This is a genomic window from Mesorhizobium sp. M7A.F.Ca.US.005.03.1.1, assembly GCF_003997975.1.
Classification (GTDB): Bacteria; Pseudomonadota; Alphaproteobacteria; order Rhizobiales; family Rhizobiaceae; genus Mesorhizobium; species Mesorhizobium ciceri.
On sequence record NZ_RZRO01000010.1, the window covers coordinates 57,672 to 112,061 of the forward strand.

Consider the following 54,390-nt stretch of genomic DNA (forward strand, 5'->3'; position numbering starts at 1 on the left):
AGGCCGTATTCGCGCAGGTTCGTCGCCAGCGCCGAGACGGCGATGCGTGGACGCTGCTCTTCGGCGACATTGCCGTGCGGGGCGGGGGCGCTTTCGGTGCTCATGCTGCTTTTCCTTCTCCACGAACGATGGCGCGCATTATTTTTTCCTGGCTTGCTTCTGCGGCGGGCATTTCGCCCACGATGCGCCCTTCGTTCATGACGTAGATGCGGTCGGTGATGCCGAGCAATTCCGGCATTTCCGACGAGATGACCACGATCGCCTTACCCTCCGAGGCGAGTCGCGCGATGATCGTGTAGATTTCGTACTTGGCGCCGACATCGATGCCGCGTGTCGGCTCGTCGAGGATCAGCACGTCCGGGTCGGCGAACAGCCATTTCGACAGCACCACCTTCTGCTGGTTGCCGCCGGAAAGATTGCCGGTCAACTGATAGACGCTGGAAGCGCGGATATTGGTCTTCTTGCGATAGTCGTTGGCAACGGCGAGCTCGCGCATGTCGTCGATCACGCTGTGGCGGGCCACGCCGCCGAGATTGGCCAGCGTGATGTTGTGCTTGATATGGTCGATGAGGTTGAGCCCGTAGGTCTTGCGATCCTCGGTGACGTAGGCGATGCCGTGTTGGACCGCCTTGCTTACCGAGGACACATCGATCGGCTTGCCCTTGAGCAGCACCTCGCCTGTGATGCGGCGGCCGTAGGAGCGGCCGAACAGGCTCATGGCGAATTCGGTGCGGCCGGCGCCCATCAGCCCGGCAATGCCCACCACTTCGCCCTTGCGCACATTGATGTCGATACCCTTGATCACCTGCCGCTCGGCATGGAGCGGGTGATAGACCGACCAGTTCTTCACCTCGAACACGATCTCGCCGATATCAGGCTCGCGCGGCGGATAGCGGTCGTCGAGGGAACGGCCGACCATCGAGGTGATGATGCGGTCTTCGGAGATGTCCTTCTTGGCCAGCGTCTCGATGGTGCGCCCGTCACGGATCACCGTCACCTTGTCGGCGACCCGGTTGATCTCGTTGAGCTTGTGCGAGATCAGGATCGAGGTCATGCCTTGCCGCTTGAATTCGAGCAGCAGGTCAAGCAGCGCCTGGCTGTCCTTTTCGCTGAGCGATGCCGTAGGCTCGTCGAGGATCAGGAGCTTGACCTCCTTGCTCAGCGCCTTGGCAATCTCGACCAGCTGCTGCTTGCCGACGCCGATATTGGTGATCAGCGTCTTGGGGTCCTCCTTGAGGCCCACCTTCTTCAACAGCGCACTGGTGCGCTCCTCGTTGGCGTCCCAGTCGATGACGCCGAATTTCGCGTGCTCGTTGCCGAGGAAGATGTTTTCGGCGATCGACAGCATCGGCACCAGCGCTAGCTCCTGGTGGATGATGACGATACCCTTGTGTTCGCTGTCCTGGATGCCCTTGAACTGGCATTCCTGGCCTTGGAAGATGATCTGGCCGTCATAGGTGCCGGAGGGATAGACGCCCGACAGCACCTTCATCAGCGTCGACTTGCCGGCGCCGTTTTCGCCGACCACGGCGTGGATCTCGCCTTCCTCGACGCTGAGGTTGACGTTCGACAGCGCCTTCACGCCGGGAAACGTCTTGGTGATGTCGCGCATCTCCAAAATCGTCGGGGCCATGGGGACTACCGCTCCTTGAGAGCTCGGCAAACATTGCCGGCGAGGTCGGTGACAATACCGGGCTCGCTGGTGAACGAAAAGGGGCCCTGCGTTGCGCAGGACCCCCTGACTTTGTAACCGGGATTACTTCAGTTCGTCGGCCTTGATGTAGCCGGAGTCGACGACCAGCGCCTGGTAGTTCGACTTGTCGACTTCATGCGGCGTCAGCAGGATCGAGGGAACGACCTTGACGTCGTTGTTGTAGGTCTTTTCATCGAGGCCGTCCGGCTTGCCGCCCGAGAGCACCTTGTCGACGAGCTGGACGGTGGCCTTGGCCAGTTCGCGGGTGTCCTTGAACACGGTCGAGTACTGCTCGCCCGAGATGATCAGCTTGACCGAAGCGGTCTCAGCGTCCTGACCGGTCACGATTGGCCAAGGCTGAGCCTCGGTGCCGTAGCCGACGGCGCGCAGCGAGGCGGTGATGCCGCGCGACAGGCCGTCATAGGGCGACAGAACGCCATCGACGCGGCTGCCGTCCGAATAGTTGGCCGACAGCAGATTGTCCATGCGCGCCTGGGCGGTGGCGGCGAGCCAACGCAGCGTGCCGACCTTGTCCATGCCGGTCTGGCCGGACTTGATCTTGATCGAGCCGTCGTCGATCAGCGGCTGCAGGACGGAGATGGCGCCATTGTAGAAGAAGAAGGCGTTGTTGTCGTCGGGCGAGCCGCCGAACAGTTCGACGTTCCACGGCTTGGTGTTCGGGAAGCGTTCCTTGAGGCCCTTGACCAGCGAATTCGCCTGGATCACGCCGACGCCGAAATTGTCGAAGGTGGTGTAGTAGTCGACATTGGCGGTCTTCTTGATCAGGCGGTCATAGGCGACGACGACGACGCCCGCGTCAGCGGCCTTCTGCAGAGCATCCGACAGGGTGGTGCCGTCGATCGAGGCGATGATCAGCGCCTTCGGGCCTTTGGTGATTTCGTTTTCCAGCTGGCTGAGCTGGTTGGGGATGTCGTCCTGCGCGTATTGCAGGTCGACGGTGTAGCCGAGAGCCTCGAGCTGGGACTTGACGGCATCGCCGTCATTGATCCAGCGCTGCGAGGTCTTGGTCGGCATCAGCACGCCGACGAGACCCTTGTCGGCTGCGTGCGCCGAGTAGGTCATGGCAGCGATGCCAAGGGCCGCGACGGCGGCCAGTGTCTTGATGATTTTCACTTTAACTCTCCCTGTTTGATGGACGCGGCACCCCGGGGGTCGCGGGCCGCGCAATCGTGCAGAAGCGCCAAGGCACCGCTGCCGTCATATCGATCTCCGGTATCCTCCCATGGCCCCGCGACGCTGATTCAATCGATACGATTTTTCTCGTCGGCGACCGTCACGTCTTGGAACGCGCGGAGGGTGTGGGTCTTTGCCATAACTGTCAAATGCGATCTTTGATGGTTGCTATATCATCGTTGGTATAGGTATTGCGACGTGACGGGTTGACCCGATGTCGGTCGTACACAAGCAGAAGGCAGGGAAATCGATGGCGCGGCTAGGAAATCCGACAACAGCTTCAAATGGTTACAGAGAAGCACCGGGCGATGGCGAAACCCTGCTGCGCAGCGGTCTCAGTCTGCGTCATATGCGCATGATCGTCGCGCTCGACGACCATGGCCGGGTCAGCGCGGCAGCCCAGGTTCTGAACATTTCGCAGCCGGCGGCCTCGCGCATGATCGCGGAGATGGAGGCGGTGCTGGAGGTCAAGCTGTGCGAGAGGCTGCCGCGCGGCATCACCTTGACGCCGTACGGCAAGGCTTTGGCCAGGCGCGCGCGCTCGATCCTGCTGGAGATGCGCGAGGTCGACCGCGAGATTTCCGAGCTCAAGGCGGGCAAGGGTGGTTCGGTTTTCCTGGGTGCCGTGACCGCGCCGGCAATCGAGCTGGCGGTGCCGGCAATTCGTGAAATCCGCCGCATCTATCCGCGCATCGAGATCACCATGCAGGTCGAGACCTCCAATGTGCTGGCACGCGAACTGATCGCCACGCGCCATGACTTCATCATCGCGCGCATTCCTGACGACTTGAACCCACGGCTGTTCGAATCCCGTGTCATCGGCGTCGAGAAGGCCTGCCTGATCGTGCGCCGTGGCCACCCGCTCACCAGGGGCAGCGTGGTGCGGCTGGAAGACACCGCCGCCTATGACTGGGTCTTCCAGTCTGGCGGCTCGCCCTTGCGCCAGGCGATGGAGAGCAACTTCCTCAACCGCAACATCGCTTTGCCGGACCGTATCCTGAACACCAGTTCGCTGCTCCTGACCCTGGTCATGGTCGCGCAATCCGATGCCATCGCACCGGTCTCTGTCCAGGTGGCGAAATTCATCCAGAACCCTGACGGGCTGGCCGGCGCCATCGACGTCGTCCAGACCGAATTCGACATCGAGGTCAGGCCCTACAGCCTGATCACGGTGAGGAATCGCGCGCTGTCGCCGGCCGCCAAGATGCTGCACGACTTCATTCTGAGGGAAGTGGGATGATGGCTGGATCAGGTAAGCTTCTCCGGCGAAAGCGCCGCCAGGCCGAGGCCAGCGAAAGCGAACTGGGAACATTATTTCCCGCCGATGCGTTCATGATCTTGCAAGGGACGATTTCTTCTGGAGGCTGAACATGCGCAGCTTCGAAATCATCGACCTGCTTTGCGTGATCGAGGCCTGCAAGCACGATCGATCGGTCGGCAATTTCGTGTCCATGGCTGAAGGCGTGGAAGAATTGCGGGTGTTGACCGGCGATTTCGTTTCATCGGATGACGCGGCGGCAAACGCCCTCGCAACGGTGGCGCTGGCGAGAGGCTGCTCGGTTGTGTTCGACGAACAGGCAGGCGCTGAAATGGTTCTGACGCCTTAGGCTGGAGCGGGTAGCGGGAATCGAACCCTCGCGTTCAGCTCGGGAAGCTGGTGTTATTGCACTGATTTCAACGGCTTACGTGTAAAACAAGGACCCTGCCGGTCTTTAAATTCGTAACGAAATCAACCACAGTGTAAAACCAAAGTTATACCGTTTGGCACCGCGTAAAAGCCCTCCATTCACCAGGTGCTATCCCTTCTTATGTGACCTCAAATTTGCCGTTCACGTCTGCTTGATGCGATCAGCGGTTGATTGGGGATGATTGCGAACCGGCAGCTCCTTGCTCTTCCGTTATCGTTAGCGGACATTCAGGATGTAACTTTGATCGCCTTGAAGGGAAATCAGAAGAGACAGCCTTTAATGTTTTGCCTCAGACCTGACAGCGGTTCGAATCCTCTCGGGCGCGCCCGGCAGGATGAAACTGAGAACTCATATGTCATTGTTTGCCATACGTAAACGCAGCTAGTCTGCTTCGCACCCGTGAGCTTAGCTAGCTTGCCTAAATCACGAGTCCGGAAAATATCGCTTCCTGACCGTCGGGTTTCTGACAAGAACACGGTTTAGTTCCAGAACAGAGAAGTTAAGAGTCCTGATCGAACGTCTATCGCAGATGCCATCGATCTTATCATATAACGTCGCGTCAATTAGCGCCGAGGTCATCACGCCAAAGCCCTCTGCTGCGTGCAGATCGACCATGTCGCCGATATCCTGAACTTTGGTCGCGCCCAGCGAATTACTCTGAGTCAGTTTGCACTGAAAAATCCATTTACGACCCTTGTTTCCGGCTGATCTCGCGGCTTCCATGATCTCGATATCGCGTCCGCCGTCTCTCGATCGCGAGCTGCCAAGCTTTCTGATTGTCGAAGAATCAAACATCGCATGAGCGTAGAGGATATCGTAGCAGAGCTGCTCAAATTGCTCGTCATTAAGGCTTCTCCAATCGAGAGTGAGAGAATCCGAGAGGCCCATCGTCGCAGTGAGAGAGCGGGTCGTATCGCAGATTCTTTCATACAGGTTCTTTGTGGCCCGCTCTTCGAGCGGTTTCGTGTCATAAAGAACGTGGGTGTCAGTGCCATCATCCACCACAATCAGAGTTCCGGTGTTGTGAACCAGACATGATTCCCCGCGGGGCCCTGGGGCCCTAAGGCCCGCTGGCATGCCCTCCCTGAGGTACTCCCCGACCGGTGAGTGTGTGAAGGTCGCATCCAGCCATGCGAATTGATCGGGCGGCCAGATATCCCTCGTCATGGCGTCGTGCGAATCCCGCGCAGACCCGGGACTTGAAGTACTGGTTCATCGGAAAGTAGGCGACCATGCCTTCGGAAAGGACAAAAGATTTTCCGGCGATGACAAGCACCTCGGCCGCCACAAAATCGGCCCGGCGGTAATTCTGCCCGGTCGCAGAGAAGAACGTGTCGAGCTCAACACCGTTCGGAATGAGCCAGCTGTCGATGGAAGCGTAGCAGTCTGCTCCCAGCCGGCCACTGTAAGGGCTCTTGTGGAAGCCAAGTTCATACTCGGGATGTTTTTTGACCAGCTCGTCGTAGTAATCCGGCGCATCATAGCGCATCTGGTGTATAGCGCCCGAAAGGAAGTTGGCAAAGTAGGATTCGACCAGCTCCGGAAGACGTGGATCACAGTCGGCCAGCGATTCCTCGTAATCAGCTATTGCGTCGCGTAGGCTTTGGTAACTCTCTCCTTCGCCTGACCCGTCGTCCTGTTGCGCCTGAAACACGACGACGACATTTTCGAGCCGTCCCCGGAAACCCGGACCGATATCCGTCAGGGTAAGTCTCAGCCGTGTGAGATATGCCTCAGCGAAGTACTCCTCGGCTACCTCGGCACTGCCGGCTTCCGCCGCCATGTTCTCCGCGGCCCATGATGCCTCCACATAGTCCCAGCATATATCGATATGCTCATTAGTCCGGCCGATACTGCGCATCGGGATTAGGACGGCGACCGTCTCCGCTCCGGACAAATCAATGGCGCCGAGGTCCGAAAGCTTCAGGGATGCGAGATCAAACTGAATGCGGGTCATATGCCCAGCAGCCCGGCGGCCTCGGCAGGAGATGCGCTGATGGCGGTGAATCTCAGGCATCCTCCTCCTCCGCTGCCAACGCAACCAGCCCCTCATTCCTGGCCTTCTCCAGCACCCCTATGAGAACAAGGCACTGCTTTTCAGTCGGAATCTTCGCGGGCATCTGCACAGCAACCTGCAGCACGCCGGTCTCTCTGGGTGTCAGCACGCGTTTGCGCCCCAGTTCTTGCATGATCGTCCTCCACTGATGGGCAGGGATATCGAAAACTCGCTTCTGCGCCTCGATTCCGTTGTCAATTTTCTGAGTGACTTTGGCGTCCTTGCGCTCTTCGCCCTGTTCTTCCAGCGACAGGAGGTCTTCGAAAAATTCGTCAGGCAAAGCGGCCTCAAGCTTGTCCAGCGTGCCCTGCAAACGAGTCCAGCACTGATCTTTCTTACACCACTCCGAGATGTTCGAGATGCCGGTGGGCGGATGCACGATATCATCGTTGACGTGCTTCGCTGCAATCGTCAGCGCTTCACGAAGCGTCGGCGGAATCGCTTGAATATTCCAGACCCTCGAATGGTCGATGGATTTGCCGAGGCGGCGGCAGACGTCATTCAACGAAGCAATAGCGTAAAGGCTGTCGATCTCGAATTCCATACGCACCTTCGAGCGGAAGCGCGTTACGCCAGCGTCGGCAAGTGCCTGGCGTTCGAACGCGTCGAGGTCGGCGACGCCATTGACGGCGATGAGCCCCAATACCGTGCCCATGGAGAACTTCGCCTGGTGGACCGTCTGAGGGATGTCCACCGCACCCAGGACATCGATGGCGCCCTGGTGGACTTGGGTGACCACCTCCGCGATGTCGTCCGGGCCGAGCCCCTCGCGGCGCATGAGCAGCTGAAGTGCGTCGGCTGCCGGATGGGTGTGGCGACAGGAGGCATGCCATTTGAAGGATGTCTCCTCCGTTGCCCAACGGCTGCCGAGGCCATCCGTCAGACGGGCCGGAACGGCATCGCTGGACATGCCGGCCGCCATGCCCTTCTTCCCTTCAAGGATCTGCGCGGCCCCCTTGAAGCCATCGCGAGCCAAGAAGGCAGCACACAGGCCGTTGGCGGCCGCACGCGCAGTATGAAGCTGCTTGGAATCGGCGGCGTCGCGCAGCAATTCCCAGAGCCCCGCTGCCTGGGTACTGGCGGAGCCCAGTGCATGGTTGATGCCGGCCGCGTCCAGCCCGATCAACTTCCCGACAGCGGCGGCCGCGGCGACAGTGACGGCCGTGCCCGTTGTGTGGAAGATCTGGTAATGTGACCGCCCTAGGAACTCTCCGACCCGGATGCCAACCTCGTAGCCGGCGATGCAAGCAGTCAGGATTTCACGCCCGGTCTTCCCCTCTGCTTCCGCAACCGCCAAAACGGCTGGAAAGATCACCGCAGCCGGGTGAAAGACCGAGCCGTTGTGAACGTCGTCCTGCTCCACCACATGGGAGGCCGCGGCATTGACCATCGCCGCGAAGTAGGGGCTCGTGCGTCGTCTCGTCGGGATGACGAGACTTGGGCCGTCCGCCGGCCCCATTGCACGAGCAAAGCCGTCGATGATCTCGACTTGGCGCGCGCCCTTGCCGGCGAGGGTTGAGCCGAGCCAGTCGATCATCAGTCCTTTTGCGAAACGAACGACGCGCGGCGGAATCTGCTCGAACTCGAGCTCGGCGATGAAGGCGCAAAGCCTGGCTGTCGGCCGATCGGCGGTGTCCAGGCTCATCCGCTGTTCCTCATCTGCATGCCCTTTAGACCAAAGCGGCCCGGCGCAGGATCCGCCTTGCGCGCTCGATGACCGGCCGATCCACCATTTCGCCGTTCACCTGGACAGCTTCACCGGACGAAGCTGCGCCGACGATGTCACGTGCCCAGATGATTTCATTGTCGCTCGGGCGAAAAGCAACGCGAATCGGCTCGATCTGCCTCGGATGGATCGCCATCTTGCCACCGAAGCCCATCTTCATAGCATGGCGGGCGTCATCCTCGGTGATTTCGGGACTGCTCAGGTCTGTCGTCACGCCGTCGATCGGCGCGGCACGGCCAGCCGCGCGCGAGCGCCAGACAAGTTCGTTGCGAGCCGCAAGCAGGGTCAACCGGTCATGCGCGCAACCGAGATCGAGCGAGAAGTCGACCGAGCCGAAAGCGACGGCAACGACGTCGGGCGTCGCCAATATATCCGGCAGGTTGGCGAGGCCGACAGCACTCTCGACGAGCGCGATGACGGATACGTTGCGTGTTATGTGCCTGGCCATATCGGCAATGTCTTCCGCGCGCTCGGCCTTGGACAGCATAATGGAGACGCCATCGAAGCGCCGCACGGCGTCGATGTCCGCTTCGTGCCACGGGGTGCCAACGGGGTTGATGCGGACGATGACTGGAGATTTCAGCCTGGCTGCATAACCAACAACTGCGTCCCGGGCGCGGTCCTTGTCGCCAGGAGCGACGGCATCCTCAAGGTCGAGAATGACCGCATCCGCGCCGCTGTTGTCGGCCTTGGCAAACCGGTCCGGCCGCGAGCCCGGCACGAAAAGCGGCACGACAGGCGTGACGAAGCTCACCATTGCGCCGTGGCCTTCACCGTCACATGGCCGTCGGCCGACCGTACCTCGAGAGCCATGCCGTCATTGCCCGGACACGTTGCGCTCAGAAGCAGACGTTGCGGTCTGGTCGCCGGATGCACGCCCCGGAACGAGAAACGGCGCGGCGAGGAGCCGAAAATGGCTGTGGCAAAGTTCAGGAGCAGCGTCGCCTGCAGCGGGCCATGGATGACGAGCCCGGGATAACCCTCGACCGTTGTGGCGTAAGGCGCGTCGTAGTGGATACGATGCCCATTGAACGTCAGCGCGGAGTAACGAAAGAGTAGCACCGGATCCACGTCAACCCAGCGCTCGTTCGATGCCGCCGGGGGTGGAGTTCCCGGCGGGGCAGGGGTCGCTGCCGTAGCGCCGGCGGCGCGATAGGCAATGGTCTGGTCCTCCTCGATCACCGGGCCAGCGTCGTTGGCAATGTCGTGCCGGACCATGACGAAGGTGAGCGGGCCGGTGCGGCCCTGCTTCTCCTCGATGGCGGTCAATGTCGAGCGACGGCGGATGCGGTCGCCGGAGCGGATCGGCGCTATGAAACGGACATCGCTGGCAGCCCACATGCGGCGCGGAAGCGGCACCGGCGGCAGGAAGCCGCCTTTGGTGGGGTGCCCGTCAGGTCCGAGTTTGCGCCTGTCGGCAATATCGGGCGTCAGGCACCAGTGCAGTCCGGGCGGGGCCGTGCTCCCGGCGGTTTGCGCTGCGTGGTCCCCGAGCGTGGCGTCAAAGCTGGCCAGCAGGCGCGGGGTGACAACATCCTCGACCTCGTGGGTGCGTCCAACCCATTCCTGCAGCGTGCTCGTGTCCAGAGTCATGGGCTCCCTCGTCAGGCGGCGAATTCGGACCGGATCCGGTCCGTGTCGGCGCCAAGGGCGGGAACGCTTGGGACCGTTGCGAATCCCTCCGACCGCCCTGCCGGCATGGGCACGGAGATGCGCCTGCCGTCCGGCAGCGCCACCTCTGTCCGGCGCAATGCCTTGTGGCGCGGCAGGTCGTGCATAGCGCTCACCCGGCCCCAGGCGATCTGCGCACCGTTGAGACGGTCGATGGCCTCTTCGCAGTCGATTGCCGCGAAGATCGGTTCGATCTCGGCGTCGAGCGCCGTGCGGTTGGCCACCCGCCGGGCATTGGTGGCGAAGCGTTCGTCGGCGAACAAATCCTGCCTTTGCAGCACGATGGTGCAGAAGCGCTTCCATTCATTGTTCTGCTGGATGGACACGACCACGCTGCCATCCCGACAGGCATAAGGTCGATAGGGGTAGATCGAAGCGTGTGCCAAGCCATATCTCTGCGTCTCGCGGCCCGCATATTCGTAGTGGAGCAGCGGCACGGTCATCCAGTCTGCCATGGCGTCGAACATGGCGATTTCGACAATGCGGCCGCGCCCGGTCTTCTCGCGCGCCAACAAGGCTTCGAGGATCGCTGCATGCGCATTCATTCCGGTGGCGATGTCGGCGGCGGAAACCCCGATCTTGCTCGGCGTGTCCGGCGTGCCAGTGACGGCACAGATGCCGCTTTCCGCCTGCACCAGCATGTCGTAGGCGCGCATCGCGGCGTAAGGCGTGTCCTGTCCGTAGCCGACGATGTTGATGGCAATCAGCCGGGGGAACCTTTCCGCAATCACATCGGCGGAGAGGCCGAGCCTGTCGATGGCGCCCGGCGCGAGATTCTGCACGAGAACATCCGCGCGCGCCACCATCCGCTGCAGGAGAGCGAGGTCGTCCTCGGCTTTCAGGTCGAGAACCGCGCTTTCCTTGCCGCGGTTGAGCCAGACGAAGTAAGCCGACATGCCTTCAACGGTGGAATCGTAATGACGCGCGGTTTCGCCTTCCGGACGCTCGATCTTCACGACGCGCGCCCCGGCATCGGCGAGGCGAACCGTGCAGAGCGGAGCGGCGACCGCCTGCTCGATCGAAACGACGAACAGACCCTCCAGCGGGCGGGTGCCGTCAGACATTGCGCTGTACCCCCGAGCGCGCCAGCACGCCTGGTTTTAGCCGCTCGTTCTTGCCGTAGTCCTCGGCGGCGTGGAAGAAAAGCCGCGGCGTGCCGTCCATGTCCTCTAGCCGCTTGCTATAGGCTTCCAGATAGGCCTTGCGGCCATCGTCGCCGACACGGCCCGGCATATAGGCGACGAAGGGCGGCAACACGTCGAAGCCTGAGTAGCGAAGCAGGCCATTGTGGATCGGCCACAGCACCGTGAGGATGTCGCCATCGATGCCATCGGGCGCATAGGTGTCGGCCGATGTGCCCGTGGTGGCGGCCACCATGGCGAGCTTTCCCTTGAACATGCCGGTGTCGTATTTGCGCCCCGGCAGATACGCAAAACCGCGCGCGAACACACGGTCGGCCCAGCCCTTGAGCATTGCGGGCAGTCCGAACCACCAAACCGGGAACTGGAACAGCACGAAGTCCGCTTGTTTCAGCTTTTCGATCTCGGCGATGATGTCGGCTGAAAGCGCGTCGGCCTCGTACGCCGCGGTCTGCTCGCGCGGCAGGCTGAAAAAGTCCGGATCGTTGCGCTCGCCTGATATGTCGCCCGGCCCTGCGACAGGATTGAAACCCATCGCATAGAGGTCGCTGACGACCACATCGTGACCTGCGCGGGTCAGTGTTTCCACGGCCATATCCTTCATGGCGCCGTTGAAGGATCTTGCTTCCGGGTGGGCGTAGACGATGAGGACGTTCACGGCGGCAACTCCTAGTAGGAACGCGGCAGTCCAAGCACGTGCTCGGAAAGGTATGACAGGATGAGGTTGGTCGAGATCGGCGCGACCTGATAAAGACGCGTCTCGCGGAATTTGCGCTCGACATCGTACTCTTCCGCGAAACCGAAGCCGCCATGCGTCTGGATGCAGACATTGGCGGCTTCGTTAGAGGCGTCGGCCGCCAGCATCTTGGCCATGTTCGCTTCGGCACCGGGGTTCTTGCCGGCCTCGTAGAGGTTCAGCGCCTCGCGCACCATCAATTCGGCCGCGCGCATGTTGGCGTAGGCCCTTGCGATTGGGAACTGGACGCCTTGGTTTTGGCCGATCGCTCGGCCAAACACATGCCTTTCCTTCGCGTAGACGCTCGACTTTTCGATGAACCATTTCGCATCGCCGACGCATTCGGCTGCGATCAGGATGCGCTCGGCGTTCATGCCCGAGAGGATGTAGCGGAATCCCTTTCCCTCTTCGCCGATCAGGTTTTCGGCCGGCACGCGCAGGTCGTCGAAGAAGACTTCGGTGGTGGCATGGTTCATCATCGTGCGGATCGGCCGGATGGTGAGGCCCTTGCCAACGGCTTCGCGCATGTCGACGATGAGGACGGAGAGACCGTCGGCCTTCTTCATGCCATCCTTGAGCGGCGTGGTCCGCGCCAGAAGCAGCATCAAATCCGAATGCTCGGCGCGGCTGGTCCAGATCTTCTGGCCCTTGACTACGAAATGATAGCCGTCGAGGCGAGCAGTGGTCTTGAGAGCGCCGGTGTCGGTGCCGCTGGTCGGTTCGGTGACGCCGAAGGCCTGCAGACGCAATTCTCCCGCGGCGACCTTCGGCAGGTATCGTTGCTTTTGGGCTTCAGAGCCGTGGCGAACAAGCGTGCCCATCGTGTACATCTGGGCATGGCAGGCGCCGCCATTGCAGCCGGCGCGCTGGATTTCCTCCAGCACGGCGGCGGCGGCCGAAAGCGGCAGGCCCGAGCCGCCATACGCCTCCGGGATCAGGATCGAAAGCCAACCAGCCTCCGTCAATGCTTCGACGAACTCGCGGGGATAGGCCATGTCCCTGTCGAGCGCGCGCCAGTATTCTCCGGGAAAGCGCGCACACAGCCGGGCGACGGCATCGCGAATGTCCTGATAGTATTCCATGGGGTTTGTCCGGCTTTCGTCGTGCTGCGGGCCTCACTATCGCGCCGCCGCGTCCTGTCAGCAACGCAAAGCTGGCGTGAGCAGACATAACGGAATTCGAATGCTTACAGCGAGGGGCCGAGGAGTTGGCCAACCCAGATCGCCCGCCCTACGAGGTCCTTGGCGATGTCCTCTATTGCTTGTCCGGCAAACCGCGCCAGCCGAGAGGCAGGTCGGTCTGCCGGATATGCAAGGATCAGGCGGCGCACCGGCACGGGATCGATCAGCGGCGCGGCGGTGAGCAGCCCCGCGGTTACATCGGCATGGATAGGAGCGAGCGGCAGGATCGTCCAGCCATGGCCGTTGCGCACTAGGTCCTTCAGCGCGGCGTAGGAATCCGCCTCGATGCCGACATCGAGCGTGATGCCGGCATCCGTGGCACAGCGTTCTACGATGATGCGCAGACCGTGCTTGATGCTGGGCAGCAGCAGGCGCTTGCCGGCAAGCGAGGCGAACGATACCGCGCGCACGGTTGAAAACCCCGCATCAGGCGGCCCAATCAGGAAGAGATTTTCCAGAAGCAACGGGCGCGAGCGCAACGAACGCGCCATGCGCGGGTCGTACAGCACGGCGACGTCCACCTCGCCTCGGTGCATCCAGTCGAGCAAATAGCCGGTGTAGGCGCTGACAAGCCTCAGCTTCGCCTTGGGATGGTTCTTGGCGAAGGCGGCAGCCAGCGGCAGCGAAATAATGTCCGCGACGGTGGGTGGCAGACCGATGGCCACTTCACCGGTGAGCGGCGCGTCGGCTGGCGTGGCCGTGGCACGGATCTCATCGATCTCTGCCATCACGCGCATGGCGTGCGTCAGCACCTGCTTGCCCTGCTCAGACAGCACCATGCCGCGGCCGTGGCGCACGAACAGGGCAAAGCCCAGTTCCTCCTCCAGCATGCGCACCTGCCGGCTGAGGGCAGGCTGCGCGATGTGTAGCCGATCGGCAGCCTTGCTCAGGCTCCCGAGTTCGGCGACGTGGATCAGCGTACGCAGTTGCGATAACTCCATAAGCTATCGAATATCATTATATCTGATCACAAGAAAGAGACGACGATTAGATCGGATAGCCGAGATAACCTGATGCCAATCCAAATCTCGGAGTTCCAACGTGACGGCGAGCGTAGAAGCAAAACATCCGGAAACAGCAACGCCTGGGGCCGCTCCGGCGGCGTCTGAAAAGCAGTGGCCAGATCAGGTCTATGATGTGCTCAAGGCTGCCGGCATCAGCCACATGTCTTATGTGCCCGATGCTGGACATACGACCCTGATCCGACGCTTCAGCGCGGATCCCGAGGTCGTCGCCAACGTGCTGACGACGGAAGAAGAGGGCATCGCCGTCGCCGCCGGCTCCTGGCTCGGCGGCAAGCGGAGCGTCGTGCTCATGCAATCGTCAGGGGTCGGCAACTGTATAAACATGCTGTCGCTTCCCGTGCAGGCACGCTTCCCCTTGCTCGTTCTGGTGACGATGAGAGGCGAATGGGCCGAGTTCAACCCCTGGCAGGTGCCGATGGGGCAGGCGACGGAAGCCTCGCTGAAATCGATCGGCCTCAAGGTGCTGCGCGCCGAGACTGGTCCAGACCTCGTGGAGACGGTGGCTCAGGCAGCCCTGATGGCTTTTGACGCCGATCAACAGATCGCGGTGCTGATCGGGCAGCGCCTGCTCGGCAAGAAGAAGTGGTGAATGAGATGAATTTACCGACAATGGACCGCCGGGTTGCGGTGAAGAAACTCCTTGACGCCCGCGACGGCGCATTGGTCGTGACCGGTCTCGGCTCGCCGACCTACGACGTGCACGCCGCCGGTGACCGCAACGACAACTACTATCTCTGGGGCGCCATGGGGGGTGCTGCACTGATCGGTCTCGGGCTTGCCCAGGCCCAGCCCGACAAGCGGGTCATGGTGATTACTGGTGATGGGGAACAGCTCATGGCGTTCGGCTCGCTGGCGACGATTTCGGTGGCGCGGCCCAGCAATCTCGACCTGATCGTGCTCGACAACCAGCATTTCGGCGAGACGGGCATGCAGTCGAGCCATACCGGTCGCGGCATCGGTTTCGACAAGGTCGCGGCCGCTTGCGGGTTTTCGAAAACCGCCGAGTTGCGCTCGCTGGAGGAGGTCGACACGCTGTGTGAAGAGCTGCGTCGCCCGGCCGAAGGTCCACGCCTTTTCGTGCTGAAAATCACCGCCGAGAACCTGCCGCGCTCGCTGCCACCGCGCGACGCGGTCGAGGTTAAGAACCGCTTTCGCGCTCATCTGGGCTTTGCCACTTGTTGAGGACCGATATGGCGCTGGTCAGTTTCCAGAACACGGTCGGCGGTCGGCTGCAATCGACAGCCGATACATTCGAGAGCCATGATCCGTTCACCGGCAGGCCCTGGGCGCTGATCCCGCGTGGGGGAGCAGCCCAGGTGGACGCTGCCGTGGCGTCCGCCAAGGCGGCATTCCGGTCGAAGGAATGGGCCGGCATCACCGCCACTGCGCGTGGCAAGCTGCTCGTGCGGATGGCCGACCTGATCGCCGACAACGCGGAGCGCATTGCCGCCATCGAGACGCGCGACAATGGCAAGCTGCTCACCGAAATGACGGCGCAGCTGCGCTATATCCCGGAATGGTTCCGCTATTTCGGCGGTCTTGCCGACAAGATCGAAGGGGCGGTGCTGCCGATCGACAAGGCTGGCATGTTCGCCTTCCCCCGCCACGAGCCGCTGGGTGTCATTGCAGCCATCGTGCCCTGGAATTCGCCGCTTTTGCTTCTGACCTGGAAGCTAGCGCCGCTGCTGGCGGCCGGCAACACCGTCGTCATCAAACCGTCCGAACACGCATCGGCCTCGACGCTGGAGTTCGTGAAACTGTTTGCGCACGCTGGGTTCCCGCCAGGCGTGGTCAACACCGTTACCGGCATGCCGCTCGATGTCGGCGTGCCGCTCGTTGCCCACCCCGACGTCGCCAAGATAGCCTTCACCGGCGGTGAGCCCGGCGGGATCGCAGTCTATCGAGCGGCTGCCGACCAGCTCAAGACCGTCACGCTGGAGCTTGGCGGCAAATCGGCCAACATCGTCTTTGACGACGCCGATATCGAGAGCGCGGTCAACGGCGCGATCTCAGGCATTTTCGCTGCCGGCGGCCAGACCTGCATCGCGGGTTCGCGCCTGCTGGTGCATCGCAAGATCCATGACCGGTTCGTGGAGGGCGTCATAACGCTGGCGGCCAGTGCTCGATTGGGCAATCCCGCTCTGGCCGAGACGCAGGTGGGGCCGATCACCACGCAAGCCCAGCGCGAGAAGGTGCTGTCCTATCTCGGCATAGCACGCCGCGAGGGCGCACTATGCGTGCTCGGTGGCGGCAAGCCTGCGTCCAGTGAACTGGCCGAGGGCTGGTTCGTCGAGCCGACCATCTTCACCGGCGTGAACAACACCATGCGGATCGCGCGTGAGGAGGTGTTCGGGCCGATCCTGTCCGTCATCCCCTTTGACGACGAGGACGAGGCCTTCGCCATTGCCAATGACAGCCCCTATGGGCTGGCGGCCGGGATATGGACCAGCGACATGGGCCGGGCGCTGCGCGGCGCGGCCGTGATGGAAGCGGGAATGGTCTGGATCAATTCATACCGCGCCGTCTCCTATATGGCGCCCTTCGGCGGCTACAAGAGGAGCGGTATCGGTCGCGAGAGCGGGCAGGAGGCCATCAATGCCTATCTGCAGACCAAGACGGTGTGGATAGATACGGCGGGCAAGACCGCCAATCCCTTCGTGATCCGATAGGGTAGGCTTCGGTGGGAGAATTATCCTTATCCGTGGCCAAGCTCGGCACACCGCTCACTGAGACGGGGGTCGACTTATAATGATCGAGGGATTGGACATGAGACAGGCAGGAAAGGTGGCTGTTGTCACAGGCGCGGCGCGCGGCATCGGACGCGCTTGCGCGGAACGGTTTCTGGCCGAGGGCGCGAAGCTCGTGCTTGGCGACATCGATGCGACGGAACTGAGAAAATGTGCCGTGAAAATCGGCACCCCCGACAGCGTCCTGGCGGTCGTTACGGATGTCAGCAAGAAGGAGCAGGTCGATGGGCTGGTTGCGGCGGCGGTGGCGAAGTTCGGCCGTGTGGACATCATGGTCAACAATGCCGGCATCGCTCCGGTCCAGGACTTTCTCGACATCACAGAGGCGGACTACGACAGGGTTCTCGCCGTCAATCTGAAGGGCGCGTTCTTGGGCACCCAGGCCGCAGCCCGCCAGATGATCGCGCAGGGTGGAGGCGGTGTCATCATCAACATGTCGTCGATCAATTCAGGCCTCGCCAATCCACGCGTCGCCACCTACGCGATCTCCAAGGGCGGCATGAACCAGGTCACCAGTACCGCGGCTGTTGCCTTCGCTCCCCACGGCATCCGCGTGGTCGGTGTCGGCCCGGGCACCATCGCCACGGACATGGTCATGGACGGGACATTCATCGATTCGGAAGAAATGCGACGGGCGGTTCTTTCGCGCACACCGCTCGGCCGCCTCGGCACGGCAGCCGAGATCGCCTCGGTCGTGGCGTTCCTGGCCAGCGACGACGCTTCCTACATCACCGGCGAGACGATCTACCCCGACGGGGGGCGCCGCGTTCTCAACTATACGGTCCCGATCAAGGAGTGAGAGAATATGGGTAACTTCGATAAGCTGCATCATCTCTGCATCGTCGTGCACGATATCGACAAGGCCCAGGCCTATTACGACTCCATCGGCATTGGGCCATGGGAATCCTATCCGCCGCTGGCGGAGTACGAAGAACTCGAGGTCCCAAGTCCGAAGGGTTTCCATGCCATGCAATACCGGATCTGCAACCTGCCGAACGTCCAGCTGCAACTCTGCCAGCCGAGCCATGATCCCTCACTGCAGCGCATCCATCTCGATACCAAGGGTGAAGGCGTATTCCATATCGGCTTTGAGGTCCGCGATGCGGATGCAGCCGAAGCCAAGGCGAAAACCGACGGGCTTTCCGTGCTGATGCGCGGGCGCCGGGAAAACCGCACCGGCTTCACCTACTACGACACAGCCGAAAAGGCAGGCGTGATCCTGCTGACGCGGGCGACCAATCTGCCTGGCAAATGATTCCACCAACGCAAAGGATTGGGGAGGTCGATGAGGCCCAGGAACGACGGGGCCGTCAGCTTCCCCGCAATTCCTGAAGCCGGTCGACCAGGAATTTGCCGCTGGTGATGATATGCATTTCCAACAGGCCGACGGCGCGCAGCGTATCCTTGGCTTCGCACAGGTCGATGAGTTGCCAGTGGTCGCGGTCGGACTGGGCCTGGATCTCGGTTAGCGTCACCATCATGCGTGTGTAGCGTTCCAGCTGCTGGTAGATGCGCCCCACCAGTTCGATCGTCGCCTTGCGGCCGGACGGCTGGTAGAGCGCGGCGTGGAAATTCCAGTTGAGCTGGTTCGAGTACTCGCCGGTCTTGCCCTGCTCCTGATGCTGTTTTGCGCGCTCGCGGGCCAGCGCGAGGTCGGCCTCCGTCATCCTTGGAATGGCCAGGGCCAATAGCCATGTTTCGATCCGGGCCCGCAATTCGTAGAGCTCGAGGATCTCGTCCAGGGAAATGGAGGTGACGACGGCGCCCTTGTGGGAAACCAGCGTGACGAAGCCTTCCGAATGAAGCTGATGCAGCGCCTCTCGCACCGGAATTCGGCTGACGCCGAACTCGGTGGCCAGATGTTCCTGCCGCAGCTGGAAGTTGGCCTCGTATTCGCCGATCAGGATCTTCTGCCTGATGGCATCGGCGACCTGGGTCGAGATGGTTTTCTTCTGTACGAGCATGAATCAGCCTAGGGCGGCCGCCTTGTTTGTCGACTGGCGCCGTTTTGATTGAAGAAGTGGACGCATAGCACCGTTGTCACTGCGATGCCATGTCGCCCGTTTCGCTTCAGTAGACATGTTCCTCGATAGGCTTATTGCTGGCGATCCGTTCGTAGCGGAAGGCCGAAAGGTCGATGGAGCGGTACTCGCCGTAGGCAATGAGGTCGCTGACGCCCGACCCGGTCGCCGCCGCATGCATCATGCCGTGGCCGCTGAAGCCGGTGGCCAGGATGAAGTTCGAGACCTCAGGATGCCGGCCGATGATGCCGCTGTGGTCGAAGGTGTTGTACTCGTAGAGTCCCGCCCAGGCGCGCAGCATGCGCAATTGCTCGAAGCCGGGCACACGATGGGCCAGCGCCGGCCAGATCAACTCGTCGAACAGGTCGTAGTCCACATCCAGTCCAAAATCGTCCGGCTCGTTCTCGCGCACCGGCGGAACACCGCACAGGAAGAGCTGACCTTCCGGCCGCAGCCAGAGGCCGCTTGTGTCGAAGATGAAGGGGCAGTTTTCGATCCTTGCCGGCGTTTCGAAGACGAAGACGCAGCGCTTGCTCGGGACGACCGGCAGTTCGGCGCCGGCCATCCTGGCAATGCCCGCGCTCCATGGCCCGGCCGCGTTGATCACCGTGCCGGCGGCAAGCCGGTCGCCATTGTCCAGCAGCACTTCACCCACCTTGCCGGAAGATGCCATGGTCAGTCCGGTCACTGTCGCGGCAAGATAGTCCACGCCCTGTGTGCGCGCCTTGCGACGGAATGCTTGCATCAGGCCAGGACCGTCGAACCAGCCTTCGCTGCCAAGGCCAAGCGAGCCAAGCGCGAGATCGTCCGTGTTGAGCCACGGGAAGCGTTGCGCCAGATCGACCTGCTCGATCAGTTCGGCGTCGACGCCCATGCTGCGCTGAACGCGGTTCTTGGCACGCTGCGCGTCGGCCCGCTCGGGCGTCGCCAGCACCAGATAACCGGGCTCATGCAGGCCGATGTCGGCCAACTCGTCGCCAATTGCTAGCCGCGTCTTCACCTGGCGCAGGAAGTCGATGCTGAACTTCGACATCGCGATGTTGGGCGCCGTGCCGAACTGCTGGCGGATGGCGCTGGTCGACAAGGAAGACGAGGAGGCCGTGTAGTAGGGGTCCCGCTCGATCACCGCGATCCTGCCGTCGAAATCCGGGTTGGTTGACAGGAAGTAGGCGATCGAGCTGCCGACAACGCCTCCGCCAACGATCACCACATCATAGTTTGTGCCCATTCCAATCGTGTTCCCTATTTCGAATATCATCCGTGGCGACCAAGGATTGGATACTTTCCTCTATCGACCCACCTCCAGGATGAGACATACCCCGGTCTTCGACGCAGAAAAAGGGGTTTGACGCGAAAGTCAGAATACATTATCCAATCTGTAGCAAATATCTTACATGCCGAGGATTGTTCCGTGGGCCTCATCGCTCCCCGTCTCGACGTCATCAAGCCAAGTCCGAGCATGGCGGTCACCGCGCGGGCAATCGAAATGCGCTCGGCCGGCATCGACGTTATCAGCCTGAGCGCCGGCGAGCCGGATTTTCCCACGCCTCCGCACATCGTCGAGGCGGCCTACGAGGCGATGCTCAGGGGGGAGACGCGCTATACGGCGGTCGACGGCACCACCGCGCTGAAGAAGGCGGTGGCCGAAAAATTCAGGCGCGAGAACAGCCTCGACTACAAGCCTTCGCAAATAAGCGTCGCGGGGGGCGCCAAGCAGATCATCTACAACGCCCTGCTGGCAACGCTGGCCCCGGGTGACGAGGTGGTTGTCCCAGCGCCCTATTGGGTTTCCTACACCGATATCGTCCTGCTCGGCGAAGGTAAGCCCGTGGTCGTTCCCTGCACGGAGGCGCAGGGCTTCAAATTGACGCCGCAAGCCCTGCGAGCCGCGATCACCGGGCGCACCAAGTGGCTTCTGCTCAACACGCCATCCAACCCGACAGGCGCCGTCTACAGCCGCGACGAACTCGCTGGCCTCGCCGAAGTACTGCTCGACCAGCGCCACGTCCACGTGCTGACCGATGACATCTACGAGCATATCCTGTTCGATGGACGTACCTTCCATACCATCGCCGGCGTCGAGCCGCGGCTGAAGGACCGTACGCTCACAGTGAACGGGGTATCGAAGGCCTATGCCATGACCGGCTGGCGGATCGGCTATGCCGGCGGGCCGGAAGCGCTGATCCGCGCCATGGCGACCGTGCAGAGCCAAAGCACGTCGAACCCGTCATCCATCTCGCAGGCCGCGACCATTGCCGCTCTGGAAGGTCCCCAGGACTTTCTTCGCCCTCGGGCGCTCGAATTCCAGGCTCGGCGCGACCGCGCTCTGGAACTGCTGCGCAAGATTCCCGGCCTCACCTGCCAGACGCCCGAGGGCGCCTTCTATCTCTATCCCAACTGCTCGGGCCTGATCGGCCGTCGCCGCCCCGACGGCACTCCCATCGGCAGCGACGACGACTTCTCGCTCTACCTACTCGATCAGGCGCGAGTCGCGGTGGTGCAGGGCTCTGCCTACGGCCTGTCGCCGCATTTCCGCATTTCCATAGCCACGTCGATGGACCTGATCGAAAAAGCGATCGGACGCATCGCCGAGGCTGTCGAAGCGCTGCGGTAGGGCCGGCGATGGATCTCGAGCTCGTCCAGAAGCTGATCGAATTTGTCTCGCGTTCGCCCATTGCCGAACTGGAGATCGAGCGCGACGGCGTTCGCGTCCGCATGTCCAGGCCTACGGCGTCGGCGCAATCCGCGTCGCAGGTGCAGCCTGGGCCTGACGTAACGGTCCGTTCCCCAGATCAGACGTCGACATCTCTGCCCATCGCACGCCATTCGATCCGCGCGCCGCTGACGGGCGTGTTCTACCGCTCCGGCACCGAAGGCGAACCGCCGCTGGTTGCCGTTGGCGATGTGGTCGCGGAGGGGCAGAAAATCGGTGTCCTCGAAGCCATGAAGACGTTCAATGTCGTGGAATCCGATCGCGCTGGGCGGATCGTCCAGATCGCGTTCGACGACCATGCAGCGGTGCAGTCCGGCGACGTGCTGTTCGTGCTGGAAGATGAGGGCTGAGGGCGATGTTCGATACCGTCCTGATCGCCAACCGCGGTGAAATCGCGCTGCGCATCCTGCGCGCCTGCCGCGATCTCGGATTGAAAACGGTGGCGGCGCACTCGGAGGCCGATGCAAGCCTTCGCCATGTCGCACTGGCGGACAAGGCGATCTGCATCGGACCGGCTGCCGCGACGGAGAGCTATCTCAACATCGCCGAGATCATCGCGGCCGCGCAACTCACCGGCGCGGGCGCGATCCATCCTGGCTATGGTTTCCTTTCGGAGAACGCCGCCTTCGCCGAGGCTGTCGAAAACGCCGGCCTCATCTTCGTCGGGCCATCCGCGACGGCGATCCGTACCATGGGAGACAAGGTCTCCGCCAAGCGCACCATGATAGCCGCCGGCGTTCCCTGCGTTGCGGGCTCGGAGGGCGCGCTGCCGCAGGATGAGCAAGAGGTGCGCGCCATTGCAGAGGCAATCGGCTATCCGGTCATCGTCAAGGCAGCGGGTGGCGGGGGCGGGCGCGGCATGCGTATCGCTCGCGATGAGCAGGCTCTGATGGAAGCCGTTTCCATGGCGGTGAAAGAGGCGGACCGGGCCTTCGGTAACCCGCAAGTCTATCTGGAAAAATTCCTCGAGCAGCCGCGCCATATCGAGATCCAGATTCTGGCGGACAAGCACGGTAGGGCTGTCTGGCTCGGCGAGCGGGATTGCTCCATGCAGCGCCGCCACCAGAAGATCATCGAGGAGGCGCCGGCGCCCGGCATCGCCCGCGAGGCGATTGGCGAAATCGGCGACCTCTGTGCCCGCGCATGCCTGACCATCGGCTATACAGGCGCTGGCACGTTCGAATTCCTCTACGAGGACGGGCGCTTCTCTTTCATCGAGATGAACACCCGCGTGCAGGTGGAGCATCCCGTCACCGAGCTCGTCACCGGTATCGATATCGTGCGCGAACAGATCCGCATCGCCCGGGGCGAGCCGCTGTCGTTCAGCCAGGAAGACATCCGCATTCAGGGCCACGCCGTGGAATGCCGCATCAACGCTGAAGATCCCTACAGCTTTCGGCCGCATCCGGGCCGGGTCGAGCGCTGGACGCCGCCCGGCGGTCCCGGTATCCGCGTCGAATCGCATCTCTACTCCGGCTACACCGTGCCGCCGCACTACGATTCGCTGGTGGCGAAGCTCCTGGCGCATGGCGCGACGCGGGCCGAGGCTATCCGGCGCATGCGCGGGGCGCTGGGCGAGATGGAGGCAGTCGGCATCGCCACCAATGCGCCGCTGCACGGTATCCTGATGGAGGAGCCCGGCTTCGCCGCCGGAGGCTTCGACATCCATCATCTCGAACATCTCATTGAAGGCGGTCTGCTCCAGGGACGAGGCTGCGATGACGATTGAGGAGATCGAAAGGCTGACCGCCTGGTGCGCAAGCGCCGGCATAGGCGAGATCGAAGTGTCGGAGGCCGGCTTTTCGCTGCGGCTGCATATGCAGGCCGTTGTTGGCGAAACACCTGCGGCTGCGGCCGAAGCGCCGGTGCCCGAAACGGTCTTCAAGGGCGTGCGTGCGCCCGGAGTCGGCGTGCTCCGTATTGATCATCCAACGACCGGCCACCCTGTTGCCGGACCTGGCCAGACGGTCCGCAAGGGCGAGACGGTCGGCGTGCTGCAGGTCGGCCCATGCCTGAAGGCCGTGCTCGCGCCGGCAGACGGCGTGCTCGGCGCGGCACTGATCAAGGACGGAGCGGTCGTCGGTTACGGCACGCCGCTCTACGAACTGGTGTGAAGGCAAAGGCTATGGTTCGAACCACTGAGGAAAGCGCCGTGCCGGCCGAAGGATTGCAGGTCGATATCAATTCCGACATGGGGGAGGGTTTTGGAGCCTACAGGCTCGGCGACGATGCGGCTATCCTCGACATCGTCAGCTCCGCCAATGTGGCCTGCGGCTTTCATGCCGGTGACCCCGAGATCATGGCGGCCACGTTCTCGATGGCGCGCGACAAGGGCGTCGCCGTTGGCGCGCATCCGAGCTTCGCCGATCTGTGGGGGTTCGGACGCCGCGTAATCCCGCATTCCATGGATGAGATCGAAAGGCTGGTCGCCTACCAGATCGGCGCGGCACAGGCGCTCTCCGCCTATGCCGGCCACCCGATCCGCTACGTCAAAGCGCATGGCGCGCTGGGCAATCTTACCCAGACCGATCGTGGCGTCGCCGAAGCGGTGACGCGCGCGGTCAAGGCCGTCGATCCCGGCCTGATCTGCCTGGCCATTGCGCTCGGCTTCCAGGACAGGATCGCGCGTGACGCTGGCCTGGCGGTCAGGTCCGAAATCTTCGCCGACCGCGCCTATACGGAGGAAGGGTTTCTTGTATCGCGCAAGCTGGAGGGCGCCGTCATCCACGATGCCGAGAAGGCTGCTGAACGGGTCGTGCGGATGGTCAAGCAAGGCGCGATCGAGACGCTTTCCGGCCAGATGCTGCAGACGCCGATCGATTCAATCTGTGTCCACAGTGACACGCCAGCGGCCGTCGCCATCGCCGCGTGCGTCAGGAAACGACTGGAGGCGAGCGGCGTCAGGGTCAGAGCGTTCGCGGCCTGAGCGCGGCCGAACGGGTTACGCGGCCGCGCCGAGGGCACGGCCGCGTCCGTTTCAGAACCAGACGTCGCTGAGGCGATGGCCGCGTGGATAAGGGTCTGTCGGGTCGAGGCCATATTGGCCAATACTGGTGATCCAGGCCTGTCCAGCGATGGTGACCACGACCGCGTCGCGGTCGCCGACGTGCGCATTGGCGATCACGCGGGAATCGAAATGGGTCCCGATGATCGACCTGTTGCGGAACAGCTCGCCTTTGGCGATCTGGCCCTTTGCCGACATCACCGCCAGTCGCCCGGTGGTGCCGGTGCCTGTCGGCGAGCGGTCGAGCCTGCCATGCAGGCATACCGTGCCGTTGATGCTTTCCACGCGCCCGTCGACGCGCTCGATGGGACCTTCGAAAATCACGTTGGACACATCGCGGATCTTCGGGTTCTCCGGATGCACGACAACGAGCTGCTCGTTGACGGCTTTCTTGATGCGTTGGCCGATCAGCGACATCTGGTGTGCCTCGTCGGGTTTGACAGCGAACCCTAGTGCGCGCGCATTGACATGGGCGAAAGTCATGCCGCCATAGGAGGTGTCGACGGTGATCGTGCCAAGTCCCTCGACTTCGACTGGCGTGTCGAGGTGGACTGCGAAAGCCGGCACATTGGTGAACTCCACCTGCTTCACCTTGCCATTCTCGCAGAGGCAGCGCACCTCGATCATGCCTGCGGGTGCCTCCATGCGCAGCCGCGTCTCGGGTTCCTTCATAGGCACCATGCCCGTCTCCAGCGCCACGGTGGCGACGCAGATGGTGTTGGAGCCCGACATGGGCGGGTATTCAGTGCTTTCGAGGATCACATAGCCGAGGTCGGCCGAGCGATCGCAAGGCGGCAGGATGATGTTGGCGTTGACGTAGGGCGCGCCGCGCGGCTCGAAGAGAACGAGCCCGCGTATGTCATCCATATGCTCTTGCAGATACTCCTTCTTTTCGAACATGGTCTTGCCGGGCACGTCCATGATGCCGCCGGTGATCACGTTGCCGACTTCGCCCTCGGCATGGCAGCCGACGACCGTGAACGTTCTTGACCAGCGCATTTTTCTCCATTCCCCTTTATGATCATAGCTTCACTTCATACGCCGCCGAGTCCTCTCTCGAGAAAACGGTCGAGCTGTTCGATCTCCTGGGCTGAGAGGCTGATGCCGCCACTCTCCGATGCTGCTCGGGCAATGAACCGCCGCTGTGAGGGCAGCCGTGCACCCTGGCCAAGGATCGCCTCGAACAGGGCATCGGCACGGTCCAACGGATTGCCGGGGCGGCTCGAGGAAAAAGCTTGTGGCGAGAAAGCGATGATCAATTCTCCGTGGGACGGATAAAGCGTCGTGGTGCCGAGCAGATGGAGCGCCTCGGGGCTGGTCAGATCGCCGATCATGATCCCGGCGAGCAACTCGATCATCGTCGCGATGGCGGAACCCTTGTGCCCGCCGAAGGGAAGCATAGCGCCCGACAGGGCAGCTTCGGGGTCGGTCGTTGGCCTGCCGTCCGAATCCATGGCCCAGCCTTCCGGCAGCGACTTGCCTGCCCGGCGGTGGAGCTCGATCTCACCTCGCGCGGCAACCGAGGTCGCGAAGTCGAAAACATAGGGCGGCTGTTCTTCGCGCGGCCAGCCAAAGGCAAAAGGATTGGTACCCAGCAACGGTCCGTTGCCGCCGGTCGGGGCGACCGTGGCGTAGCTCGGACACATGGCCAGGCCGGCAAGGCCTGCCTGCGACAAGGCTTCGACTTCCACCCAAAGGGCGGAAAAATGGACGGCATCGTTGATCGCAAGCGCGGCAATGCCGCACGAACGTGCCCGCTCGACCAGCACCGGCAGACCCAGTTCGAAGGCCGGGTTGGCGAAGCCGCCCTTCGCATCCACTTTGATGATGGCGGGAGCATCTTGCGGCAACAATTCGGGCTCCGCGTTCGGGTTTACCTTACCCGCCCTGATCGTCCGCAGGGCGCCTTCAATGCGGTAGACACCATGTGACTTGCAAGCATCGCGTTCCGCCGCAACGATGACCCTTGTGATGGCGCTGGCCTGGATGGGGTTCAGTCCAGCCTTGCGGAAAATTGCATCGACGCGCTCATGCAGGGCATCGATGGTGATCGTGGTGTTGGTCATTTCTGGCCTTCGGGTTTGGCTGCGTGCAAACGCTGGCTTTAAAAATCCAGACCACCGGCAAAGGCTCTTAAATCCTGTGCAAGCAAAGCGGGCTGCTCGAGGGCCGCGAAATGACCACCGCGCGGCATCGCTGTCCACTGGCGGATGTCCTTGAAGACGCGCCCGACCCAGCTCCTCGGCGGCATCGGCATCTCTTTTGGAAACAACGCCACCGCAAGTGGAACGTGGATCGCGGTGCCCGACGCGAATGCAAGCGGGCGGGCGCGCGTTTCCCAATAGAGGCGCATCGACGAAGCGACCGTCCGGGTGAACCAGTAAAGCGAGATGTTGGCGAGCATGTCGTCGCGCGAAAAAGCAGCATTGCCCAGATCGCCACCGCAATCACTCCAGTCGCGGAACTTTTCGATCATCCAGGCTGCCAGTCCGACCGGTGAATCCGTCAGCCCGTAGGCAAGCGTTTGCGGGCGCGTCGCTTGAATATGAGCATAGGCGCCATGAATATCCGCCCATCCGGCTTTCCGTTCCAGGAAGGCGCGTTCTTCCGGCGTCAAGTCACCATCCGGGCTTGCATCGTGAGGCGGTGAGAATGAGCCAGGGATGAAATTCAGATGCACGCCGGCGAGACTGTCTGGATGTGCGTGCGCCAGACAGATCGACACGCTGGCGCCCAGATCGCCACCTTGCGCGAGATATCGCTTGTAGCCGAGACGGCTCATCAATTCAGCCCAAAGGTCGGCAACGGCAAACAGGTTGAGACCAGGCCTAGTCGGCCGGCTCGAAAAACCATAGCCGGGAATCGACGGAACCACGACGTTGAAGGCATCCTCCTGTCTTCCGCCATGCGAAAGCGGGTCGGTCAGAAGCGGGATCAGCTCATGAAATTCGAAGACGCTGCCTGGCCAGCCATGGGTGAGTATGACCGTTCTGCCGGTCGCAACAGCGGCGCGTGCATGGATGAAATGGATGGTTTGGCCGCCAATATCCGTCTGGTAGTGCGGATGGATGTTCCAGGCGGCTTCCTGCTTGCGCCAGTCGAAGCCGGTGCACCAGTGCTGCATAAGCCGCCGCAGTTCCTCGTGCTCCGTTCCTTGCGCCCAGCCTATTGCCTGCAACTGATCCGGCTCGCGCCAGTTCGAGATGCGCTTCCTCAAATCGTCGATTTCGGACTGGGCAATCTCGATGGTGAAGGGACGAATTTTCATGGAGCCCTCTGCTCGCCGACCATGAGGTTCCGGGCGGCGATAAAGTCGCGGCGTCGCTGCCAGTTCGTGCGAAGCGCTTCCGTCGACGCTTCGATCGAGACCGCTGAGAAACGCAGACGCGCGCCGACAGGCGCTTGTGCGAGCCGCCACAGGTCGGCTTCGATCACCGTAGCGATCTTCGGATAGCCGCCGCAAGTGTTGGCATCGGCAAGTTGGATGATTGGCTGGCCGGACGGTGGCACCTGGACAGTGCCGGGTACGATGCCGTGCGACAGCAATTCCATCGGTGACACGAGCGAGAGCGTCTCTCCGGAAAGGCGATATCCCATCCGGTTGGCGTCGTTGGTGATGCTCCATTCGCTTCCGGTGAAGGCTGCCTGGGACTCAGGGGTGAAGGCGTCGAACTCGGCGGCCGGCAGAACTCGCAACTCGAATGCCGAGGCAAAGCCGTCCACCGCGCCGCGTCGCTCTTCCAGCGCTGCGCCGATGCCGCCTGCGGGAAGCCGGCATTGCGCCGGGTTGAGCGCAAGCCGGTCACCGCGCGACAGGCCGCGCCCGCCGAGCCCGCCGAAGCCACCCTTCGCATCCGTCGCGCGCGACCCCATGACGAGGGGTAGATCGAGCCCCCCGGCAACGGCGATATAGGAACGCGCACCGGTGCGCGGTGCTTCGAGGACAAGCGTCTCACCGGCGCGGATCGCCATGGCCCACCAGGGCGGGCAGGGCCGATTACCGACGCTGACGGCGCAATCCGCGCCGGTGACAGCGACCGCGGTGTCGACATGCGTGCGCAGCCGGAACGGATGAAGCGCGACCTCGATCCCGGCAGCCGAGGGATCATTGCCCAGCATGAGATTGGCGATTGCAAGCGCTTGCCTGTCCATGGCGCCGCCATGGCTGACCCCCAGCGCAAGATGGCCAGGCCGGCCGAGATCCTGGATTGTGTTCGGCAGACCGGTGGTGAGGATCTCGATCATGCCTCAATCCCCGCGATCGTGAATCGGATCGTGTCTCCCGGCCAGAGCAGCACGGGCAATTCCGCTTCGGCGTTGAACAGCTTCACGTCGGTATGGCCGATCATGTGCCATCCGGACGGCGCAGTCATCGGCATGACGCCCGCCTGCGCACCGCCGATCATGACGGCGCCCTCAGTCACCTTCAGGCGAGGCGTGCTGCGCCTTGCCCAGGCAAGCCGTGGGTCGAGACCGGACAGATAGGGAAAGCCCGGCATGGCGCCGATGGCGGCGACGGTGTAGGCGGCTGCCGCGTGGCGCCTGACGGTCTCGTCGACAGACAGGCCGCAATGCGCGGCCCAGCCGGCGAGGTCCTCGCCGCGCGAGCCGCCATAGCTGACAGGAATAGTATGATGCGTGCCGGTCACCGCATGGGCATCGGTGCTGGTCCAGAGCGACATCAACTGATCGCCGACACTGTGGGCGTCCGTGGCGAGCGGGTCAAACACCACCAGCAGGTTGTTCATGCCGGGAACGGTCTCGCGCACCCCTTCGAGGCTCAGCGCAGCATTCGCTACCGCCCAGACCAGCTCCTGGGTGGCATCATCGAAAGCCCCCTGCGCCCCGTCGAGCAGCAGCGCGGCCGATCCCGCAAGACTGATGTGGGGCGTACCGACAACCATTGGCGGTCAGTCCTTCACCGGCATCGTATAATTCAGGATCAGGCGGCCGCCATCCGGATAGATGGTCTGGCCGACAATGTAGGAGGCGTCGTCGCTGGCCAGGAAGGATGCGACGCTGGCGATCTCCGAAGGTTCGCCACAGCGGCCGCTCGGCGTGCGCGACAGTATGGTCTGGCGCTGCGCTTCGCTGGCCATGACCGAGCTCTTGACCATGTCGGTCAGGATGGTGCCGGGGCCGATGGCGTTGACGCGAATGTTATGCGGAATCAATCCGACGGCCATCACCGCCGTCAACTGCTTGATGCCACCCTTGGACACGGCATAGGCGACGGAATTGGGAATGGCCAGGATGGCGTTGATCGACGACATGTTGATGATCGAGCCGCCGCGTCCCTGCGCGATCATGGCCCTTGCCGCGGCCTGCCCGAGAAGGAAGGGCGCCTTGAGATTGACGCGCTGAACCAGGTCGAAGGCTTCCTCGGGGAAGTCAACGAAATCGTCCAGATGGATGATGCCGGCATTGTTGATGAGGACGTCGACACCGCCGAATCGCTCCGTGGCCTTGGCAACAACATCGGCTGCCATCTCCTGGGTGCATTCGGAGAGATCCGCCGATAGCCAGGCGGCACGCTCGCCAAGACGTTCGGCATGCTCGCGTCCGCGATCGGCCTGCACGTCGACAAGCACCACCTTGGCGCCATCGGCATGAAAGCGCTCAGCGCAGGCAAGGCCCAGGCCTTGTGCCGCCCCGGTGACGATCACGACTTTTCCTGCGTGCTTCACAACTGAATCCCTTTTCACAATCATGACATCTATGGATATGTTATCCAATCTATCTTGAACTTTGACGCCATTGCAAGTCCGAATGGCAGGAGCGGTTGGGGCATTCTGACCAGACTTACGCCATTTATAAGTCGATTTGGCTTTTTTCTGCCGACAATCGCAAGGTCGGTTGACTCGACCGAATTAAGTATGATTGGATACTATATTCATAATAAGTGCCGACGAGGAGGAGTGCAGGCGATGGCGGATGGATCACAGGAAAGCGAACTGATCGACGCGTTCCGCGCTCTTGCGACGCCGTTGATCAGCGACAATCTCGCTCGCGTTCCCGGCGCTGTCGGGTTGCGGCCGTTTCATCGGGTGAGTGGCGTCATGGCGGGGAGAGCGCTGACGGTCAGGACTCGTCCCGGGGACAACCAGTTCATCCATCGTGCGCTCGATCTGTTGCAGCCAGGCGACGTCATTGTCGTCGACGGCGGTGGCTATGAGGGGCGCGCGCTGGTCGGCGAGATCATGACAAGTGTCGCGGCTTCGCGCGGCGCCGCGGGCATCGTCATCGACGGCGCCATTCGCGATGCAGGTGCCATCGGCCGCAATCCGTTCCCATGCTTCGCGCGGTCGGCCATCCATCTCGGACCTTACAAGGATGGTCCGGGAGCCATAAATGTTCCGGTCTGCATAGGCGGCATGGTCGTCGGTCCAGGCGACATCGTCGTCGGCGACGAAGATGGCGTCGTGGCATTTCCAATGGACGGTGCCGCGGCCTTGCTGGCCGCCGTCCGGGCGCAGGAAGCCCGCGAGGCCGAGATCATGCAGAGCATCCAGGAGAACCGCTATCAGGGAGCCTATGCCCGTGCTTCCAGCGGCAGTCACTGATCGGCGGATCAGGAGCCTGCCGGTGAGAAATCGCATGGCAGGCTGGCGATCTTGCTCAACAAAACCGCTCCGCAACTAACCGAGGGGCGAAACAATGCATTTCGGGCACGCCGCCTGGATGCGCCAACAGGGGAAATGGAGAGAATTAATGGTTGTTTCCTTCAAGAGGCTTGCCAAGAGGCTGGCTTGTGCGACCGCCCTTGCCGGGCTGGCTATGACCACGATGGCCGCGGCTGCCGATATAAAGATCGGCATCGTGGCTCCCATGACTGGCCAACTGGCCAGTGAAGGGCAGGATATGGAGAACGCCGTGAAGATGGCGATCGACGCCGTCAACGCCAAAGGTGGCGTCAACGGCGACAAGATCATCACCACGACCGCTGACGACGCCTGCGATCCGCAGCAGGCGGTGACCGCAGGCAGCAAGCTTGTCTCGGAAGGCGTGACCGCCATCGTTGGCGGCTACTGTTCGGGTGCCGTCTTGCCGACATTGAAGATCTACGGCGACGCCGGCATTCCGTTCGTCATCATCGGAGCGAACTCGACCAAGCTGGTCGCCGCCAATCAGGGTAATGCCTTCCTCGCCAATTCGACCGGCGACATGCAGGCGACTACAGCGGTGGAGCTCTTCAAGAAGAACGGCTACAAGAAGATCGCGGTCGTCGACGAAGGCGATGCCTATTCATCCGACCTGGCCAAGCTGACCGCCGAAGCCTTCAAGGGCGCAGGCGGCGAAATTGCCGCCAAGGAGACCACCACGGCCGGCGAGCAGGACTATTCGGCGGTCGTCACCAAGATCAAATCAAGCGGCGCCGACGCCGTCTTCTGGACCGCCTACCATGCCGGCGGCGCACTGCTCACCAAGCAGCTTCGGCAGGCCGGTTTCCAGGGCGGCATCGTGCTGGGCGACGGCAACAATTCGCCGGAGTATCTGGAAATCGCCGGGTCGGCCGGTGAGGGCGTGTATCTGTTGTCTCCGCCGACCGTCGACCTCTTGTCCGGCGCCGCCGACTTCAAAGCCAAGTACAAGGAAACCTATGGTCGTGACGCCGGTGCCTATGCAGCTCTTTCGTATGATGTGGGCGACCTAATCGCCGATGCCATCACGCGGGCCAAGTCGGCGGATCAAAAGGCGATCATCGAGGCCCTCAAGGCGAGCGACTTCAAAGGCCTTGCCGGCGAAATCAAGTTCACCGACAAGAACACCCTCCAGACCTCGAACTTCCGCCCGGTGATCGCCAAAGGCGGCAAGTGGGTGGCTGTCGAATAAAGGCTAACCGGATTGATGCCGGGGCGGCCCTTGTGGCGGCCTCGGCGTCATCGCCGATTGTCTGGCGCGCCAACGCTGCGCCCAGACAAGACTTTTTCAATTCTGCCCCAGGAGCATCAATGACGCTCGACCTGCTTATTCAGCAACTGGTGAACGGTCTTATCGTCGGCTCGTTCTATGCCCTGATCGCGCTCGGCTACAGCATGGTCTTCGGCGTCATCAAGCTCCTGAATTTCGCCCATGGCGACATCTACATGAACGGCGCCTTCGTCGGCCTCATTGTGTTTTCCTTCGTTGGCATCTGGGTCGGCAATGGCTGGCTGGGCGTGGTCTGCGCCCTGCTTGTGTCGATGCTGGTCGTCGGCTTGCTCGGCGTCGTCATCGAACGCTTCGCCTATCGGCCGATGCGCAATGCGCCGCGCCTCTCCATCCTCATCACGGCGCTCGGCGCCTCAATGGTGTTGAACGGCACGGCACTCGCCCTGACAGGCGGGCGTCATTACGCCTTCAACACGGATCTCGGTTTTGCCGGTGTCGACATTTCCACCGTTCATATCACCTACACGCAGATGGTGCTGGTGGCCGCCTCCATCGCTCTTATGACCGGGATGCAGGCCTTTGTCTCACGCACCATGTACGGCAAGGCGATGCGCGCCGTGTCCATCGACATGGGGGCGAGCCGCCTGATGGGCATCGATGTCGACCGGGTGATCGCACTGACCTTCTTCATGGGTTCGGCGCTCGCCGCCGGCGGCGGGGTCATGGCCGGCGCGTACTATGGCAGTGTCCATTTCTTCATGGGCTTCATCATGGGGCTCAAGGCCTTCACCGCCGCTGTCATAGGCGGGATCGGCAGCGTGCCGGGTGCCATGCTGGGCGGCTTACTGCTCGGCCTGCTCGAGGCTTTCGGTTCTTCCTTGCCCTTCGTCGGATCGGAGTGGCGTGACGTCTTCGTTTTCGGCACCCTGATCCTGTTCCTTGTGTTCAAGCCGACCGGCCTTCTTGGCCGCTCTGTCGTGGAGCGGGTATGATGATCGACGAAGTGAGAAGCATGCCGGCCGCCGGGCAACCGCAATTGATGCGCTGGTCCGTCGTGCTGCCCGGCCTGGCGGCACTCGCCGTCGCGCTGGTGTTGCCGCAGTTCGCCAACGCCTACGTGACGGAGGTGGCGACCACGGCGCTGCTCTATGTCGTGCTGTGCCTCGGCCTCAACATAGTCGTTGGCTATGCGGGCCTGCTCGATCTCGGCTACGCCGCCTTCTTTGCGGTTGGCGCCTACACATCAGGCATCCTGACCGCAGAATTCGGCTTCAATTTCTGGCTCACCATCCCGATCGCCATGGCGGCAGCCTGCGTAGCAGGTATCATCATCGGTGCTCCGACCTTGAGGCTGCGCAGCGACTATCTGGCGATCGTGACGCTGGGCTTCGGCGAGATCGTGCGCATCATCGCCCGCAACCTCGACATCACCGGTGGCGCGAGTGGCCTCATCGGTATCGAGCGGCCGGGGATCTTCGGCTTCAAGCTGATGCAGGTGCAGCACTTCTATTATGCGTTCCTGGTGCTGGCGCTGCTCACCGCCTTCGTCTGCCTGAGCGTCGAGCGGTCACGAATGGGACGAGCCTGGTTCTACGTTCGCTATGATGAGGACGCCGCTGCCGGCATCGGCATCAACCGTGTCACGGCCAAGCTGCAGGCATATATGATGGGCGCGGTGATAGCTTCCGTGGCCGGGTGCCTCTACGCCGCCAAGATGACGGCCATCTCGCCGGAGAGTTTCACCTTCAATCAATCGCTTCTCATCCTGCTTGGCGTCGTCCTTGGTGGCATGGGCCGCATTCCTGGCGTCGTCCTGGGTGCCGTTCTCGTGGCCCTGCTTCCGGAGGTGCTGCGCGGGGCGGGCACTTATCGTCCCCTGGTGACTGCGGTTGCGTTGCTGGCAATCATGCTGTTCAGGCCGAACGGGCTCTGGCCGGACAAGCGGGTTTGACCATGGCGTTGCTCGAAGTCCGCGATCTGCGCCTCAGTTTTGGGGGACTGAAGGTCCTTCACGACATTTCGTTCTCGGTTGAGAAAGGTGCCATCAACAGTCTCATCGGGCCGAATGGCGCCGGCAAGACGTCGCTCTTCAATTGCCTGACCGGCTTCTACAAGCCGAAGGACGGTTCGATCAGCCTGGGCGGCCGGCCAATTACCGGTTTGCCGCCGCATCGCATCACCGCGCTCGGGCTCGCCCGCACGTTTCAGAACATCCGACTGTTCAAGGAGATGAGCGTTCTAGAAAACGCCATGTCCGGCCAGCATTGCCGGAGCCGTCATGGCATCGTGTCGGCCATCCTGCACTTGCCGTCGCAGCGGCGCGAGGAAGAGGTGATCCGCGCGGTTGGCATGCGCTGGCTCGATTTCGTCGGCATTGCTGAGCATGCGCATCGATATGCCGGCGGCCTTTCCTACGGCGATCAACGGCGGCTCGAACTCGCAAGGGCGTTGGCGTCGACACCTGAGCTTATCCTGCTGGACGAGCCCGCTGCCGGCCTGAACGAGCGCGAGAAGCTGGACCTCGTACATCTGATCCGCCGCATTCGCGATGAAACCGGCGTCACCGTCCTGCTGATCGAACACGATATGGGGCTGGTTATGCAAGTGTCGGAAAAGATCGTCGTGTTCGACTACGGTCAGAAGATCGCCGATGGTGCGCCGGAGGCCGTCCGCGCGGACCCCAGGGTCATCGAAGCCTATCTCGGCACGGAGGATTAATGGACCCCGAGATCGTTCTTAGCGCGGACCGTATCGTTGCCCGCTATGGCGCCATCGAAGCGCTTCATGGCGTCAGCCTTTCGGTCAAACGCGGCCAGATCGTCGCCCTGCTTGGCGCGAACGGCGCCGGCAAAAGCACGGTGCTGCGCACGCTGTCCGGCCTGATTGCGGCGTCCTCTGGAAATGTCCGCTTCCTGGGCGAGGACATAACCAAGGTCCCGGCCCATCGCCTGCCGCATCGCGGGCTCGTCCACGTCCCGGAGGGAAGGCGCATTTTCGGCGACATGACGATCAAAGAGAATCTTGACCTCGGCTCGTTTACGCTTGCCGACGACGCTGAGCGAAAGCGGCGGCTGGATCACGTTTTTGAACTCTTTCCCATCCTGGCGCGCAGAAAGAATGGCGATGCAAGGAACCTCTCTGGAGGAGAGCAGCAGATGCTCGCAATCGGCAGAGCCCTCATGGCCGCGCCCAAGGTGCTCCTGCTCGACGAACCATCCATGGGTCTGGCGCCGCAACTGATCAAGGAAGTCATGAAAATCGTGCAGCGCCTCAATCGCGAAGGGGTGACCATTCTGCTCGTCGAGCAGAACAGCAAAGTCGCCTTGAAGTTCGCGGACTACGGCTATGTGCTCAAAGCCGGGCGCATCGTTCTTGATGGCCCTGGGAGCGATCTGGCGAGCAATGAAGCGGTCATCAGCGCCTACTTAGGTGGCGCGGCTGCGTAGCTGGCAAAGCAGCCAACGCAAAGGATAGCAAAAGATATCGGCAGCGGAAGGCCGCTCGGTTTGAACGGCAGGCCCTTGAGCAGGCCTACTTCAGCGTGCCATCGAAGGATGGACATGCCTGCGAAGCGCCCGTCGGAGCTCGTGCGCTAAACCCCATCGGCCAGAAGCGAGAGGCGAACTCGACTTGGCAGAACATATGCAGGCTGAACTACGATCCACTATGTGGAAAGAATAGCGAGTGGGGCGCAGACGGTCGGCTGGTGAATGTCTGGTAGGCGCCTAATGTCGGTCATTGCGGACTGCTATGCGGGTTCCTCTAAGCAGGCGTCGCCGACGCTTCGATGCCAAGTGCGCTTCCGCTTGGCATCAACATAATCGTCGAACCGCGGGATTTAAGGCGTAGCGTGACTTCGCACCGGGAATTGCCGTCTAATTCGCTAATCGAGCTTCGCGATCAGCTTTGCCAGCGCCTGTGCAAACTTGCCGCCCGGATCGCTCGGCGTGTCCCTTGTCGTCGACACGAAATGATAGACATACATCACCTCGTCCTTGTCGGGTCGAGAAAGGTGAGGTGGATCGCGACGGCATAAGCGGGGCCGCCGCCTTCGATATAGTCATCGCCTACGATCAGGAAATCGCCAAAACCGTCCATGTCTTCCTCCTCGAACGTGAGGTGGAGATCAGAGAACAATTCGACTGGCGGATGATCGGCGTTGCGCCGGCGTTCGAACCCGTCACGCAGGAGGATGCGGGTTTTGCTGCCCTTCAGGTGCTTGCGGTACAGCTTGTGGCAGTGTTTTTCGAAGAAGACGTGCCGCGTCTCCGCGAGGTCGTCGCCGAGCGCGTCGGCCAGTGCCTTGGCTTCGGTGAAACCGGCATGGATGAATACTGGCTGATGCGCTTGGTGCTTGAGGTGACAGGCGACCGCGTCATCGACATCCATGTCGTTGGTGAGCAGGATGCCTGAGCTGATGCCGTCCTTTTTGAGAAATCCATTCCCGAGCAGCGTCGAGATGCTCACGCCGTCCTCGGCATGATCGCCATGCGCCGGATTGATGATCACGATCGCCTCGCCGCCGGCGTCGCAGATCGCCGTAAGGGTCCGCTCCAACCCTTTGAGCGCTTCGCGCACAGGCTCTATGATTGGCACGAACCCCGATTCCGCCATCAGCATTGCGGTTTCGCGAATGGCGATCAGTTCGAACTGCTTGCCGCGGAAATATGGGTGATACATGCGTTAGGCCCAGGCCGTGGACGCGTCGAGCGGCGTCGCAATCGCTTGCACGATGCGGCCATGGTCTGCGCGGCGGACCGGTATCGACAGGGCAGCGGCGTGGAGCGAGCGCGGTAGCTGGTCGACGAGGCTGGCCAAAGGCGCGAGGTCACGTGTGCGCTTTAACGTCCGCACCATTTCGCCATGAAGTGCCACAGGGTCGAGATGCGAGAACAGCTCCCGCATCGCGGCGTGGCGCTGTGTATTCGGGACGACCGGGACGGCTATGCCGAGCGCCTTCAGGACTGCCGCGGCTTCCGCCGAGCGAAGCGATTCGAACACCGTAACTGGGCAGATACGCTCGGGGCAGTCTACTGCGTCGCGCACCGTCGCGATGCGGTAGCGGTGGGACAAGCAAAGTATGCCGACGTCCTCGGGAAGGACCAACTGGACGCCATCGACATAGCGTTCGCCGACTACGACGTTCACCGATGCAAACACGCGTTTGTAATTTTCGACTTGGTTGATCAGGCGCCCGAGGGAATCCCGTTCGGATTTGATCTCGTAGGCGGTCGACGTTCCGTTGAGGATGACAAGATCCGCCTTGCAAGATCCGGCGCGAAACTCGTTGAGCATCGAGGCTGTGCGCAACGAATGTTTGCCCATCAGTATCTTATGGGTCAGCGCCGCCCGGTAGACGTATTCATCGCGCAGTCCAGCGATTCCGAGAATCGAGAACGCAGCGTCGAACGCGTCCCCGACCGTCGCATCGGCGGCGCAACGTCCAGCGACGCGGGTCTGATCGATCAGACGCCGAAACAACGCAGAGCGGCCCTTCCGTGCGAATTCCTGGAATACGGCCGAAGAAAAGAGGCGCGTCAGCGCTGAAAGTTCTGAGATACCGATGGTCACATTTTTCCCCGACGCCCAGACTAAGACTGTGGCTGGTCAGCTTAGCTTAGTCCCGCGGCAAGGGGAATCGCATAATGTTCAACGGCCACCCAGCCTTAGGATTGCGCCAAACCGGTCCTCGGATCGCTTGATAGAGTTGCATAAAGGCTGCCGTCGCCGATTTCGGCGTCAAAAAGCGCACTGTTCGGACACTCGGCGTCCGCTTTGGCATCGGTTCGCCGAAAAGCCGCCAGTCCGCTGTCGGCCCCATATCGGTCATTGCATAACCGGCACAATTCGCCCTACTGGGTCGCTGCTGGTTAGAGGACGCGGCCACCAATGGCGTCACATTGATCGCCCCCTCAGGTCGAAAACGCTCCCATGGCTCGGTCTGCTCACCATGGGCTCGGCTTCGCCTGGAAAGCGAACGGCCTTGGAACCAATCCGGAAGCGATTCTGTAAAACCGCCTGTAAAACCCCTTATTTTCAGCCATCTCCCAATCAGGCGCAAACCCTTGCGCCATATACTGGAGCGGGTAGAGGGAATCGAACCCTCGCGTTCAGCTTGGGAAGCTGACAAGCTACCATTACATCATACCCGCGTGCGCCCTCGTTAGCATGAGGGTTGGCCTTCGGGCAATCGCAAAGCGGTCCGTTTCGGCACGACGCCGTCGTGCTGCGGATCACGGCGCGCCTGCGGCCGTGAATTGCCGGTTTGCCTTCGCGGCCTTGTCGCTGGTGGCGAAACTTGGCCAGTATTTCGAGATGGCCAGCGTCGCGCCGGCGGAAGAGAAGTGGCCATAGTCGAAGTAGAGAAATTCATTGGTCTTGGCGTCGGCGTATGAACAACCGGCCGAGTCGCACAGATACGTCAGCGGATCTATGAAATCGGCCCCTTTGGTGAACGGCAGAACCCGTGCGTTGATGCCCGGATCCATAGCCATAGGCCAGGATGTGGTTCCGGCATGCTCCCGCTTCACCAAGAAAGCGATCTTCTGGACGTCGGCGATGAATTCCGGAGACTGGCCGACGGTATAGACCTTGACCCCCATCTCGCGAAGCCGGTCGATCGTCTTCTGCAGGCCGGCGAAGCCCCTGGCCTGGTAGTCGGTCCATCGGCCGCTCAGGATCACCGCCTGGATGTTTGCGTCGCGAATGATCGACAAGGCCCGTTCGTTGAAGCGGGTGCAGGCGGGCCGAGCATAGGAAAAATAGGTCAGGTCGGGCGGACAGCCGGCATAGGTGTATTGGATGACATTGGCCTGGATTTTCTGGGCGTTGGGCTCAAGTCCCGATACATAATGGGCAGCGAAAGAATCGCCCCACAGCAGCACATCGGTGGCAAAGCCCGTTGTACGGGTGCAGTCGGCGAGATTCCAGTCTTCGATGCGGGTCCCGTTTTCGTTGAAGCAGATGCCGTTGCGCCAGTCGCCGACCCGGATACGTTCGGTCGAGAAGTCCGGGAACCGTTGCGGGAAACCGTTGCCCAGTGCACCGGCCAAACCACCGGCGCACAGCAGCGCGATGGCCGTCGCCGAAAAAGCGAAGATAGGCAGCGGTGCGGTATAGGCTCGTTTCTGGCGGAAGGGCTGCTCGACATATTTCCAGGAGAATGCCGCCAAGGCGAAACTGGCCACCGTCATCGCGACAATCGTTGGCACACCGACGGTCTTCAGCGAGAGATAATGGACGAACGAGTTGATCGGCCAATGGACGAGGTAAAGCGAATAGGAAATCAGGCCGACCCAGACCAGCGGCGCCAACCGAAGCACGCGAGTGGCGACAGGTGCCGGCCTGTCGGCGTTATCCTGGCCAGCATAGATCAGCAGTGCTGTTCCGATGCAGGGGAATAGGGCATTGTAGCCGGGAAACGGATCGCTGTCCGAAATCATCACAAAGCCAAACGCAATCAGGGCAAAGCCGGCGAGGCCGATCAGTTCCACCGCCAGCCGACCGGCTGGGACCGGAGGCTTCCGCAACATCAGCATGGCGCCCAGCGCCAGCTCCCATATGCGCGTCGGCAAGAGATAGAAGCCTGCCGTCGGTGCCAGCGAGGTTGCTATGACTGCCAGGGCAAAGCTGCCGACGGCCATCGGCAGAAGTACCGTCAGCCAGCGCTTCGAGACGTATCGGTGGATCAGATAAAGCAGGATCGGCGCGAAGATATAATACTGCTCTTCCACCGAAAGCGACCATGTGTGCAGGAGCGGCCGCAGTTCTGCGTCGATGGAGAAATAGTTCATCGTTCTCCAGAAATAGATATTCGACCAGAAGGTCGAGGCGGCGATCACGCTAAGGCTGAATTCGTGGAGATCCGAAGGCAGAAGGATGAACCAGGCGGCAATGCTCGCGAGCAGGATGACGAAGGTCAGCGCCGGCAGGATGCGCCGGGCGCGGCGCCAGTAGAAGCGGCCGATCGAGAACTGGCCCCGCTCAAGATCATCGAGCAGGCTGCCGCTGATCAGATAGCCCGATATGACGAAGAAGATGTCGACACCGGTGAAGCCGCCAGGAATGGCGGACACGCCGAAATGGAAGAGCACGACGGGCAGCACCGCAACGGCCCGCAGGCCGTCGATGTCGCGCCGGTAGTTCATCCGGCCGGCTCGCGCGCGACCACCATGATCCGTGCGGCCGCACCCGACACGCTCATGCGGCGATGCCTTCGGTCGTGCTGAAAATCCCGGCTCGTCGATCTCACAGGCTTACCCTCAGGCAGCAATTTTGCTGCGCTGCAACATGGGTGTCAAGGCATATATTGGCTGTCGCGAAATCCGCCAGGAACGCACAGGATCAGGCGCCGGGCAGATAGATTACCGCGTAATCGTCCGAGTAGGCCCGTTTCCAGCCCAACTGGTCGAAGAAGGGAATCCGGCTGTCGTCGGCCGACAGCAGCGCCCAATCTATTGCGTATTTCTTCAGGCGGGCTTCGAGGAGCGGCTTGCCGTCTCCGCGTCCGGTGTCGTTGTCGCTCTTTGTGAAGCCGCCCAGGAACAGCTGGTCCGTCCGTCCGTCGATATAGGTCTTGAACCCGTGGAAAATCAGCGTGCCGCCGAAATTGTAGGAATTCAGCACATTACCGGACAGATGATGGCTTTCGGCGAATGCCAGCGCCCCGCTGGCCGACGTCTTCGGGCTCGGCGTGACCTGATAGGCGCTGCCGAGCACGGCGACCGCGCCGATCAGCAGAACGGCTGCCGTGCCGCAGATGGCGTAGAACCGTCTGGCTAAGAATCTCTCCAGCCCGTCGCGCTTTTCGGCCAGCCATGCGGTGGCTGAAAGCGAGGGATATTGCTGTGCGACTTCGACCGCGATCACCAAGGGGACCAACAGGAAGAACAGATACATGAAACGCACATGGGCGAGATAGACATGCAGGGTGAAGACGACGAACAACGCCTTGGCCCAGCCAATTCGCAACCGGGACACCAGAAGCCCGAAAAGTCCGAGCAGCATCGCCACTTCCTGGACAGGGCTGTCCGGCGGATTGAACGGTTTCCATTCCATGATCAGCGACACCGCCTCATTGCCGTAGGCCACGGCGAGCGTCGCGAGGATGGCCTGGACGCCATAGGGGTGGATCAGGCTCACCAGCGGGCAAAGCAGGCCGAACGCGATCCACTTCGCCAGCAGGGACGGTTTCGACAGGCCCGTGCGCGCCAGCAGATCGAGACCGGCGAAAGCCGCGATGACGAAGCTCAAGGTGAAGGTGGCGTGCAGGTTCGCCCATAATACGACCAGCACAAGCAGCCACCAGGGCGGCGCCCGTTCTTCCCTTGCCGCACCGAAGAGGACCGCTGTCCAGATGACGATGATCGGGAAGGTGAAGACATGCGGACGCGCCGTGAAGATCGGGTTGATCAGGAACACCGCCGCGAACGCCAGTGTAATCGCCAGGATCGGCTTCAGCCATGCGCTGAGAAACCACCCCATCAGGAAAACCGTCAGGGAGATCGAGGCGATGATCGCGGTGACGACCCCGTTCCAGCCGCCCGCCCGGTAGGCAAGAGCCAGCAGGACCTGCCCCAGCCATTCCTTGGCAATCCAGGGCTGGCCGGCAAACGTGTAGGAATAGGGATCGACGGTCGGAAATGTCCGGTTAGTCAGGAAATCCAGACCGACCTTCACTTGCCACCAGCTGTCGGGATCCTGCAGGGTGGCGCCTGCCTGGGCACCCAACGCACCCGCCATCGCCAAGGCCGCGAGCAGGCAGAAGATCAGCCTGCTCCGCTCGTTGTATGTCGCGGCCGCCGCACTGGCCTGAGCGTCGTTCATGCTGCGCCGCCTCTAATCGGTTCCGGTGACAGTTGGGTGTTCAAGGTGTTGGATTGGCGGGCTGCCGCCGAGGCTTGTCGGCCACCCGAACTGTGCGGTCGGTGCTGTCGTCCCCACGCCCCACAAACACGAAGCGAGCCGAGCCAAGATAGAAAACAACCGAATAGACGCAGATTCCCGCGAGGTGGACCAGCGGGTTTTCGACGATGCCTGCTGAACGGGCGGCGATTACGACGGCCAGATTGATGCTGTAGGCGACCAGAAAGACACCCCCATAGCGCAGCGCGGTCCCGGGCTGGAAGCCATCGGCTCTGCTGAAGGTCCATTGGCGGTTGAGGAAGAAGCCGAGGACAAGGCCGGCGGCATAGCCCGTGGCGTTGGCAAGGATGTCGCCCAGACCCAGCGCAAGCCCGGCCAGAATGACCGCGTATCCCAGCGCCGTGTTCAACAGACCGACGGCGCCAAATCGCAGCATCCTCGGGAAGTCAAACGGCAGGCTTGACCACATGCGCAAAATATTGGGCTCCGACAGGTACCTTGGTGAGGAAGCGCTCGAACGGCCTCAGTCTCGCAAGCATCCGAGGAAAGAAAATCCGGTAGACGATCCTCGTATTGGCAAGGCCCGCCTCGGCCATGCGCCCGCGCATCTCGCGCGAATTTATCAAAACCGCGTTTTCGTCGAAGGCACAGTTCCTCACCGCGTGCGTGGTCAGCGGGTTCCAAGGATTGTGTTCGAAGACGAAGAAGCTGCCGCCATAGGCCAGCACCCTGCCGATCTCGGCGAACAGTCCGATCTGCAGGTTCTCGGGGATATGGTGGAAGACGCAGGCCGCGAAGGCCAGGTCGAAGCTGCCGTCGGCAAAGGGAATTGTCTTGCCGTCGAAATGCGTGAAGGCGGCCTGGCCGGGAAAGCGCTTGCTGGCGATGTCGAGCGATTCCCGCGAAGGATCGAGCAAGGTGATCTCCGCGTCGGGAAACGCGTTGCGCATATGGCCGAGCGAATTGCCGACGCCGGCGCCGAAATCCAGTATTCGTCGCGGTTTGACACCGGCCCGCCGCAGCGTCGCGGCGACGTCGTCGATCTTGTACCTGGCGAAGAAATCCGGGTTTTCGCCGCTCAGCCTTATGCTTGCGGCATGCTGCTCCTGATATTCCCGCGCAAACTGGTCGAATTCCGCCTCAAGCACGTGCGGCCCTCTTTGCCATCTCCTGCAGGCGATGGACCGGCAATTCGCCGTCCTCCACCGCCTGGCTGCGCGAAACGATCTCGTTGACGAAGTAGAGCGGCCGCCGCTTTGTCTCCATGTACATGCGCCCGAGATACTCGCCGAAGATTCCAAGCACCATAAGCTGGACGCTGCCGAGGATCAGCACGATCGCGGCGAGGCTGGTCCAGCCGGGCAACACGTTTCCGACCGACCATTCGAGCAGCGTGTAGCCGAGCACGACCAGCCCCAGAAGCCCGAACATCATTCCGAGCAGCGAGGCGAACCGCAAGGGCACGATGGAGAAGCTGGTCATGGCGTCGACCGCCAGAAGAAGCATTTTCTTCAGCGGATAGTGGGTGGTGCCGGCAAAGCGGCGGTGCCGCTCATAGGGGAAAGCCACCTGTCTCAGCCCGATCCAGCTCACCATGCCGCGAATGAACCTGTAACGTTCTGGCATCGCGTTCAGATGGTCGAGCGCGCGACGGTTCATCAGTCGGAAATCACCGGTATTCGGGGCTATGTCGACGTCGACCATCCGGCGCAGCAAGCGATAGAACATGGATGCGGAGGCGAGCTTGAACCAGCTTTCGCCATCGCGCGTCAGCCTCTGGCCGTAGACCACATCGAAGCCTTCGTTCATCTTCGTCATCATCGCGCCGAGCAGTTCAGGCGGATCCTGCAGGTCGGCATCGAGAATGAGAATGCGCTGGCCGCGACAGAATTCGAGCCCGGCGCTCAACGCGATCTGGTGGCCGTAATTGCGGGCAAGGTCGATGGCGACGATATGGTCGTCCTTTTCAGCCAGCTGCAGAATGGCCTCGCGCGTACCGTCGGTCGCGCCATCGACGACAAGGACGATCTCGTAGGAAGGGCCTTGCCCAAGGCACGCGGCTGTTACCCGCCGATGCAGTTCGGCCACGCCATCCAGCTCGTTGTAGCATGGGATGACCACCGACAGCATGACGCCGCGTCGCGCGGTGTTTCTCTCCGTCTCCACCAAAGCCTTGCTCCCGCTATCCGATTGGGAATAGCGGCAATTGGTTAGAAAACAGATAAGCCAGCGGGATCGGCCGCAACCGTGGGCCGGCCATCATTTCTGCCGCACGCGGCCACCGCCCGAACCGGCAACTCCATGCGGATGCGGGCGCCTTGCCAGGAGCCGGCCAATATCCGGATGGAGCCGTCGTGCAGCAGTGCGATCTGCCGGGCAAGGTTCAATCCCAGGCCCGCGCCGCGCGATTGCGGCCGCAGTCGGTAGAAGGGCTCGAAAACGTTCTCGTGCTCATCGGCTGGAATGCCTGGGCCTTCGTCGCGGATTTCGACGCCGCCGGTTTCATCGATCGCTATGGTGATCGTGCCGGAACCGCCGCCATGATCGATGGCATTGCGCACGAGATTTGCCAGCGCCCGCTCGATCTGCAGCACGTTGATCTCGACATGGACCTTGTTGGCTGGCGGCTCGAAGGCAAGATCGTAGCCTGCTTCGATGGCGAGCGGGGCGAAGTCGGCGGCGACCCGGCCGACAAGATCGCAGAGGTCTATGATCTGGCGCTGGTCCGCCGGGCGGTCGAGCAGCTGGTGGTCGAGCAGCTGTTGCGCAAGATGCGACAGGCGCTCGATGTCATGCAGCAGGCGCGCGCTTTGCGGTTCCTGCTTCAGCAATTCGGCGCGCGTGCGCAGGATGGCGATCGGCGTGCGCAGTTCGTGCGCGGCGTCGGTGAGGAAGCGGTTGTGCCGGTCATAGCCCTGGGCGAGGCGCGCCAGCGTCTGGTTGAAGGCATGCACCAGCGGGGCGATCTCCTGCGGCACATTCTTGACCGGCAGCTGCATCGCACGGGTGCCGATGTCGATGCGCGCGGCCTGCTGGACGGTGTCGACGAGGCCGGCAAACGACCGGCGCACGACGGCTGGCGTCGTCACCAGGGTCGTGGCTCCCATGACGAGGACGATCGGCAGCAGCAGGATGACGATGATGGCCGCGAGAGCGGGAAGCGCCTTCTCCCAGTTCCTGCTGCCGTCCGGGTTCTTGGCGACGTCGATGGTGGCCGAAATGGTGACTTCGAGGCCGTCGGTCTCTTCCCGTGACGATCGCGTCGCGGCAATGATCTGAACCGTGCCAGCCTTGGTCGAAACCCTTTCGAGATAGGCCTCCGGCCTCAAATCATCTTCGGAAAAACCGACGGTGGCGTGATCGACCTGGCCCAGCAGATCGCCAAAATTCCTGGTGTAGACGTCGGGTATGTTGCCGAAGCGGATGCTCTGGCCGTTGTTGTCGCGGATGATGTACCAGACATTTGGGAAACCCTCACGAAACGAACGCAACCCATCGGTCTCATGGACGATCAATCTGCCGTTGCCGTCACGATCGACGGCATCCTTGAGGGTGGCGACGGCAGCCTCGTTGTCGACAAGAAGCCGTGGATCGGCGATCCACAGCGCGGCCGCGCACAGCACGATGAAGACAAGAAGCGTCGCCGCCTGCAACAGGATCATCCGGCGCACCAGCACCCATTGCAGCGATCGCGTGCGCGGCTTCTTCACGAGGCGGCCCGCAAGAGATAACCGAGGTTGCGGATCGCCCTGATCTCGATGCCGGCAGCGACGTCGTCGAGCTTGCGACGCAGCCGCGAAATGTGCGCATCCAATGCGTTGGAGCCGATCTCGTCGTCGAGAGCATAGACGGCTTCTTCCAGCGCCCCGCGCATGATCGTCCGCCCCGGCCTGCGGATGAGCGTTTCGAGCACCAGCCGTTCGCGCCGCGGCAGTTCCAGCGCCTGGTCCTCGACAAGCGCCTCGCGATGGCGGAAATCATAGGTGAGGCGGCCGACCATCACCTGATTGGCACGCGTGGTGAACGAACGCCGGTGCAAGGCATTGAGCCTGGCGACCAGTTCCACCGTGGCGAACGGTTTGACCATGTAGTCGTCGGCGCCGGCGTCGAGCCCCGCCACGCGATCGTCGAGCCCGCTGAGCGCCGTCAACGCGATCACCGGCACGTCCAGATGCAAGGCCCGCAGGCGCGGGATCAGGCTGAGGCCATCGCCATCCGGCAGCCGGCGGTCCAGCACCACCGCGTCATGGTGGCCGAGCCGCGCCACGGCTTCGGCATCCGCCAGTGTCGCGGCATGGTCGACGATGATGTCCTGGCGCTCGAGCGCGGTCTTCAGCACCGAGGCCATTTCCGGCTCGTCCTCGATCAGCAGGATGCGCATGCGCACTCTCCGTCACAGGCAGCCGGCACGCTATGGCAATTCATTCGCATTCCAGCTTCGGTTGACGAAAATTGGTGATGAACCATCTGCCGCCCGAGGCGCGGGCATAGAACGTATAGAAGCATTCCTGGCGCTCGATATAGCCAGGCGTTTCGGTTTCTTCGTAGACGGTTCCGTGTTTTGTGTGGCGAACTTCGCCGCTGGAGCTTCCGGAAACCGCATTGGTGGATATTTTCCGCCACTGATAGGCCCGCTCGCCCCGGCCGAGATCAACGACGGCGGTCGGCGGCCCGTAGTCCAGAATGACCGATTCGACCGGTTGCCCGATGTAGTTCTTCATGATGTCGGAGGCGCATCCCGTCAGCACCAGCACGATCGCGATGAAGAACGCCTTGGAGATCCACACCAGATGGTTTGCGCTGCGTTTGGACATATCCGATTCCCGTCATCAAGGTCATCCGCGGCACCGAATGCATGTCGCCCAAAAGCGGTCCCGGTTTGGGACAACGACATGCACAAAACAAAACCTGAAGCGGGCCGCATGATCCGTTTCGATGCGACGCGCTTTAGGACGTGAAGATTGCATCGGCATTACGCAGGACCTGGCACACAAATGCGGTCTGCCGACACGCGTCGATGACGGTGCGGATGGAGGCAAAGCAATTGCGCGGTCCCGTTGCATCCGGGCGCCGCGCAAGGTCGTTCAAGCAAAATACAGAACAGGTTCGGCGGAACCCATGGCCTGCTTAGAACCGGTAGTTGATGCCGGCCTTCAGTTCATGGCTGCCGATCGTCGCCTTGGATTTGCCCAGGGCGGACGTCGTTTCGACGCCTGGGGTGCGCACATAGTCATATTCGACCTTGGCCGAGAGGCCGCCGGCAAAACCCTGCTCGATGCCGCCGCCGACCAGATAGCCGAGTTTCCATCCGTCGATATCGTTCACCTTGTCGCCCTTGTCGAATTTGGTCATGGCGACGCCGCCGGTTCCAAACAGCAGCGTCTGGTCGAAGCTCAAGCCGGCCTTGGCCTTGGCGGCACCGCGCCATTTTTCCTTGATCTTGCCGCCCCGGACGTCGTGCTCGGCGCCACCCAGATAGGAGCCCTCGATCTCGGCACCGAGAACCGCTGGACCCATCTGCTGGTTGTAGCCGGCCTGAAAGCCGCCGCTGAGACCATTCCTGCCGGCAAACGGGTTCGGCATCCCGGTGAACGCCGTGCCGCCATGCACGCCGACATAGGCGCCGCTCCACTGGAACGCGGGGGGATCATTGTAGGCGGGCGAAAGGTCGGCGGCCATCGCCGGCCCCAGGAGGCACATGGCAAGGGCACTTGCCGTCAGGATGATCTTTGCTTGAGAGAACACTGCATTACTCCAACACGCGCGCGCATCCGGCAATCGATGCGCAGGTTTCCCGAAGAACTCGACCGTTGAGGCGGTCGGGCTCCGATTTGGTGTCTTTCAGGGATGGTTGCGCGGTCCTGGGACTGGCTTTCGCCAGTTGTGGTAGGGGGTCAGATCGCCCGCGCGGCCAATCGCCTGAAAGACGCCGACCGTCTCGCAGGCGAAAATTGCACGCACATTGCGGGAAATCGAAAAATGAAGGTTTTTCGCTTTGTTTTCAATAAAGTAAAGCGATGTTGTTTACGCAAATTTAACAGTCTGGCGCGGGTTTAGTCCGTTTGGCAGCACAAGCCTGCCATGCAATCGCGCGGTGCAGGCCGTTGGCATCCCGCAAAACTCCCGGCTTGAAGCGGACAAGCCAAGTGCGTATGTCTGGCCGACGCCCTCGAACCTGGGTGCCTCAATCGGGAGACGAGCCTTGTCCGCACTGACGCGCTTTCTTGGCGACTCGCCGCTCAAGGTGATCCTGAAACTGCTGGTGGTGTCTTTCCTCGTCGGCCTGGTCATGAATGCCTTCGGCTGGTCGCCGATGGATGTGCTCTACGGCATCCGGAAGTTCTTCATGGACCTGTGGAATCTCGGCTTTCATGCCATCGACCGTTTCCTCGGTTATATCCTGCTGGGCGCGGCTATCGTCGTGCCGGCGTTCATCCTGTTGAGGCTCGCCAACTACCGGAAGTAGAGCATGATCCCGAACCGCAGGTCCGCGTCAGCGAACCCTGGCACCGGTTTTTGGACAAGATCGTACTATCGGGCGTGACCCGCGGCGACCTCGAACAGGATGGCGTGGCGCGCGGCAAGGGCGGGCACATCGGTGGAATAGCCACCGCCGATGACGCCGCAGACCGGAACGCCCTGCGCGCGAAAATGGCTGATGACCATGTCGTCACGGGCGCGCAGGCCGTCATCCGACAGCGACAGCCTGCCAAGCCGGTCATCTGCATGGACGTCGACGCCGGCATTGTAGAACACGATGTCCCAATGCGCCTGTGCGGACAGCTCCGGCAGGATGGCGGCGAGCCTCTCGAGATAGGCAGCGTCACCCGTGCCGTCGGGCAGCGCGACATCGAGGCCGGAGGCGATCTTGCGCACTGGGTAGTTGCGGTCGCCATGCATGGAAAAGGTGAACACGCGCGGGTCATCGGCGAGAATATCCGCCGTGCCGTCGCCCTGGTGCACGTCGAGATCGACGACCAGGATGTTTCGTGCCGCGCCTTCGGCGAGCAGCACCAATGCGGCGACGGCGACATCGTTGAAGGTGCAGAAGCCCGCGCCTTGCGCGCGCCGCGCATGGTGGCTGCCGCCGGCGGTGTTGCAGGCGATACCGTGGCGCAAGGCCAGCCGCGCCGCCAGCACCGTGCCGCCGGTGGCAAGCTGCGCGCGCAGCGAGACGCGGGGTCCGATCGGAAAACCGATCTCGCGTTCGATCTTTTCGGGCACGCGGCAGTTGATGACCTGGTCGACATAGTCCGCCGCATGGGCAAGCTCCAGCCATGAAGCCGGCGCCGGTTCGGCGGTGCTGAGCGCCTCGGGGCCGGCGAGGCCGCGTGTCCGCAGCGCCTCCATCAGCAAGGGATATTTGCTCATCGGAAAGCGATGGTTGACGGCGAAGCCGGCGTCGTAGTCGGGATGATGGACGATCTGCAGAGGCATGAACTCGTATCCGGCTGGCTCACGCCAGACCGGGATTTCGGTTGGCCGTCAAGGGATAGGTGATTGCGCGGTGGCCGGAAAATGGGGCACATCGACGGTTCCATCAAGCCGCAATCAGCAAGGCAGCAATCCTTGGACAAAGGTGCAACCCCAGCCGACGCCGGATCCCCGATCCTCTCGGGATCGCCGATTCACTCCGGATCATTTGTCGTCACCAACCGCTCCGTGCTCGCCATCGCGGTGCCGATGACGCTAGCCTATCTGACGACGCCGATGCTCGGCCTGGTCGACACGGCTGTCGTCGGCCAGTTCGGCGATGCCGCCTTGCTTGGCGGCCTGGCGGCCGGCGCATTGATCTTCGACGTCGTCTTCACCTCTTTCAATTTCCTGCGCTCGGGCACCACCGGCCTTGTCGCACAGGCATTTGGGCGTGGCGATGCCCTGGAGGAACAGGCGGTGTTCTGGCGCGCCGTGCTGATCGCGGTTATCGCCGGCATCGTGCTCGCTGCCCTTGCGCCGCTGGTCGCCATCGCCGGGCAAAAGTTCATGGGCGCCGAACCGCGCGTCAGCGAGGCGATGGGCGTCTACATCAGGATCAGGCTGCTTGCAGCCCCCTTTTCGCTGATCAACTACGCCATCCTCGGCTACGTGCTGGGGCGCGGCGAGGGCGGGCTTGGACTGGTGCTGCAATTGGTGCTGAACGGCATCAACATCGCGCTGTGCTTCCTGCTTGGGCTGAAACTTGGCTGGGGCGTCGCCGGCGTTGCCTGGGCGACCGTCACCGGTGAGTTCCTGGCCATGCTGCTCGGCCTGGCCATCGTGATCCGCCGGTTTCGCGCGGCCCCGCCCTTGCCGCGCCATCGCCTGCTCGACATGACCGCCTTCCTGCGCATGCTGTCGCTCAACCGCGACATCATGATCCGTTCGTTCTCGCTGCTCGCCGCCTTTGCATTGTTCACCCGCCAGGGCGCGCAGTTCGGCACGGTGACGCTGGCCGCCAACGCCGTGCTGATGAATTTCTTCCTCGTCGCCGGCTATTTCCTCGATGGCTTTGCCACCGCCGCCGAACAGCTGGCGGGCCGTGCCGTCGGCGCACGTGCCGCCGCACCGTTCCGCCAGGCCGTGCGGCTGACGCTGTTCTGGGGTTTCGGGCTGGCGGGAGCCGCGACGCTGGTAATGCTGTCTGGTGGCGCCAATCTGGTCGCTCTCGTGACGACATCGGAGGACGTCCGTTCGGTGGCCGACATCTACCTGCCATGGGCGGCATTCACGGCGCTGAGCGGTGTGCTGGCGTTCCAGATGGATGGCGTCTTCATCGGCGCGACCTGGTCCCGCGACATGCGCAACATGATGCTGCTGTCGTTCCTGGTTTTCGCGGCCGCGCTGCTGACCCTTGCGCCGGCCTTCGGCAACACTGGACTGTGGGCGGCGCTGCACGTCTTCCTGCTGGTGCGAGGCTTCAGCCTGCTGACGATCCTGCGGCTCAGGGTGCGGACGGCGTTTTAGACGGTGTCCCTGCGCCGTCCAGGACACTGAGCGGCAGCTTCGCGATAGGAATTTTTTCTTGACTCGGTGACCTCAGCTATGGTAGATTTTTGCCCATGGTGCTGATTTGCGCCAATGACCCGCCGCACTGGCGGGTTTTTTGTTTGATGCGCCGTCAGCCAACGCCCGGCGAAAGCTCCGAAGGAACCCGTCGACCCGAGTTCGTTGCACCATCTGCGAGCGGGCCGTCAGCCGCGACCTGCGCTCCTGAGAGCAGTTCAGAGTTGCCTGGACGCCCAGAAGTCGAGGCGGCTGTCGCGCAACTCGCAAATCGACTTCAGCCGTTCTTTTTCGACGAAACGGGCCATTCCGGAAAGAATACGGCCTGGCAGCGAAGGCCCGGCATAGATCATGCCGGTGTAGAGCTGCACCAGATCGGCACCCGCACGGACCTTGTCCAGCGCCGTATCGGCGGAATCGACGCCGCCGACGCCGACGATGGCAAGCTCCGGCCCGAGCAGTTTGCGCATCTTCGCCAGCACGATGGTCGAACGCTCGAACAGCGGCTTGCCGGAGAGCCCCCCGCTCTCGCGTGCGGTGTCGCCGCTGCGCAGTGGCGGCCGGGAGATGGTGGTGTTGGAGACGATGACGCCGTCCACCCGCTTTTCCGTGACTTCGGCGGCGATGTCCTCCAGCTCTGCCTCGACCAGATCCGGCGCGATCTTCAGGAACACCGGCGGCTGGGCGGTTGCCGCGGCGCGCGCGGCCATGACCCGCGACAAGAGCTCGCCAAGCTGCTCACGCGCCTGCATGTTGCGTAGGCCCGGCGTGTTGGGCGAGGAGATGTTGACGGTCAGATAGCTGGCGTATTGCGCAAACCGGGCGGCGCCGCGCTCATAGTCGCCGATGCGGTCGCTGCTGTCCTTGTTGGCGCCGATGTTGACGCCGACGATGCCGCCACGCCCCTTGCGCGCAGCAAGGCGCTTTTCGGCCGCTGCATGGCCTTCATTGTTGAAGCCCAATCGGTTGATCACCGCATCGTCGGCCGTCAGCCGGAAAATGCGCGGCTTCGGATTGCCGGCCTGCGCCAGCGGCGTGATCGTGCCGACCTCGGCAAAGCCGAAGCCCAGGCCAAGCAGCGCGTCGGGCACTTCGGCGTTCTTGTCATAGCCGGCCGCCATGCCGAGCGGATTGGGGAAATCGAGGCCGCAGATGCTGACCGTCAGCCTGTGGTCGCGGATCGCTGGTGCACCAACCGGAACGCCGCATCGCAAGGCCGCGATCGACAGGCCATGCGCGGTTTCCGGATCGAAGGCGAACAGCAGCTTCTGGCCGAGCCGGTCGAGCACGCTCATTGCCCCTCCAGTGCCGGGAACTGGTGCACACCATCGGAGCCAAGCGGCAGTGGCCGGACCCACAGCACAGCCTTGAGGCCGAGCGGACCATAAAGATGCGGAAACAGCGCACCACCGCGCGAGACCTCGTATCTCAGCGCAGCACCCAGGCTGGCGCCGTCGATGGCGACCAGCAGAAGGTCGGTCTGGCCGGCAAAGTGCTTTGCCGCCGTTTCCTTGACCTGCGCCGCCGTGGAGAAGTGGATGAAGCCGTCTGCGACATCAATCGGCGCGCCGGTGAAGCGGCCATGCGTTTCGGCCTCGCGCCAAAGCGCCTGCGGGGTTATCTTGTAGATAATCTGAGACATGGTTGCGCTATAGAGCAGTTCCAGGAAAAGTGTGAAACGGTTTTCCCGGGAAAAGCGCATAGCGCTTTCCCTTGGGAATTGCTTCAAAAGATTCCGAACCAGCCATTCGGGAAAGGCCACGCCAAGGGTCTTCCCCATTTCCGGCGCAAACATGCGATATCTGAGGCCTTTGCCATGGAGGACAACATGCGTCTGCAGCACATCTTGATCCCCGCCGCGCTCGTTTCGCTGGTCGCGGCTTCAGCTTATTCGGAAGAAACCGACCGCTACCGGCTGGAAAAGTCGGCCACCGGCTATATCCGCATGGACACCCAGACCGGCGCCATGTCGATCTGCGACGAACGCTCCGGCCAGCTCGTCTGCAAGATGGCGGCCGACGAACGCGCCGCTTTCCAGGACGAGGTCGACCGCTTGCAGACCTCGATGAAGGCGATGGACGAGCGCGTCACCAAGCTCGAGAATTCGCTCTCCGCCCGCCTCGAATCGAAACTGCCGAGCGAAGAGGATTTCAACAAGACGATGGGCTACATGGAGCGCTTCCTGCGCGGCTTCATGGGGATCGTCAGGGATATGGACAAGGACAACGGCGCCCAGCCCAATTCGCAGAAGACCTGAGCGTTTCAACCACGGGAGGCGGCGCACTGGCTTTGCCGCTTGAAAACAGCGCGCAGCCGCTCATAATCGTCCAGTTGAACCCGAAAAGCCAAAAATCATCGGGGATTCGGGGAGGGACATTTGCCGGCAGGCTATTCTTTCGTCATCGCCGACGATCACCCGCTGTTTCGCGGTGCGCTGCGCGAAGCGCTCGCCGGCATCGGCAATGTCGCCGCCATCCATGAAGCCGGCGATTTCGAGAGCGCCAAGGCGCTGGTCGTTGCCAACGAGGACGTCGACCTGGTGCTGCTCGACCTGTCGATGCCGGGCGCCAGCGGCCTGTCCGGCCTGATCTCGCTGCGTGGCATTCATCCGGCGGTGCCGCTGGTCGTGGTGTCGGCGCATGACGATCCGGCGACCATCAGGCGGGCGCTCGACCTCGGCGCTTCCGGCTTCATCTCCAAATCGGCCAGCATGGAAGAGATCCGCAGCGCCGTGCAATCGGTGCTTGCCGGCGATATTGCAGCACCCGTCGGCGTCGATCTCGGCACCGAGCGCGACCCTGAAATATCCGACCTGATCAAGCGGCTGCAGGCGTTGACGCCGCAGCAGACCCGGGTGCTCGGCATGCTGGCCGAGGGCCTGCTCAACAAGCAGATCGCCTATGAACTCGGCGTCTCCGAGGCCACCATCAAGGCGCATGTCTCCGCCATCCTGCAGAAGCTCGGCGTCGACAGCCGCACCCAGGCGGTGATCCTGCTGTCCAAGATCGGCAGCGACCCGCTGCAGCCGGCGGGCTCGAGATTGCGGTGATCAACACACCGCTCAAACCAGCGGTACTG

At 62.3% G+C, this 54,390-nt stretch carries 56 protein-coding genes and 1 tRNA gene (1 of these 57 cut by a window edge); 22 read left to right on the top strand and 35 right to left on the bottom strand.

The window, feature by feature from the left end; all coding sequences use genetic code 11:
• The 3 genes from mmsB to chvE all read right to left on the bottom strand — a co-directional run.
• Positions 1 to 104, bottom strand: partial view of a multiple monosaccharide ABC transporter permease gene (mmsB, locus tag EN990_RS07170; RefSeq protein WP_013533634.1) — the beginning only. The gene continues 1,183 nt to the left of window position 1, outside the view; 104 of the gene's 1,287 nt are visible here — the first part of the coding sequence; its start codon is at positions 102 to 104; its stop codon lies beyond the left edge, outside the window.
• Entirely contained in the window at positions 101 to 1,633 is a 1,533-nt protein-coding gene (gene mmsA, locus EN990_RS07175) for a multiple monosaccharide ABC transporter ATP-binding protein (RefSeq protein WP_013533633.1), read from the bottom strand. Before mmsA ends, mmsB begins: the two co-directional genes overlap by 4 nt.
• A gap of 123 nt (positions 1,634 to 1,756) precedes the next feature.
• The gene (gene chvE, locus EN990_RS07180; RefSeq protein WP_024503154.1) at positions 1,757 to 2,827 is read right to left on the bottom strand and encodes a multiple monosaccharide ABC transporter substrate-binding protein; all 1,071 of its coding nucleotides are present in this window, start codon (positions 2,825 to 2,827) and stop codon (positions 1,757 to 1,759) included.
• 310 nt (positions 2,828 to 3,137) lie between these two features.
• On the opposite strand from chvE, the gene EN990_RS07185 reads away from it, so the two are divergent.
• On the top strand, positions 3,138 to 4,127 hold the full coding sequence (locus tag EN990_RS07185) for a LysR family transcriptional regulator (protein ID WP_127368662.1): 990 nt from the start codon (positions 3,138 to 3,140) through the stop codon (positions 4,125 to 4,127).
• Between the two features lie 130 nt (positions 4,128 to 4,257).
• A complete protein-coding gene (locus EN990_RS07190) occupies positions 4,258 to 4,494 on the top strand; it encodes a hypothetical protein (protein WP_024503153.1) in 237 nt (78 codons plus the stop codon).
• A gap of 504 nt (positions 4,495 to 4,998) precedes the next feature.
• Here EN990_RS07190 and EN990_RS07195 read toward each other — a convergent pair.
• The 9 genes from EN990_RS07195 to EN990_RS07235 form a co-directional block, all read right to left on the bottom strand.
• Positions 4,999 to 5,580 carry a restriction endonuclease gene (locus tag EN990_RS07195; RefSeq protein WP_164766090.1) on the bottom strand — a complete coding sequence of 194 codons (582 nt, stop codon included), beginning with the start codon at positions 5,578 to 5,580 and terminating at the stop codon, positions 4,999 to 5,001.
• A 55-nt stretch (positions 5,581 to 5,635) separates the two neighbouring features.
• The gene (locus tag EN990_RS07200; RefSeq protein WP_127368660.1) at positions 5,636 to 6,592 is read right to left on the bottom strand and encodes a hypothetical protein; all 957 of its coding nucleotides are present in this window, start codon (positions 6,590 to 6,592) and stop codon (positions 5,636 to 5,638) included.
• On the bottom strand, positions 6,585 to 8,276 hold the full coding sequence (locus EN990_RS07205) for an MmgE/PrpD family protein (protein WP_245469169.1): 1,692 nt from the start codon (positions 8,274 to 8,276) through the stop codon (positions 6,585 to 6,587). The genes EN990_RS07200 and EN990_RS07205 overlap by 8 nt, the downstream gene beginning before the upstream one ends.
• A gap of 25 nt (positions 8,277 to 8,301) precedes the next feature.
• Complete coding sequence (locus tag EN990_RS07210) at positions 8,302 to 9,114, bottom strand: CoA ester lyase (RefSeq protein WP_127368661.1); 813 nt, start codon at positions 9,112 to 9,114, stop codon at positions 8,302 to 8,304.
• Positions 9,108 to 9,950, bottom strand: a complete 843-nt coding sequence (locus tag EN990_RS07215) for a MaoC family dehydratase N-terminal domain-containing protein (protein ID WP_013893947.1) — start codon at positions 9,948 to 9,950, stop codon at positions 9,108 to 9,110. The genes EN990_RS07210 and EN990_RS07215 overlap by 7 nt, the downstream gene beginning before the upstream one ends.
• A gap of 11 nt (positions 9,951 to 9,961) precedes the next feature.
• The gene (locus tag EN990_RS07220; protein ID WP_127368247.1) at positions 9,962 to 11,092 is read right to left on the bottom strand and encodes a CaiB/BaiF CoA-transferase family protein; all 1,131 of its coding nucleotides are present in this window, start codon (positions 11,090 to 11,092) and stop codon (positions 9,962 to 9,964) included.
• Positions 11,085 to 11,825 carry an NAD(P)H-dependent oxidoreductase gene (locus EN990_RS07225; RefSeq protein ID WP_127368248.1) on the bottom strand — a complete coding sequence of 247 codons (741 nt, stop codon included), beginning with the start codon at positions 11,823 to 11,825 and terminating at the stop codon, positions 11,085 to 11,087. The genes EN990_RS07220 and EN990_RS07225 overlap by 8 nt, the downstream gene beginning before the upstream one ends.
• 11 nt (positions 11,826 to 11,836) lie before the next feature.
• A complete protein-coding gene (locus EN990_RS07230) occupies positions 11,837 to 12,985 on the bottom strand; it encodes an acyl-CoA dehydrogenase family protein (protein ID WP_127368249.1) in 1,149 nt (382 codons plus the stop codon).
• 104 nt (positions 12,986 to 13,089) lie between these two features.
• Entirely contained in the window at positions 13,090 to 14,025 is a 936-nt protein-coding gene (locus tag EN990_RS07235) for a LysR substrate-binding domain-containing protein (RefSeq protein WP_013893951.1), read from the bottom strand.
• Between the two features lie 100 nt (positions 14,026 to 14,125).
• Between EN990_RS07235 and EN990_RS07240 the strand changes: the two genes are divergently transcribed.
• The 5 genes from EN990_RS07240 to EN990_RS07260 all read left to right on the top strand — a co-directional run bounded on the left by EN990_RS07240 (position 14,126) and on the right by EN990_RS07260 (position 18,111).
• A complete protein-coding gene (locus EN990_RS07240) occupies positions 14,126 to 14,698 on the top strand; it encodes a thiamine pyrophosphate-binding protein (RefSeq protein WP_013893952.1) in 573 nt (190 codons plus the stop codon).
• 5 nt (positions 14,699 to 14,703) lie between these two features.
• The gene (locus EN990_RS07245) at positions 14,704 to 15,291 is read left to right on the top strand and encodes a thiamine pyrophosphate-dependent enzyme (RefSeq protein ID WP_127368250.1); all 588 of its coding nucleotides are present in this window, start codon (positions 14,704 to 14,706) and stop codon (positions 15,289 to 15,291) included.
• A gap of 8 nt (positions 15,292 to 15,299) precedes the next feature.
• Entirely contained in the window at positions 15,300 to 16,778 is a 1,479-nt protein-coding gene (locus EN990_RS07250) for an aldehyde dehydrogenase (RefSeq protein WP_127388265.1), read from the top strand.
• 97 nt (positions 16,779 to 16,875) lie between these two features.
• Positions 16,876 to 17,655 (top strand): SDR family oxidoreductase, encoded by a 780-nt coding sequence (locus EN990_RS07255; RefSeq protein WP_127368252.1) that lies wholly within the window; start codon positions 16,876 to 16,878, stop codon positions 17,653 to 17,655.
• 6 nt (positions 17,656 to 17,661) lie between these two features.
• Positions 17,662 to 18,111: a VOC family protein gene (locus EN990_RS07260; RefSeq protein WP_013893956.1), complete on the top strand. Its 450-nt coding sequence runs from the start codon at positions 17,662 to 17,664 to the stop codon at positions 18,109 to 18,111.
• 55 nt (positions 18,112 to 18,166) lie between these two features.
• Here EN990_RS07260 and EN990_RS07265 read toward each other — a convergent pair whose 3' ends face one another.
• Complete coding sequence (locus EN990_RS07265; protein ID WP_013525162.1) at positions 18,167 to 18,820, bottom strand: GntR family transcriptional regulator; 654 nt, start codon at positions 18,818 to 18,820, stop codon at positions 18,167 to 18,169.
• A gap of 106 nt (positions 18,821 to 18,926) precedes the next feature.
• Positions 18,927 to 20,105, bottom strand: a complete 1,179-nt coding sequence (locus tag EN990_RS07270; protein ID WP_127368253.1) for an FAD-binding oxidoreductase — start codon at positions 20,103 to 20,105, stop codon at positions 18,927 to 18,929.
• Between the two features lie 183 nt (positions 20,106 to 20,288).
• Between EN990_RS07270 and EN990_RS07275 the strand changes: the two genes are divergently transcribed.
• From EN990_RS07275 to EN990_RS07295, 5 genes are read left to right on the top strand one after another with little or no spacing between them, the layout of a single operon-like run.
• The gene (locus tag EN990_RS07275) at positions 20,289 to 21,491 is read left to right on the top strand and encodes a pyridoxal phosphate-dependent aminotransferase (RefSeq protein WP_127368254.1); all 1,203 of its coding nucleotides are present in this window, start codon (positions 20,289 to 20,291) and stop codon (positions 21,489 to 21,491) included.
• An 8-nt stretch (positions 21,492 to 21,499) separates the two neighbouring features.
• The gene (locus tag EN990_RS07280) at positions 21,500 to 21,940 is read left to right on the top strand and encodes an acetyl-CoA carboxylase biotin carboxyl carrier protein subunit (RefSeq protein WP_127384515.1); all 441 of its coding nucleotides are present in this window, start codon (positions 21,500 to 21,502) and stop codon (positions 21,938 to 21,940) included.
• 5 nt (positions 21,941 to 21,945) lie between these two features.
• The gene (gene accC, locus EN990_RS07285; RefSeq protein ID WP_127368256.1) at positions 21,946 to 23,319 is read left to right on the top strand and encodes an acetyl-CoA carboxylase biotin carboxylase subunit; all 1,374 of its coding nucleotides are present in this window, start codon (positions 21,946 to 21,948) and stop codon (positions 23,317 to 23,319) included.
• Positions 23,309 to 23,704 (top strand): biotin attachment protein, encoded by a 396-nt coding sequence (locus EN990_RS07290; RefSeq protein ID WP_127368257.1) that lies wholly within the window; start codon positions 23,309 to 23,311, stop codon positions 23,702 to 23,704. Before accC ends, EN990_RS07290 begins: the two co-directional genes overlap by 11 nt.
• 11 nt (positions 23,705 to 23,715) lie before the next feature.
• Positions 23,716 to 24,516, top strand: coding sequence for a 5-oxoprolinase subunit PxpA (locus EN990_RS07295; protein ID WP_164753414.1), 801 nt, complete (start codon positions 23,716 to 23,718; stop codon positions 24,514 to 24,516).
• A 51-nt stretch (positions 24,517 to 24,567) separates the two neighbouring features.
• On the opposite strand, the gene EN990_RS07300 is transcribed toward EN990_RS07295, so the two are convergent.
• The 6 genes from EN990_RS07300 to EN990_RS07325 are packed head-to-tail and all read right to left on the bottom strand — an operon-like array spanning position 24,568 to position 30,281.
• The gene (locus EN990_RS07300; RefSeq protein WP_127368258.1) at positions 24,568 to 25,593 is read right to left on the bottom strand and encodes a proline racemase family protein; all 1,026 of its coding nucleotides are present in this window, start codon (positions 25,591 to 25,593) and stop codon (positions 24,568 to 24,570) included.
• Between the two features lie 35 nt (positions 25,594 to 25,628).
• The gene (locus tag EN990_RS07305; protein WP_127384514.1) at positions 25,629 to 26,660 is read right to left on the bottom strand and encodes an Ldh family oxidoreductase; all 1,032 of its coding nucleotides are present in this window, start codon (positions 26,658 to 26,660) and stop codon (positions 25,629 to 25,631) included.
• 38 nt (positions 26,661 to 26,698) lie between these two features.
• The gene (locus EN990_RS07310) at positions 26,699 to 27,862 is read right to left on the bottom strand and encodes an epoxide hydrolase family protein (protein ID WP_127368800.1); all 1,164 of its coding nucleotides are present in this window, start codon (positions 27,860 to 27,862) and stop codon (positions 26,699 to 26,701) included.
• Positions 27,859 to 28,839, bottom strand: coding sequence for a biotin-dependent carboxyltransferase family protein (locus tag EN990_RS07315; protein WP_127368799.1), 981 nt, complete (start codon positions 28,837 to 28,839; stop codon positions 27,859 to 27,861). Before EN990_RS07315 ends, EN990_RS07310 begins: the two co-directional genes overlap by 4 nt.
• Positions 28,836 to 29,498 (bottom strand): 5-oxoprolinase subunit PxpB, encoded by a 663-nt coding sequence (gene pxpB / locus EN990_RS07320; protein ID WP_127368798.1) that lies wholly within the window; start codon positions 29,496 to 29,498, stop codon positions 28,836 to 28,838. The genes EN990_RS07315 and pxpB overlap by 4 nt, the downstream gene beginning before the upstream one ends.
• A gap of 6 nt (positions 29,499 to 29,504) precedes the next feature.
• The gene (locus EN990_RS07325; RefSeq protein WP_041164662.1) at positions 29,505 to 30,281 is read right to left on the bottom strand and encodes an SDR family oxidoreductase; all 777 of its coding nucleotides are present in this window, start codon (positions 30,279 to 30,281) and stop codon (positions 29,505 to 29,507) included.
• A 240-nt stretch (positions 30,282 to 30,521) separates the two neighbouring features.
• Between EN990_RS07325 and EN990_RS07330 the strand changes: the two genes are divergently transcribed.
• The 6 genes from EN990_RS07330 to EN990_RS07355 all read left to right on the top strand — a co-directional run bounded on the left by EN990_RS07330 (position 30,522) and on the right by EN990_RS07355 (position 35,912).
• Positions 30,522 to 31,157, top strand: coding sequence for an RraA family protein (locus tag EN990_RS07330; protein ID WP_013525175.1), 636 nt, complete (start codon positions 30,522 to 30,524; stop codon positions 31,155 to 31,157).
• Positions 31,158 to 31,305: 148 nt separating this feature from the next.
• Positions 31,306 to 32,427, top strand: coding sequence for a branched-chain amino acid ABC transporter substrate-binding protein (locus tag EN990_RS07335; RefSeq protein ID WP_245460946.1), 1,122 nt, complete (start codon positions 31,306 to 31,308; stop codon positions 32,425 to 32,427).
• A gap of 119 nt (positions 32,428 to 32,546) precedes the next feature.
• Complete coding sequence (locus tag EN990_RS07340) at positions 32,547 to 33,458, top strand: branched-chain amino acid ABC transporter permease (RefSeq protein WP_127368795.1); 912 nt, start codon at positions 32,547 to 32,549, stop codon at positions 33,456 to 33,458.
• Positions 33,455 to 34,417, top strand: a complete 963-nt coding sequence (locus tag EN990_RS07345; protein ID WP_127368794.1) for a branched-chain amino acid ABC transporter permease — start codon at positions 33,455 to 33,457, stop codon at positions 34,415 to 34,417. The genes EN990_RS07340 and EN990_RS07345 overlap by 4 nt, the downstream gene beginning before the upstream one ends.
• A gap of 2 nt (positions 34,418 to 34,419) precedes the next feature.
• Positions 34,420 to 35,184, top strand: a complete 765-nt coding sequence (locus EN990_RS07350; protein WP_127384512.1) for an ABC transporter ATP-binding protein — start codon at positions 34,420 to 34,422, stop codon at positions 35,182 to 35,184.
• Positions 35,184 to 35,912, top strand: a complete 729-nt coding sequence (locus tag EN990_RS07355) for an ABC transporter ATP-binding protein (RefSeq protein ID WP_127369586.1) — start codon at positions 35,184 to 35,186, stop codon at positions 35,910 to 35,912. Before EN990_RS07350 ends, EN990_RS07355 begins: the two co-directional genes overlap by 1 nt.
• 538 nt (positions 35,913 to 36,450) lie before the next feature.
• Here the strand turns inward: EN990_RS07355 and EN990_RS07360 are convergent.
• From EN990_RS07360 to EN990_RS07415, 12 genes are all read right to left on the bottom strand, one after another.
• Positions 36,451 to 37,146, bottom strand: a complete 696-nt coding sequence (locus EN990_RS07360) for a sce7725 family protein (RefSeq protein WP_245461041.1) — start codon at positions 37,144 to 37,146, stop codon at positions 36,451 to 36,453.
• Between the two features lie 3 nt (positions 37,147 to 37,149).
• The gene (locus EN990_RS07365) at positions 37,150 to 38,037 is read right to left on the bottom strand and encodes a sce7726 family protein (RefSeq protein WP_206519234.1); all 888 of its coding nucleotides are present in this window, start codon (positions 38,035 to 38,037) and stop codon (positions 37,150 to 37,152) included.
• Positions 38,038 to 38,544: 507 nt separating this feature from the next.
• Positions 38,545 to 38,618, bottom strand: a tRNA-Gly gene (locus tag EN990_RS07370).
• Between the two features lie 81 nt (positions 38,619 to 38,699).
• Positions 38,700 to 40,613 (bottom strand): acyltransferase family protein, encoded by a 1,914-nt coding sequence (locus EN990_RS07375; RefSeq protein WP_127384511.1) that lies wholly within the window; start codon positions 40,611 to 40,613, stop codon positions 38,700 to 38,702.
• Between the two features lie 196 nt (positions 40,614 to 40,809).
• Complete coding sequence (locus tag EN990_RS07380) at positions 40,810 to 42,291, bottom strand: hypothetical protein (protein WP_127368327.1); 1,482 nt, start codon at positions 42,289 to 42,291, stop codon at positions 40,810 to 40,812.
• A gap of 40 nt (positions 42,292 to 42,331) precedes the next feature.
• Positions 42,332 to 42,799, bottom strand: a complete 468-nt coding sequence (locus EN990_RS07385; protein ID WP_032899145.1) for a GtrA family protein — start codon at positions 42,797 to 42,799, stop codon at positions 42,332 to 42,334.
• Entirely contained in the window at positions 42,777 to 43,478 is a 702-nt protein-coding gene (locus EN990_RS07390) for a class I SAM-dependent methyltransferase (RefSeq protein WP_063170022.1), read from the bottom strand. The genes EN990_RS07385 and EN990_RS07390 overlap by 23 nt, the downstream gene beginning before the upstream one ends.
• Complete coding sequence (locus EN990_RS07395) at positions 43,471 to 44,460, bottom strand: glycosyltransferase family 2 protein (protein ID WP_181172679.1); 990 nt, start codon at positions 44,458 to 44,460, stop codon at positions 43,471 to 43,473. Before EN990_RS07395 ends, EN990_RS07390 begins: the two co-directional genes overlap by 8 nt.
• 80 nt (positions 44,461 to 44,540) lie before the next feature.
• Positions 44,541 to 46,040 (bottom strand): HAMP domain-containing sensor histidine kinase, encoded by a 1,500-nt coding sequence (locus EN990_RS07400; protein ID WP_127368326.1) that lies wholly within the window; start codon positions 46,038 to 46,040, stop codon positions 44,541 to 44,543.
• Positions 46,037 to 46,711: a response regulator transcription factor gene (locus EN990_RS07405; protein ID WP_013533623.1), complete on the bottom strand. Its 675-nt coding sequence runs from the start codon at positions 46,709 to 46,711 to the stop codon at positions 46,037 to 46,039. The genes EN990_RS07400 and EN990_RS07405 overlap by 4 nt, the downstream gene beginning before the upstream one ends.
• Before the next feature lie 40 nt (positions 46,712 to 46,751).
• A complete protein-coding gene (locus EN990_RS07410) occupies positions 46,752 to 47,144 on the bottom strand; it encodes a hypothetical protein (RefSeq protein ID WP_013533622.1) in 393 nt (130 codons plus the stop codon).
• A gap of 313 nt (positions 47,145 to 47,457) precedes the next feature.
• Positions 47,458 to 48,075, bottom strand: a complete 618-nt coding sequence (locus tag EN990_RS07415) for an outer membrane protein (RefSeq protein ID WP_127368325.1) — start codon at positions 48,073 to 48,075, stop codon at positions 47,458 to 47,460.
• Positions 48,076 to 48,532: 457 nt separating this feature from the next.
• Here EN990_RS07415 and EN990_RS07420 point away from each other — a divergent pair, with 457 nt between their 5' ends.
• Positions 48,533 to 48,796: a DUF6460 domain-containing protein gene (locus tag EN990_RS07420; RefSeq protein ID WP_013533620.1), complete on the top strand. Its 264-nt coding sequence runs from the start codon at positions 48,533 to 48,535 to the stop codon at positions 48,794 to 48,796.
• 65 nt (positions 48,797 to 48,861) lie between these two features.
• Here the strand turns inward: EN990_RS07420 and EN990_RS07425 are convergent, their stop codons facing one another.
• Entirely contained in the window at positions 48,862 to 49,767 is a 906-nt protein-coding gene (locus EN990_RS07425; protein WP_127384510.1) for a histone deacetylase, read from the bottom strand.
• A 132-nt stretch (positions 49,768 to 49,899) separates the two neighbouring features.
• Between EN990_RS07425 and EN990_RS07430 the strand changes: the two genes are divergently transcribed.
• Positions 49,900 to 51,273, top strand: coding sequence for an MATE family efflux transporter (locus EN990_RS07430; protein ID WP_127368323.1), 1,374 nt, complete (start codon positions 49,900 to 49,902; stop codon positions 51,271 to 51,273).
• 257 nt (positions 51,274 to 51,530) lie between these two features.
• On the opposite strand, the gene EN990_RS07435 is transcribed toward EN990_RS07430, so the two are convergent.
• Both EN990_RS07435 and EN990_RS07440 read right to left on the bottom strand, forming a co-directional pair.
• Entirely contained in the window at positions 51,531 to 52,607 is a 1,077-nt protein-coding gene (locus EN990_RS07435; protein WP_127368322.1) for a quinone-dependent dihydroorotate dehydrogenase, read from the bottom strand.
• Entirely contained in the window at positions 52,604 to 52,954 is a 351-nt protein-coding gene (locus tag EN990_RS07440) for a DUF952 domain-containing protein (protein WP_024503140.1), read from the bottom strand. The genes EN990_RS07435 and EN990_RS07440 overlap by 4 nt, the downstream gene beginning before the upstream one ends.
• Positions 52,955 to 53,140: 186 nt before the next feature.
• Here EN990_RS07440 and EN990_RS07445 point away from each other — a divergent pair, with 186 nt between their 5' ends.
• Positions 53,141 to 53,569: a hypothetical protein gene (locus EN990_RS07445; RefSeq protein ID WP_013533615.1), complete on the top strand. Its 429-nt coding sequence runs from the start codon at positions 53,141 to 53,143 to the stop codon at positions 53,567 to 53,569.
• Positions 53,570 to 53,689: 120 nt separating this feature from the next.
• Positions 53,690 to 54,361, top strand: a complete 672-nt coding sequence (locus EN990_RS07450; RefSeq protein ID WP_127388266.1) for a response regulator transcription factor — start codon at positions 53,690 to 53,692, stop codon at positions 54,359 to 54,361.
• The last annotated feature ends 29 nt before the right edge of the window (positions 54,362 to 54,390 follow it).

Excerpts from the sequence above, each read along its gene's own strand:
- mmsA (WP_013533633.1), bottom strand. The coding sequence starts at position 1,633 with ATGGCCCCGACGATTTTGGAGATGCGCGACATCACCAAGACGTTTCCC.
- EN990_RS07185 (WP_127368662.1), top strand. The coding sequence starts at position 3,138 with ATGGCGCGGCTAGGAAATCCGACAACAGCTTCAAATGGTTACAGAGAA.
- EN990_RS07190 (WP_024503153.1), top strand. The coding sequence starts at position 4,258 with ATGCGCAGCTTCGAAATCATCGACCTGCTTTGCGTGATCGAGGCCTGC.
- EN990_RS07200 (WP_127368660.1), bottom strand. The coding sequence starts at position 6,592 with ATGCCTGAGATTCACCGCCATCAGCGCATCTCCTGCCGAGGCCGCCGG.
- EN990_RS07205 (WP_245469169.1), bottom strand. The coding sequence starts at position 8,276 with ATGAGCCTGGACACCGCCGATCGGCCGACAGCCAGGCTTTGCGCCTTC.
- EN990_RS07210 (WP_127368661.1), bottom strand. The coding sequence starts at position 9,114 with ATGGTGAGCTTCGTCACGCCTGTCGTGCCGCTTTTCGTGCCGGGCTCG.
- EN990_RS07215 (WP_013893947.1), bottom strand. The coding sequence starts at position 9,950 with ATGACTCTGGACACGAGCACGCTGCAGGAATGGGTTGGACGCACCCAC.
- EN990_RS07220 (WP_127368247.1), bottom strand. The coding sequence starts at position 11,092 with ATGTCTGACGGCACCCGCCCGCTGGAGGGTCTGTTCGTCGTTTCGATC.
- EN990_RS07230 (WP_127368249.1), bottom strand. The coding sequence starts at position 12,985 with ATGGAATACTATCAGGACATTCGCGATGCCGTCGCCCGGCTGTGTGCG.
- EN990_RS07235 (WP_013893951.1), bottom strand. The coding sequence starts at position 14,025 with ATGGAGTTATCGCAACTGCGTACGCTGATCCACGTCGCCGAACTCGGG.
- EN990_RS07245 (WP_127368250.1), top strand. The coding sequence starts at position 14,704 with ATGAATTTACCGACAATGGACCGCCGGGTTGCGGTGAAGAAACTCCTT.
- EN990_RS07250 (WP_127388265.1), top strand. The coding sequence starts at position 15,300 with ATGGCGCTGGTCAGTTTCCAGAACACGGTCGGCGGTCGGCTGCAATCG.
- EN990_RS07255 (WP_127368252.1), top strand. The coding sequence starts at position 16,876 with ATGAGACAGGCAGGAAAGGTGGCTGTTGTCACAGGCGCGGCGCGCGGC.
- EN990_RS07260 (WP_013893956.1), top strand. The coding sequence starts at position 17,662 with ATGGGTAACTTCGATAAGCTGCATCATCTCTGCATCGTCGTGCACGAT.
- EN990_RS07265 (WP_013525162.1), bottom strand. The coding sequence starts at position 18,820 with ATGCTCGTACAGAAGAAAACCATCTCGACCCAGGTCGCCGATGCCATC.
- EN990_RS07270 (WP_127368253.1), bottom strand. The coding sequence starts at position 20,105 with ATGGGCACAAACTATGATGTGGTGATCGTTGGCGGAGGCGTTGTCGGC.
- EN990_RS07280 (WP_127384515.1), top strand. The coding sequence starts at position 21,500 with ATGGATCTCGAGCTCGTCCAGAAGCTGATCGAATTTGTCTCGCGTTCG.
- accC (WP_127368256.1), top strand. The coding sequence starts at position 21,946 with ATGTTCGATACCGTCCTGATCGCCAACCGCGGTGAAATCGCGCTGCGC.
- EN990_RS07290 (WP_127368257.1), top strand. The coding sequence starts at position 23,309 with ATGACGATTGAGGAGATCGAAAGGCTGACCGCCTGGTGCGCAAGCGCC.
- EN990_RS07295 (WP_164753414.1), top strand. The coding sequence starts at position 23,716 with ATGGTTCGAACCACTGAGGAAAGCGCCGTGCCGGCCGAAGGATTGCAG.
- EN990_RS07300 (WP_127368258.1), bottom strand. The coding sequence starts at position 25,593 with ATGCGCTGGTCAAGAACGTTCACGGTCGTCGGCTGCCATGCCGAGGGC.
- EN990_RS07305 (WP_127384514.1), bottom strand. The coding sequence starts at position 26,660 with ATGACCAACACCACGATCACCATCGATGCCCTGCATGAGCGCGTCGAT.
- EN990_RS07310 (WP_127368800.1), bottom strand. The coding sequence starts at position 27,862 with ATGAAAATTCGTCCCTTCACCATCGAGATTGCCCAGTCCGAAATCGAC.
- EN990_RS07315 (WP_127368799.1), bottom strand. The coding sequence starts at position 28,839 with ATGATCGAGATCCTCACCACCGGTCTGCCGAACACAATCCAGGATCTC.
- pxpB (WP_127368798.1), bottom strand. The coding sequence starts at position 29,498 with ATGGTTGTCGGTACGCCCCACATCAGTCTTGCGGGATCGGCCGCGCTG.
- EN990_RS07330 (WP_013525175.1), top strand. The coding sequence starts at position 30,522 with ATGGCGGATGGATCACAGGAAAGCGAACTGATCGACGCGTTCCGCGCT.
- EN990_RS07335 (WP_245460946.1), top strand. The coding sequence starts at position 31,306 with ATGGTTGTTTCCTTCAAGAGGCTTGCCAAGAGGCTGGCTTGTGCGACC.
- EN990_RS07340 (WP_127368795.1), top strand. The coding sequence starts at position 32,547 with ATGACGCTCGACCTGCTTATTCAGCAACTGGTGAACGGTCTTATCGTC.
- EN990_RS07345 (WP_127368794.1), top strand. The coding sequence starts at position 33,455 with ATGATGATCGACGAAGTGAGAAGCATGCCGGCCGCCGGGCAACCGCAA.
- EN990_RS07350 (WP_127384512.1), top strand. The coding sequence starts at position 34,420 with ATGGCGTTGCTCGAAGTCCGCGATCTGCGCCTCAGTTTTGGGGGACTG.
- EN990_RS07355 (WP_127369586.1), top strand. The coding sequence starts at position 35,184 with ATGGACCCCGAGATCGTTCTTAGCGCGGACCGTATCGTTGCCCGCTAT.
- EN990_RS07360 (WP_245461041.1), bottom strand. The coding sequence starts at position 37,146 with ATGTATCACCCATATTTCCGCGGCAAGCAGTTCGAACTGATCGCCATT.
- EN990_RS07375 (WP_127384511.1), bottom strand. The coding sequence starts at position 40,613 with ATGAACTACCGGCGCGACATCGACGGCCTGCGGGCCGTTGCGGTGCTG.
- EN990_RS07380 (WP_127368327.1), bottom strand. The coding sequence starts at position 42,291 with ATGAACGACGCTCAGGCCAGTGCGGCGGCCGCGACATACAACGAGCGG.
- EN990_RS07385 (WP_032899145.1), bottom strand. The coding sequence starts at position 42,799 with ATGTGGTCAAGCCTGCCGTTTGACTTCCCGAGGATGCTGCGATTTGGC.
- EN990_RS07395 (WP_181172679.1), bottom strand. The coding sequence starts at position 44,460 with ATGCTGTCGGTGGTCATCCCATGCTACAACGAGCTGGATGGCGTGGCC.
- EN990_RS07405 (WP_013533623.1), bottom strand. The coding sequence starts at position 46,711 with ATGCGCATCCTGCTGATCGAGGACGAGCCGGAAATGGCCTCGGTGCTG.
- EN990_RS07410 (WP_013533622.1), bottom strand. The coding sequence starts at position 47,144 with ATGTCCAAACGCAGCGCAAACCATCTGGTGTGGATCTCCAAGGCGTTC.
- EN990_RS07425 (WP_127384510.1), bottom strand. The coding sequence starts at position 49,767 with ATGCCTCTGCAGATCGTCCATCATCCCGACTACGACGCCGGCTTCGCC.
- EN990_RS07435 (WP_127368322.1), bottom strand. The coding sequence starts at position 52,607 with ATGAGCGTGCTCGACCGGCTCGGCCAGAAGCTGCTGTTCGCCTTCGAT.
- EN990_RS07440 (WP_024503140.1), bottom strand. The coding sequence starts at position 52,954 with ATGTCTCAGATTATCTACAAGATAACCCCGCAGGCGCTTTGGCGCGAG.
- EN990_RS07445 (WP_013533615.1), top strand. The coding sequence starts at position 53,141 with ATGCGTCTGCAGCACATCTTGATCCCCGCCGCGCTCGTTTCGCTGGTC.